The organism is Micromonospora sp. NPDC049204, from assembly GCF_040647935.1.
GTDB lineage: Bacteria > Actinomycetota > Actinomycetes > Mycobacteriales > Micromonosporaceae > Micromonospora.
In genome coordinates, this window is sequence record NZ_JBEZDC010000006.1 from 310,894 (window position 1) to 359,517 (window position 48,624).

Genomic DNA, 48,624 nt, shown 5'->3' on the forward strand with positions numbered 1-48,624 from the left:
GCCCCGCAGTCGCGAACGAAAGGCGGCCCAGCGTGAGCGCGAGGAGTGAGCCGGAGCTGGCCGGTCAGGTCATCGAGCTGGCGCGTCGCCTCGGTGGGCCGGGGGCGCAGGCCGAGGTGGTGGTGACGCGGGCGGATCTGGCGCTGACCCGGTTCGCCAACTCGGCCATCCACCAGAACGTCGCCGAGTCGACGGTCGGAGTCCGGCTGCGGGTGCACGTCGACGGTCGGACCGCCGCCGGCAGCGGCAGCGTGATCACCGCCGAGGGGCTGAGCGCGCTGGTCGAGCGCACCCTGGCGGCGGCGCGGCTCTGCCCGCCCGACCCGGGCTGGCCGGGGCTGGCCCCGCCCACGCCCTCGCCGGAGGCGCCGGCGGTCGACGAGGCCACCGCGCACGCCGAGCCGGATCAGCGGGCCGATCGGGTGGGCGCTTTCGTGGCCGCCGCCGGGGGCCTCAGCACGGCCGGTTACTGCCGTACCGCGCATCGCTCGTCGGCGTTCGCCAACTCGGCCGGGCACATGGCGTACGGCCGTTCGGCGGAGGCGGCGATGGATGGCATCGCCCGCAGCGATGGCGCGGACGGGGTGGCCCGGCGCAGCGCCGACCGGCTCTCCGACCTCGACGGCGCCGAGCTGGGCGCGCGGGCGGCGGCGAAGGCCCGGGCGGCGGCCGACCCGGTCGAGCTGCCACCGGGGCGCTACGAGGTGGTGTTCGAGCCGGCCGCCGTGGCGGACCTGTTGCAGAACCTCTCCTGGTACGGCTTCAACGGCAAGCGGTACGCCGAGCGGCAGTCGTTCGCCGAGCCGGGTACGGCCCAGTTCGACCGGGCGGTGACCCTGGTGGACGACCCGCTGGGCGCGTCGGGGCTGACATTCGATGCGGAGGGCACCGGTCGTCGGGCGCTGACCCTGGTCGAGGCGGGCACCACCCGGGCGGTGGCGCACGACCGGCGGACGGCCGACGCGGCGGGTGTGCCGTCCACCGGGCACGCGGTCGCGGGTGGAGCCACCTGGGGGCCGATGGCCCGTAACCTGCGGCTGTCCGGCGCGGCGGCCGGCCCGGTCAGCGCGACGGGCCGGAGCACCACCGGCGGGGCGGCCGGCGCGGTGGTCGACGCGGACACCGCGGCGCTTGTCGCCGGTGTACGCCGGGGGTTGCTGGTCAGCGACCTCTGGTACACGAGGGTGCTCGACCCGAAGAGCCTCGTCGTCACCGGGCTGACCCGTAACGGCGTCTGGCTCATCGAGGACGGCACGGTGGTGCGGGCGGTCCGTGATCTGCGGTTCACCGAGTCGTACCCGCGCGCGCTCGGACCCGGGGCGGTGCTCGGGGTGGGCGGGCGGGTGGTGCGGCAACCGGATCGGGTGGACGGTGCCTGGTGGACGGCTCCCTCGCTGCGACTGGCGTCCTGGCACTTCAGCGGAGGCGCCTCGGGATGACCGCGGCGGACCGCCGCGGACCGACGTACCGCGGCTTTTCCGCAGGCCAGACACACGGGACACTCCCTTGCGCGGACGGCTCGCAGAGATCGGCGTAACGTGTGTCACTTAGCTGCGTCGGTCGATCCGGCGTGGTCGTTGGTGTGCGCAGGACGTGGCAGCGGGTGCGGGTTCGCCGGTCCGCGTGCCGACCGGAGAAAGATCAGCCCGCCCGTACGGGCCCGTCGAGGAGACGACTCGAATGACTTCAACGGCAACGAAGCCGCGGGGAGCGCGGGCGCGCGCCGCGATCGCGGCGAAGACGTTGCGTACCGACCGCTGGTGGTTCGCTCCGCTGATCACCGTGATCGGGCTCAGCGCCTGGGTCGCGTACGCGACGGTCCGGGTCTTCCAGCATGACAACTACTGGGTCGACGCGTACCACTACCTGACCCCGTTCTACTCCCCGTGCGTGACGGACCGGTGTGTCGAGGCGGCCTCGCACTTCGGGCGGTTCCTGCCCGGCTGGTGGGTCATCCCGGATGCCGCGCTGACCCTGCCGTTCCTGCTGCTGTTCCGGCTCACCTGCTACTACTACCGCAAGGCGTACTACCGGTCGTTCTGGCTGTCGCCGCCGGCCTGCGCCGTCCCGGACGGCCACAAGGAGTACGCCGGGGAGACCCGCTTCCCGCTGCTCGGTCAGAACCTGCACCGCTACTTCTTCTACGCCGCCGCGGTCATCTCGCTGATCAACACCTGGGACGCGATCCTCGCCTTCCACTCGCCCAAGGGCTTCGGCTTCGGGCTCGGCAACATCATCCTGGTGCTCAACGTGGTGATGCTCTGGGCGTACACGATCTCCTGCCACTCCTGCCGGCACATCATCGGCGGCCGGCTCAAGCACTTCTCCAAGCACCCGGTGCGGTACAAGGCCTGGACTGTCGTCTCGGCGTTGAACGTCCGGCACATGCAGCTCGCCTGGATCACCCTCGGCACCCTGGCGCTGGCCGACTTCTACATCATGGCGCTCGCGGCCGGCTGGTTCTCCGACCTGCGGTTCATCAACTAAAGGGCCCCTGACATGACCACTACCACTCGCATCGAACGACACCACTACGACGTCGTCGTCATCGGGGCCGGCGGCGCCGGTCTGCGCGCGGCGATCGAGGCCCGGCTCGCCGGCAAGAAGACCGCGATCATCTCCAAGTCGCTCTTCGGCAAGGCGCACACGGTGATGGCCGAGGGCGGCGCGGCAGCCGCCATGGGCAACGTGAACAGCCGGGACAACTGGCAGGTGCACTTCCGCGACACCATGCGTGGCGGCAAGTTCCTCAACAACTTCCGGATGGCCGAGTTGCACGCGAAGGAGTCGCCGCAGCGGATCTGGGAGCTGGAGACGTACGGGGCGCTCTTCGACCGCACCAAGGACGGCAAGATCTCGCAGCGCAACTTCGGTGGCCACGAGTACCCGCGCCTGGCACACGTCGGCGACCGGACCGGCCTGGAGCTGATCCGCACCCTCCAGCAGAAGATCGTCTCGCTTCAGCAGGAGGACCAGCGGGAGTTCGGCTCGTACGACGCCCGGATCAAGGTGTTCTCCGAGACCACGATCACCGAGCTGCTGCTCGACGGTGACCGGGTGGCCGGCGCGTTCGGGTACTACCGCGAGTCCGGTGAGTTCATCCTCTTCGAGGCGCCGGCCGTCGTGCTCGCCACCGGTGGCGTCGGACGCTCCTACAAGGTCACCTCGAACTCCTGGGAGTACACCGGGGACGGGCACGCGTTGGCGCTACGCGCCGGGGCGACGCTGATCAACATGGAGTTCCTCCAGTTCCACCCGACCGGCATGGTCTGGCCGCCCTCGGTGAAGGGCATCCTGGTCACCGAGTCGGTGCGTGGTGACGGTGGCGTCCTGAAGAACTCCGAGGGCAAGCGGTTCATGTTCGACTACGTCCCCGACGTCTTCCGCAAGCAGTACGCGGAGACCGAGGAGGAGGCGGACCGCTGGTACACCGACCCGGACAACAACAGGCGTCCACCGGAGCTGCTGCCCCGGGACGAGGTGGCCCGCGCGATCAACAGCGAGGTCAAGGCCGGTCGGGGCTCCCCCGCCGGTGGCGTCTTCCTGGACATCGCGAGCCGGCGTTCGGCCGACGAGATCCGCCGGCGGCTGCCGTCGATGTACCACCAGTTCAAGGAGCTGGCCGACGTCGACATCACCGCCGAGCCGATGGAGGTCGGGCCGACCTGTCACTACGTGATGGGCGGCGTCGAGGTCGACCCGGACTCGGGTGCCGCCTTCGGCCACGTACGCGGACTGTTCGCCGCCGGTGAGGTCTCCGGCGGTATGCACGGCTCCAACCGGCTGGGCGGCAACTCCCTGTCCGACCTGCTGGTCTTCGGCAAGCGGGCGGGCGGGCACGCGGCCAGCTACGCCGACGGGCTCGCCGCCCGGCCGAAGGTGGCCGTGGACGCGGTCGAGGCCGCCGTGGAGACCGCCCTCGCCCCGCTGCAACGGGACACCGGCGAGAGCCCGTACACCCTCCAGCAGGACCTCCAGGCGGTCATGGGGGACCTGGTGGGCATCATCCGCCGGGAGGGTGAGCTGGCCGACGCGCTGGTGCGGCTGGCCGAGCTGCGCGAGCGGGTCGCCAAGGTCAGCGCGTTCGGCGGCCGGCGCTACAACCCGGGCTGGCACCTCGCCCTGGACCTGCGCAACATGCTCGTGGTCTCGGAGTGCACCGCGAAGGCGGCGTTGGAGCGGCAGGAGTCGCGCGGCGGGCACACCCGGGAGGACTATCCGGCGATGGAGCCGAAGTGGCGACAGGTCAACCTGGTCTGCTCGCTGGACGGCGACAGCGTACGGCTCACCCGTAAGCCGCTGCCGAAGATGCGGCCGGAGCTGATCGGCCTCTTCGACCGTGCGGAGCTTTCCAAGTACCTCACCGACGAGGAGCTGGCCGACTTCGACGCCCTCGTCGCCGACGCTGGAGAGGCGGACAACCGATGAGCGCGAAGCGTCAGTTCCGAATCTGGCGGGGTGACGAGACCGGCGGGGACCTGCAGGACTACATGGTCGAGGTGAACGAGGGCGAGGTCGTCCTCGACGTCATCCACCGCCTCCAGGCCACCGACGCGCCGGATTTGGCCTGCCGGTGGAACTGCAAGGCCGGCAAGTGCGGCTCCTGCTCCATGGAGATCAACGGCAAGCCGCGGTTGGGCTGCATGACGCGGATGTCGACCTTCGGCGACGAGGAGACCGTCACGGTCACCCCGCTGCGGACCTTCCCGGTCATCCGGGACCTGGTCACCGACGTGTCGTACAACTACCAGAAGGCCCGCGAGACCCCGGCGTTCGCCCCACCGGCGGACGTGGCCCCGGGTGACTACCGGATGCAGCAGGTCGACGTCGAGCGCTCGCAGGAGTTCCGCAAGTGCATCGAGTGCTTCCTGTGCCAGACGGTCTGCCACGTGATCCGTGATCACGACGAGAACAAGCAGGCGTTCTCCGGCCCTCGATACTTCATTCGGGCGGCCGAGCTGGACATGCACCCGCTGGACAGCCGGACGGACCGCAAGGAGTACGCACAGGCCGAACAGGGCCTCGGTTTCTGCAACATCACCAAGTGCTGCACCGAGGTCTGCCCCGAGCACATCAAGATCACTGATAACGGGATCATCCCCATGAAGGAACGGGTCGTCGACCGCAGGTACGATCCCCTTGTGTGGCTTGGTAGCAAGATCTTCCGTCGGGGCGAGACTCCCCAGACCAGCGTGACCACCGCCCGCCAGGGCTCGACGACGTCGGGCTCGGCCAGGGGCGGGGTGCACTCGCACGCGGGTGGTTCCCACGACCCGCGCGCCGAGGCGCAGGCGCAGAGTGGCGTGAACTGGGACCGGGAGGTGCCCCACCCGACCGCTCCGGCGGTGGACGACCGGGGCAAGCTGCCGCTGACCGAGCTCACGTTCGACCGGGCCGCCGCGCCGTCGCCGTTCGGTGACGACGTCACCTTCCCGCTGCCTCCGGAGCACCTCAACTTCGCGCACCCCGACCAGGACAAGCAGCACTAGAACCCGAACCAAAGACGGGGGCCGTGGCTATCGCCACGGCCCCCGTCCCCGCTTCCAGCCCACCCGCCTGCTCTGCCGCCTGGTCACCTGCCTGCTCCGCCGCCTGCTCCGGTGATCAAGAGGTTTGCGTCACGACACGCCGCGCCGCATGACGCAAACCTCTTGATCACCGGAGGCTGGGCGGGGCGGGAGAGGGCGGGAGGGGCGGGGCGGGGGTTAGGGGGTTTTGAGGAGAGGGCGGAGGGCGGCCACGATGGGGGCGTCGGCGGGGAGCCAGGTGACCGAGTCCAGCTCGTTGGCCGAGAGCCACCGCAGCGCCTCGTGTTCCAGCGCCTGGGGCTCGTCGCCGTGGAGCAGGCGGGCGGCGTACACCTTGAGCACCGAACGGCCGTGCGCCATTCGTACGTTGCGGCCGACCCGATCGTGGACCTCGACGCGTACGGCCAACTCCTCGGCGCACTCCCGGACCAGCGCGTCGGTCTCGGTCTCCCCCGGCTCGACCTTCCCGCCGGGAAACTCCCACATTCCGGCCACCTCGGGCGGGGCGGCACGCGCACAGGCGAGCACCCGCCCGTCCCGGATGATCGCCGCACCGACGATCACCTTCAGGTCCCGTCGTTCGGTCTGCCCGCCGCCATTCGCCCGTTCGGTCCGCACGGGCGTCCAGGGTGCCAGATCAATCGGCGGTTTGGGTACCGTAGCCGTCCGCTAGGCCAACAGAACACGGAAGTGTGGGCGTGGACACCCCTTCCGAGCAACGACAAACTAGAGGACACCGACAAGACACGGGATGGCGACGATTTGGCCACGAGCCGACAACGGCGCTTGGGGGGTGCGGTGATGCGCGTGCTGTTCAACAGCAGGGCCAAGCAGGACTACCTCTCCGACGCGTTGACCCTGCTAGCTGGTTGGACACGCGAAGGCGAGCAGATCCGACGGACGCTCGCGATCGACGATACCCAACACGCCGCCCTAACTGAACGGGTCAAGGTCGTCGCTGACGCGCTGCACCTGCGCCCCGAGATCAGCCGCCTGCCCGACCGCACCCAGATCCGGGTCGGGCACGGCAACGGCGAGCCGTTGACCGAGGGTGAGGTCCTGTTGGCCGCCCGCATCGAGGACGCGTACCGGGCGGTCACCGAGTCCTGACGACCGTCTCCGGCTCCGACCCGGCGTCCTGCGGGTAGTAGCGCAACTCCACCGAGTTGCCGTCCGGGTCCCGCACGTAGATCGAGGTCGCCGAACCGCGGGCGCCGAACCGGCTGACCGGCCCGGTCAGCACGGTGAAGACCCCCGACTCGATCACCTGCGCCCAGTCCAGTGGTGCCACCACCAGGCAGAAGTGGTCCACGTTCGCGCCCAGCGGCGCACCTCGGACGAGGTCGATGATGCTGTCGGGGCTGATCCGCACCGACGGGAACGGGACGGTGCCGGCGCGCCACTCGTCGACCCGTACCGGTGCCAGCCCGAGCCGGCCGCAGTAGAAGTCCAAGGACCGTTCCACGTCGGCGACGGTCAGTACCAGGTGGTCGAAACCGGTTACCCGCACCCCGCTCACGCCTCCTCCAGGTGTGCCGCCGCGCGCAGCCAGCCGCTGAACAGGGCTGGATCGATGTCGGCGACCTCCCGCAACTTCACCGCCGCCATCGCCCGCGCACCGGGCATCAGCCGCCCCGACGGGTCGGTGATCTCCTGCCCCCGCCACAGCCCGAAGGTGACGTACGACCCGTACGCCTTGACCAGGCAGACCGGACGCTGGCCGGGCCGGTCGCCCAGGCCCCAGACCGGGTGCCCGTGCCACATCGCCCCGGTCGCTCCGGGCAGCGCCGCCGCGATGATCGGCGTCAGCTTCTCGCCGATCTCGCGCAGTGGGCCGGCCAGGCCGGCCAGGTAGTCGTCAATGCTCACGTCCAGCGCCTTTCGCTCGGTGTTCCGTGCCGTTCACGATGCCCGGACGAGGGACGCCGACCAAGATCTGATGCCGCTACGATCGTTGCCCACAGGTCAACGATCGGAACCGGTGTGCTGGAGCGGTACGAGGTGGAGACGTTCCTGACGCTCGCGGAGGAGCTGCACTTCGGCCGGACCGCCGAGCGGTTGACAGTCAGCACCGGCCGGGTCAGCCACATCGTGAAGAAGCTGGAACGCCGGATCGGCGCACCGCTGTTCGCCCGCACCAGCCGGGTCGTCCGGCTCACTCCGATCGGCCGGCAGCTCGCCGACGAGCTGGCTCCGCTGGTCGCCGAGATGGACGAGGCCGTTCGCCGCGCGACCGACGCCGCCCGGGGCGTGACCGGGACGCTGCGGGTGGCGTTCCTCGGCGAATGGACCGCACCGGTGCTGCTGCGGGCGGTGGCCCTGTTCGCTGAACGGCACCCGGACTGCCGGGTGGAGGTGCACGAGGCGCAGTTGTCCACCACCCGATCGGGGCTGCTCGACGGCTCGACGGACGTTCTGATCGCCTCGTACCCGTTCGACGGGATGGCCACCGGTCCGGCGCTGCTCGCCGAGGATCGGGTACTGGCGGTGGCGGCGGGTCACCCCCTCACCCGGGAGCGGTCGGTGTCGTTGGAGGTGCTCGCCGACCATCCGGTGGTGCAGTACCCGGCCGTGACCTCGACGGAGTTCAAGCGGGACCGCACCCCGGAGCGCACCCCGTCCGGCCGGCCGGTGCCGAAGGGACCTGCCGGGAACACCTTCTCCGAGATGCTGTCCCTGGTCGCGCTGGGCCGGGGTGTCCTGCCGGTGGGCGAGCACACGCGGCGCTACTACCCGCGCCCCGACGTGGCGTACGTGCCCATCCACGACGCCCCACCGATCGAACGCGGGCCGGTCTGGCTGCCCAGCAACACCACCACCCGGGTCCGTGAGTTCGTCCGCGCCGCGACCGACGCGAACCCCCGATGAGACACGCCGAGTTCCGCCACCACCGTCTGATCCGGGGTACGACGCGGAGTCGTGGTCCTCGCCCGGGTGGGTCGGTGGCACCGGTTTTTTAACCTGGATCCATGGCGAACATCGCGTACGACCGCAAGGAGCAGGTCCAGCAGATCGAGAGCGGACTCCTCGACGGCGAGCAGATCATCGCCGTCTACGACGCGGTCGGCACCGGCACCGGGTTCATCGGGCTGACGGACCGTCGCGTGATCATCCAGGACCGCTCGTTCATCGGGAAGCGGTTCGCGATCACCAGCATCCCGTACTCGAAGATCACCAGCGTGAGTGTGGTCAGCAACAAGTCCTGGGGTGGCTCGTTCTTCTCCACCGGGGCGATCGCCATCCACGTGGGGACGCACACCTACGAGGTGGAGTTCCGTGGCGCGCAGAAGAGCCACCACGTGCACAACGTGATCCTGCACCACATCTCCTGAGCGCCCGACCACCGTGGCCCGGCCAGGCATATATGCCTTGCCGGGCCGCGGCCGTCTCTGGTCTGCTCGGTCGACAGCCGCGCGAAGGGAGCAGCCACCATGCCCGACACGACGAAGTCCCTCCGACCGAACGTCATCCGACCTGAGGAATCGAGGCTTCGTGAGCAGATCTGCTCCGACTCCCGTGGCGCGGGAGCGCGCCACTGACCCCCTGACCAACCCCGGAGGCCGCTGATGTCGGTCTTCGACGATCCCGGCCTCTTCGGCCGGCTGTGGGCCGCCGGCTACGACAGCCCAGGCAACCCCGACCCGGTGCCAGCGGTGGACTTCCTGGCCGATCTGGCCGACGGTGGGCCGGTTCTCGAGCTGGCGATCGGCACCGGCCGGGTCGCGCTGCCGCTGGCCGAGCGCGGTCTCGACGTGCACGGTGTCGAAGCGTCCGAGGAGATGCTGGCGCAGATGCGGGCCAAGCCCGGCGGCGACCGGATCCCCGTGGTCGTCGCCGACATGGCGGACGTACCGGTGACGGGTGAGTTCCGGCTCGCGTACCTGGTCTTCAACACGCTGTTCAACCTGGTGGACGCCGAGCGGCAGGCGGACTGTTTCCGCAACGTCGCCCGGGTGCTGTCGCCGGGCGGGGCGTTCGTCATCGAGACGTTCGTGCCGGACCCGCGCGACTTCGACCGCCACGAGCAGGTGCAGGTCTGGGGCGTCACCGAGGACTCCGCGACGATAAGACTGCATCGGTACGACCGACCGGCGCAGTCCTTCATCCGGCAGACCATCACCTTCGACGCCGACGGTGTGCACCTGAAGCCGTTCGCCATGCGCTACGCCTGGCCACACCAGATCGACGAGATGGCGCAGCAGGCGGGGCTCCGGCTCACCGAGCGGTACGCGGACTGGCACCGACAGCCGTTCACCGCTGACAGCCCGTCGCACATCTCCGTCTACCGGGCGGAGTAGCAGTTGGTCGACTCCGGTTCCGGGAATCCGGGATGTCGAGGTCTCCTTGACCCCCCGACTTCAAGGAGCCGGAGTCGATCTCGCGATTCGCAGGCCCGACCGGCCAGGCTCTACTACGTGATGAGCTTGTAGTCACTCTGGAACGTGCCGTACTCGGCAGGCGAGACCCAGCAGCTGAAACGAACTCCGACCAGGCGCGGTTCCGCGATGTTCAACTGAATCGCCAACATTTCGGCGTCCGTCCGGTACGTCCGGTCAGCGTTGCCCGCGCGCTGAAATTCGACGATCCCCCCGCGTCTGCCGACGACCACGTACTCCCTTCTCTCACCGCGCGCCTCCGTACCACCGTGCGTGGTGTCGACATGCCGCTCATCGATTGGCTGGCCGCAGAGGCCGCAGAGAGACGCCGGCTCAGAAGCTTCCATGCCGAACAAGGTAGCGGCGTGGGCATCGGGCCGGACGCCAGCTTTCCGATGCTGCCGTGCGGTGCGGCACCGGGGGTACAGACATTGCAGCGGTAGGCCCGACCCGCCGCGAGGGGCTCGGCGACCGACTACGAGCGGTATCCCTCAGCGGCGACACCGCACCGGTCGCCGACGAGCGCCCGGACCCGGTAGGTGACACGTTGCGCGTTCGACTGATTCTGCTGTCGGCAGTCTTCCTTGCTCTGCCGGGCCCGGGCCGGGTGAGCTGGCAGCATGCCAACGGACACCGCCCGGTTCCCCCGCACCTCGCCGTACTGGCCGGTGGTCAGTCATCCGCAGCTCCGGCGCGTCCTGCCCGGGCTCGCCGTGTCGGCGTTGGGCGACGGCATGGCGGTGGTCGCGGTGATCTGGCTCGCCAGCGACCTCGCCCCGCCCGGTCAGCGCGAGACCTGGGCCGCGCTGGCCATGGCCGCGTACACCGTGCCGAGCGCGGTCGGGACTGTCGTCTTCGGCCGGCTGCTACGTGGACGCGGCGGCGCCCAACTCGCCGGGTGGGACGCGATCCTGCGGGCGTGCGCGCTCGCGGCGATCCCGCTCGCCCACCTCGCGGGCGTGCTCACCCTCGGGCTGTACGTGGTCCTGCTGGCCGCGTCGGCCCTGCTGCACTCGTGGGGCTCGGCCGGACGTTTCACCCTGATCGCCGAGCTGCTGCCGCAGCGACACCACCTCCCCGCGAACGCGGTGCTGGGCACCATCGCCGGGTTCGCCACCATCGTCGGCCCACCACTGGCGGGCATCCTGATCGGTTGGGCGGGACCGGTGTGGGTCATCGCGATCGACGCCGCCACCTTCGCCGCGCTGGCCCTCACGTACCGCCTCGCCCTTCCCACCAGCGACGAGGCCCCGCGGGCCGAGCGCGGCGCTTCGCGGACCGCCGGCCTCGCGGTCATCCGCCGCAACCCCGCCCTGCTGGGCCTCCTGGTGTTGAGCCTCGGGTTCTTCCTCCTCTTCGGACCGGTCTACGTGGCCATGCCGTTCCACGTCAAAGACGACCTGCACGCCTCCGCGACGCTGCTCGGCATCTTCTACGCCGCCTTCGGCGTCGGCGGTCTCGTCGGCGGCCTGGTCGCCGGTTACCTCCGCCGCTGGCCGCTGCGGGTCACCACCATCGGCATCGTCGTCGGGTTCGGGATCGCCATGCTGCCTCTCGGCCTGGGTGCGCCGCTCGTCGTGTCGTTGCCGGCCTTCGCCCTGGCGGGACTGATCTGGGCACCGTACATGTCCACGTCGATGGCGCTGTTCCAGCGCAGCACGTCGACCGAGCAACTCCCCGCGGTGCTCGCCGCGAACGGCGCCGTCCTCGTGCTGGCGGTGCCCCTGGGCACCATGCTGGGCGGGCCACTCGTGCGTGCCGTGGGCGCGCGCCCGACGATGCTGCTCTGCGCCGTGGCGATCGTGGCCCTCGGCCTGGTCGCCGGAGGGTTCGCGATCTCCCGGTGGAGCGCGCGACCCCCCGGCGGGCCGACCGGCACCGAGGTCAGTGTCCGTCGCCGATCTGTACGTCGTCCGGTGCCGGCCGGCCGCGCCCGGTCTCCACGAACGCCCTGAGACTCAGCAGGAACGTCGCCCACTTGGTGCTGCACTGATGCATCAGCTCGGTCGGTTCGCGCCAGCCCTCGTGGGTGAACTGGACGATCGTGAACTCGCCGCGTTCGTCGAGACGCCAGCCGATCTTGGTGCCGATCCATTCCGCCGGGCCGTCGGTGACCCGCCACCGCACCCGGCCGGCCGGGTCCAGCTCAAGGATCTCCAGGTCGAACCCGGGGTCGTCGCCGAACCGGACGGCCAACCGGCCGCCGACCTCGCTCTTGCCTGTCGTGTCGACCGACCACCAGCCGGCAACGCCCTCGGGAGATGCCACCGCCTGGTAGACGTCGTCGAGCGGGGCGACGACGCCGACCTGGTGCAGGATGTCGACCATTGTCATTCTCCTTCGTCGTGGTGGCGGTTGCGCTCGATCGCCTCGGCGATCCGCTTGATCCGGCGGAGCCGGGCGTCCCAGGTGGAGCCCACCGCCGACAACTGCGCGACGGCGCGGGCGAGCTGCGCCTCGTCGACCTGGTAGTGACGCTCGCGACCGGCCGACTCGGCGTGGATCAGCCCGACCCGGTCCAGGACGGCCAGGTGCTTCGCGACGGCCTGCCGGGTGACGGGTAGTCGCCGGCTCAGCGACGTCGCGGTGCCCGGCCCGTCGGAGAGCAGAAGATCGATCATCGTACGACGGGTGGGGTCACCGATCGCCGACCACAGCTCGTCGTCGACAGCGGTGCTCACGGCGTGGCGACCAGCCGTGCGACGTACGCGCCCAGCCTGGGCAGGTAGTGGTCCCAACCGTTCTCGTGGTCCTGGTACTGCGCCTCCAGGACGGCGATCTCCCAGCCCATCTCGCGGAACCCGGTCTCGGTCATCCGGATCTGCGTGCCCGTGCCGCTCGGGGTCAGGTCGAAGGTGACGAGCAGTGCCGACCCTCTCCGGTCCGGCTCGGTGAAGCACCACCGGAAGGAGAATCGCTTCGGCGGGTCGACCTCGACGACGGCGAGCGCGACGGTCGTCGTCTCGCCGGTGTCGGCGTTTCGCCAGATCAGTTCGCCGGGCGCGCCCGCGACCGATTCGAACCGCGCGTCGTCGGGCCACCACTCCCGCATGTGCTCGGGCTGACTGACCACCTCGAAGACCACCTCGGGTGACGCGTCGACGTGGATGTCGCGCTCGATGGTTCCCTGTTCCATGCGCCCCAACCTTTCGCAACCTTTGGTTGCACTCAACCTACGACAGCCCTCCGCCCTCGCGCAACCTTTCGTTGCATGTCGCGGTCTGGTCGTACCCGGGGCGCACAATGCCGTGCATGTCTGAGCCATCGCCGCACCGGCACCACGCCATCGACTACGTCGAGTTCACGGTGACCAACCTCGCCGAGGCCAAGCGCTTCTACGCCGACGCGTTCGGCTGGCAGTTCAACGACTACGGTCCCGGGTACGCGGGCATCCGCAGCCCGCACGACTCCGGCCCCGAGGTCGGCGGCCTCCGCCTGGACCAGGCCGTCCAGCAAGGCGGCCCGCTGGTGCTGCTCTACTCAAGCGACCTGGACCGGTCCGTGCAGGCCGTGAAGGAGGCCGGCGGCCAGGTGGTGAAGGGGCCATACGAGTTTCCCGGTGGCCGCCGGTTCCACTTCACCGACCCCAGCGGCAACGAGCTGGGCGCCTGGGCCGAGCGCTGATCGCATGCACACGTTGGTGGTAGCCGTGCATCCCGAGGCCGGGTCCTCACGCACCACACGGCTCGGCAGCTGGCGGCCTCGTTGCGTGCCGGCTCCGTCGAGATCGCCGACCTGATCGTGGACTACTGCGGCAGCCGTCGTGGCGTCACGGCCTTCGTGTACGAGTCCGAGCAGGACGACTCCGCCCGAGCTGACGATCACCTGCTGCGGCAGAGTGACCCCCATGACCGGCAGAGGATTGACCGTCGACGGCTCGATCGCGCGCGAAGGCGAGCTGAGTCGGGTTCCACCGGCATTCGCCGGTGTCGTCGACGCGGCACGCACCCGGATAGTCGAGGGCTTCGGCGGCGGCCGACTGCACAGCGCCTACCTCTACGGCAGCATCCCGCGTGGCACCGCCGTACCTGGAGTCTCTGATCTTGATCTGTTGCTCGCTCTGAACGCCGAGCCGACCGCGGCCGACCGGCGGGATGCCACGCGGATCGAGCAAGCCCTCGACCAGTCCTTCGACGAGATCGACGGCGTGGGCATCCTGCTGTTCAGCGCACGCACCCTGCTCAGCGAGCTGGAACGTCACGATCTCGGCTTCTTCGTCGCCTGCCTGTGCACTCCCCTGCTGGGCGACGACCTCGCCGACAAACTCCCCGGCTACCGGCCCACTCCCCTGCTCGCCCGCGAGACGAACGGCGACCTGGCAATCGCGCTTCCAGACTGGCGTCGGCAAGCGGCCGAAGCGAGCACCGACAACCACCGTAGGAGTCTCTGCCGGCTCGTCGCCCGTCGCATCGTCCGGACGGGATTCACGCTGGTCATGCCTCGCTGGGAAGGCTGGACAAGCGACCTCGTCGAGTCTGCCGAGGCGTTCGGTCTCTACTACCCGCAACGCGCCGAGCAGATGCGCGCCGCTGCGAGGATCGGGCGCGCGCCCTCGGCGGATCCGGCGGTACTACGCCACCTCATCGACGACCTGGGGCCGTGGCTCGCGGTGGAGTACGCGGCCGTCCATGGTGAGAAGGCGGTACGTCCCTGACGTTGCACCATGCCCTAGCGGAGGTCGGCACCGCTCATCACCCGACAGCCGAACATGTCGCCGAGGACAGCGCGCTGATGGTCGGTCAAGGGGTTCACGAAGACCGCGACATCGACCCCACCCTCCCGGCAGGCATCGGCGACCTCGCGGGCTTTGCCAGAGCTGAGCAGAGTGCGCCTCGAGAACGGCGCCGCCATCCTGTCCGCCCCGCCGAAGGAGACGCCCCGCCGCTGAACGTGCCGACTCACCACGTGACCCCCGTGGGTTTCCACCAGGGTGGCCAGCAGATCGAGCTGGTCAGCAAACTCCCTGTCCTTCGCGGAGAACAGGCCCACCAGCGCCACGTCGGCGCCTGCCAGCACAGCGTGCACACTTCCGGCCCGGCCTCGGCTCATCGGTCACCTGCGCAGGACGCGCAGCACGCCGGTCAACATCGGCAGAGTGAACTCGCCCTGCGCGGTCTCGGACCTGGTCGCAAGGAAGGCACGAATTTGGCCGAGCGTGGCGTCCCGCTCCTCCTCCGGCGCGACAAGCATCCCCGCCCGGGTCGCCAGTGTCGCGACGAGGGAGTCGGCGGTCCGGCGCTGCCCGTGCGGAAACTCGACCTGCTCCGATGCGCCGAACCGGGTGCCCAGCCCGGTGCCCGCAACGAGCATGGCCGCCGTCGCCGCGCGCCAACTGCTCAGCGTGTCGCGGGGACCGATGACCGCACTCCCGCTGACCCGTTCGAGTGCGGAAACCCAGTCGATCCGGTCGTCCATGACGTTCCACAGCCCCGCGAGGACGCCGCCGGGCGCGAGGACCCTGGCAATTTCGGCCCCGGCGACGACCGGGTCGAACCAGTGCAGGGCGTTGCCAGCCAGGACGGCGTCGACGGAGGCGTCCGGCAACGGAATCGACTCCGCGCTACCCGGCAGTGCCCGGACGGCCGGCAGCGCGCGGCGCAACTCGGTGAGCATCGCCGGGTCGGGTTCGACCGCGGTGACGTCCGCACCCAGCTCGACCAGCGTGGCGGTCAACTTGCCGGTACCGGCACCGAGGTCGAGCACCCGTGGGCCGGGCGCGGGCTCAAGTGCCCAGCGCACCGCTGCCCGCGCGTAGTCCGGACGATGTTCGGCGTACACGGTCGCTGCCGCGCCGAAGGATGATCGGAGCAGATGGTCGTCCATGCGGTGACTCTATGCGGCTGCGAGCACGCCGATCGTCCTCGGAGGCATCGGGGAGGATGACTGCTTCGGTTACCGTCGGGGCGTGGTGGATCCGGTTCCGCTGGCGTCGGGGCGAGACGCCGACGTCTTCGCCATCGACGATCGGCGCGTCCTCCGGCGTTACCGCAACGGTGGAGACGTGGCCGCCGAAGCGGCTGTCATGGCGTACGTGGGAGGTCTGGGTTTTCCGGTGCCCACCGTGTACGAGGCGCGCGGCACCGATCTCGTCCTGGAACGTCTGGACGGGGGCACCATGTTGTCGGCGCTCATCGCCGGTGAACTCGATGCCCTGGCAGCGGCCGACTGTCTGGCGGATCTGCATCGCCGGCTCCACGCGTTGCCGCCCCGGCTCGGCGAACGCGACGAGGACCGGATCCTGCACCTCGACCTGCACCCGGACAACGTCATGCTGACGTCACGGGGACCGGTCCTCATCGACTGGCGCAACGCCACCGAGGGACCACCAGACCTTGATGTCGCGCTCTCCGCGGTCATCCTCGCCCAGGTGGCTGCCGATGGTGAGCATCCCCTGGCACCGCCGGCCGCAACGCTGTTGGCTGCCTTCCTGGACCGCGTCGGCAGCAGCCTGCTGGCCGTGCTGGACGACGCCGTGGCGGTACGGCGGAACGATCCGGCACTCACCGCACGTGAGCGGGAGCAGCTCGACGCCGCTGCCGTCCTGATCACGGGCCACTGGTAAGGCCCCAACGGAGGCGCGTGGCGCTGGTGCTCGCGGTTACGGCGGGGGTCTCTGTGGCGGCACGTCCGGTGCCCTCTGTGTGCCCCGCAAAACCCTTGTCCAGGCACCGAAGGACGCAGCTAGGCTGCGGTCGAGGTAGGGCAGAGGGGCTTGGGGGGATCGGCAATGATGATTGTGGCCTTCGACGACAATCGCGACTGGTACATCCAGGGATGGGTCTTCGACGAAATTGTCGATTCCGTTCCCGTCGGGATGCTTCAGGACGATGACGTGGACGAGCACCTGCGACCTGGCCGCGCGATGGGGCTGCTCGATCTGCGGTCCAGGGAACCGGATCGAGCGCGGCGCATCATCGCTGGTCTGAGTGCGGGCGTGGTCGGCCGAATGCGCACGCTCGACCAGAGCAACGACAAGCTTGTCGAGTTCTACGAGGGCCTGCTGAAGACCGCTGCTGCCGCCGCCCGCGAGCTTCCCACCGCGGGCAACGGGGCAATCTCACCTTCCTGAATACCGCGCTATCGAGGTCGGCGGAACACCACGACTTCAATGAAGCCGAGTCGATCAGGTCGTCGAGGGCCCAACTGACCGCCGAGACTCGCTGGCAGGCGTGTCTGTCATTGACGCCTCAGCCAGTCCGGAGCTGCGGGTGCGGAGACCCGCAACGGTCCGCGGCGGTCACGGACGTACGTCGCATAGTCCGCGAAATGGCGACGCCGGCCGAGAAAGTGCGGGTAGTGATCGAAGTGCCACCGGCAGGCCTCGACGAACTCTGTGTGATCATCGAGGCCCAGCCGAGCACAGAGACGTGCGAACTTGTCCAGGCCGTCCAGCATCTCGGCGCACTGGGCAGGCGTCGCGCCATCGGCGCCCCACAGCACACCGGCTGGCAGCTCGTGAACCGCGTATTCAAGCCACTGTCGATCACGAAGGTAACGCGTCCGGTCATCGTCGGCTGAGGCGTTCACCGGACTTCCCTTACCTGCACCATGTGGCCAGCCTAGGCAGCAGACGTCGGACCGGAGTCAGACGTCGAGGCGAACTCAGAGTCGCTGTCTCGCTACCAGCGGCGGCACCATCCGACACCTCACCTGGCGTCTCGGGCTGTCAAGGTTGGTCGTCCAGGCGCTCCTCGACCCGGCCGCACATGACCTCGATTTCGCCAGACCGGATCATCTCGTCAACTGCCGCGACCATGGCAGCAACACCGGGTTCGGGAACGATCACCTGATCCGAACACCAGAAGTAACGGCCACCATCGGTTTCTCCGGTGCTCGCGTGTCTCTGCAGGATTTCCTCCACTGCGTCAAGAGTGAAGAAGGTGGCGTACCGGTGAGTGCCGTCCGCGAGATAGATGTGCGCATCAACGTTGTCGACCGTCTCGGCATCATCGCCGCCGCCCAGCATGAACTGCACGACAGCGGCTTCGGTCTCTACGACGTGTCCGTACATGTCGTCCGTCAAGCCGTGCATCTCGCGCACTCCGTCACCTACCATGACGCGCACTGTAGCTCCCAGCTCGACCCCGGAGCCCACACTGCCGTTCGCCGGCTACATGCACCTGGGAGCATGCATGCGGAACGTTGCCCTTCTCGCCGGGCCGTTGGTCGACCTGTCCTCCGCTGCCGCGGTTCTGGAAGCGACCGGCCTGCAGGTCATCAGCCCAGGCAACGTCTGCCGTGAGCACGTGCAACTGCGGACGCCGCTGGGCGAGCAGATGAACCGGTACATGCAGACCGGGCACCTTATCCCGGATGTGCTGACCACGAAGGCCATCGCTGACGCCCTGGCCGCCGTGGACGGCGGCTGGCTGCTGTGCAACTACCCGCGCAGGATCGATCAGGCGGAGTTGTTGGCGCAGAGCGGCCATGCACCCGACACGGTGATCGAGCTCGTCCTGACGAAGGACGAACTCGACCTCATGGCCCGCCGCCGGATAGAACGTCGGATAGAACTGGACCCACAGCAGGCCGGGCGAGGCGACGAACTGCTGCTGATGTACTCGCACTACCAGGAGAACTACCAGGAGCAGATCGAGCCGCTGCGCGCTTACTACCGAACTCGCGGCATGTTGTGGACCGCCAGTGGCTCTGGCGGCTACGAGGACATGGCGGCCACGCTGCTTCCGACCGCTGCCGACGGTCGAGGCCTCCCGCAGACGGCTAGGGCACGAGACCCAGGGCGACGACTCGACCGGAGTCAGACGTTGAAGCGGAACTCCACCACGTCGCCGTCCTGCATGACGTACTCCTTGCCCTCGATGCGGACCTTGCCCGCCGCCTTGGCCGACGCCATCGAACCGTGCTCGACCAGGTCGTGGTAGGAGACCACCTCGGCCTTGATGAAGCCGCGCTGGAAGTCGCTGTGGATGACACCCGCGGCCTCCGGCGCGGTCGCGCCGACCGGGACGGTCCAGGCGCGTGCTTCCTTGGGACCGGCCGTGAGGTACGTCTGGAGGCCGAGCGTGCGGAAGCCGACCCGGACGAGCTGGTTGAGGCCGGGCTCGTTCTGCCCGATCGACTCCAGCAGCTCGCGGGCCTCCTCCTCGGGGAGGTCCACCAGCTCGGATTCGATCTTCGCGTCCATGAAGACGGCCTCGGCGGGGGCGACCAGGGCGCGCAGCTCGTCGAGGAACGCCTCGTTGGCCAGCTCGGCCTCGTCGACGTTGAAGACGTACAGGAAGGGCTTGGTGGTGAGCAGGTGCAGCTCGCGCAGGTGCTCCAGCTCGATCTTGGCGGCGGCGGCCCCGGAGTAGAGGGTGGTGCCGCCGTCGAGCACCTCGATGGCGGCCTTCGCGGCGGCGACCGCGGCCAAGCGGTCCTTGCGGAGCTTGGCTTCCTTCTCCAACCGGGGCAGCGCCTTGTCCAGGGTTTGCAGGTCGGCGAGGATCAGCTCGGTGTTGATCGTCTCGATGTCGTCGGCCGGGGAGATCTTGCCATCGACGTGCACCACGTTCGGGTCGGAGAAGGCCCGGACCACCTGGCAGATCGCCGAGGCGTCGCGGATGTTCGCCAGGAAGGCGTTGCCCCGGCCCTGCCCCTTCGAGGCGCCGCGGACCAGGCCGGCGATGTCGACGAACGACACCGGAGCCGGCAGCACCTTCTGCGAGGAGAAGATCTCGGCCAGTTTGCCCAGCCGCTCGTCCGGAAGCCCGACCACGCCGACGTTGGGCTCGATGGTGGCGAACGGGTAGTTCGCCGCCAGCACGTCGTTCTTGGTCAACGCGTTGAAAAGCGTGCTCTTGCCGACGTTGGGCAGGCCGACGATGCCGATGGAGAGACTCACGACCACCCAGCCTACGCGGCGAACGGTTCATGTCGCGACGGGACCCGGCGAGCAGGCGTGACAGGCGCCGGCGCTCAGCCGAGCAGGCGCGGGGCGATGACCGCCTCCCGGACGCTGCCGTCCGCGCCCCGGCTGACCTCGTACGCCGAGACGCCCTCGCGGTCCGCGATCGCCTCGACCAGTTGGGTGCCCCGGTAGACCAGGCCGACCCCGTCGTCGGTGCAGTGGCTGGTCGGCAGCGTCTCGTTGCCGACCAGCTCGTGCATGAGCGGGCGTCGCTGCCCCTCGCTGTCGTAGTGCACCCCGTTGCCGTACGGCAGCCAGGCCAGGCCGTCGGTGAAGCCGCGCAGCCGGGGGCCGAAGCTGTCGGTGGCACCGCCGACATGCCAGCAGATCGAGCCCGCGGACACCCCGGCCAGCACCACGCCCGCCTGCCAGCACTCGTGCAGGATCTCGTCGAGCCCGTGCACCCGCCACACGGCGACCAGGTTGGCCACGCTGCCACCGTCGACCCAGATCACGTCCTGGGCGAGCAGGTGGGCGCGGATGTCCTCGACGTTCGGCATGGGGAACAGGGTGAGGTGCGACAGCCGGAACCGGGTGTCGGCGAACGCGCCGTAGATGGCGCTCAGCACGGTGGGCTGGTCCCCGATGGCCTGGCCGAGATAGCAGACCCGTGGCTGCGGGCCGGCCTCGGCCAGTTCGGCCGCCAACTCGAAGACCGGGCTGGGGCGCAGGTTGTAGGGGCCGCGGTCACCCCGGAAGAAGCCCATGCTGGTGGCGAGGATGGTAGGTGCGCTGGCGGGCATGGGCGTCCTTCCGTCGGGGATGCGGCGTCCATCCTGCCGCAGCCGGCCGACCGGGGACCGCCAACCCCGGTGCGGCCAGTCGGCCGAGGCGGTCAGTTGCCGCGGCGCTGCCGAGGAACCGTGACCTCGGGCAGTTCGTCGAACGGCCGGCCGTCCGGGGGTAGTTGGGCCGCGGCGGCGCGGGGCAGGGTGAACCGGTCGGCGGCGGCCGGGCCGGCCGAGATCGACTCGCGCAGCATCCAGCGCACCTCGTCGGCCGTCCAGCCCAGCCCTGGCCGAGCGGCTATCTCGCGAACCAGCCGCCGGCCGACCCGGGTGTCGTCGTCGTAGAAGCGCATGCACCAGTGGTGCGTCCACATGCCGAGCGCCCGCAGGCCCGCGTCGTCCAGCGAGCCCACCAGCCGGCCGCAGGCGGTGTCGGTGAAGGCCTGCTCGGGGTCGGTCGCCCGGTCCCGGTCGATGGCGCCGCGGGCGGCGGGCGCGACGGCCCGCATCCGGCGGTAGAAGGACTGCGCCACCGCGCGGGGCAGCGGCGGAAATGTGCCAGGTGTCGACGCCGCCGCCCAACCCGCCACGCTCGTCATCCGTCGCACCCCTTCTTGAGTTGGTGGCCGGACGGTACCCGTCACGACCGACACTTCCGGGCGGGAAAAACCCATCGGATCGCGGATAGCGACGATGACCTGCGGCGTCTGTATCTGTGACAACGAAACGGGGGTGGTGGGTGGACGAGGACGAGCGGGCTCGACTGGCCGAGTTCGTCGGCAGCCGGACGCCGGCGCTGATGCGGGTCGCGTACCTGCTGACCGGGGACCGCAACGCCGCCGAGGACCTGTTCCAGTCGGCACTGGCACGGACCATCCCGAAGTGGGGGTCCATCCGGCACGCCGATCCCGAGGGGTACCTCCGCGTGGTGATGTACCGCGAACAGATCAGCTGGTGGCGACGACTGCGCCGATGGCGGGAGACGCCGCTCAACCCGGCGGACGAACCGGTCGGCGTCGATCCGAGCGGCGGCTCCGACGTGCGGCTGGCCATGCGCGCCGCGCTGCGCCACCTGCCACCGGCACAGCGGACGGTGGTGGTCCTGCGCTACTACGAGGATCTGCCCGAAGCCCGGGTGGCCGAGCTGCTCGGCTGCTCCGTGGGCACGGTACGCAGCCGTACCCACCGGGCTGTCACGCGCCTGCGCGAACTACTGCCGGAGGTCGAAATGCTGGAGGTGCGGCGATGACCGATCCCTTCGAGCACCTCATCCGCTCCACCCTCACCGACCTCGCCGAGGAGGCACCGATCGTGCATGACCAGTTGACCGGAGCGGAACGGCGGGTGCGCAACAGGCGCCGCGCCACGGTGACGATGGGGGCGGTCGGCACCCTCGCGGCGATCCTGATCGCCACTCCGCTCGCTCTCGCCTCGACCGGCTCGGACGAGGCGCCGCCGGCCGCCCCCAGCCCGGCGGGTCCAGCGGCCGTGCCCGGCCCACCCGCACCCGACCTGTCCACGCCGACCGCGGTGCCGCCGGGCGTACCAAGCCCCGGCGGCGCGAAACAGGACCCGTGGCAGCGGCCGGACGCGCCCGGCAAGCCCGGTGAGCCAGGTGTGCCCGCTGCGCCCGGTGAGCCAGCTGCGCCCGGTGCCCCCGGTGCCGAGACTGCTGTTCCCGGTGCGCCGGGGGTGCCTGCTGCGCCTGGAGTGCCCAGTGATCCGTTCAAACGGGACGTGCCCGGCGTGCCTGGTGAGCCGGCACCGTTTACCGCACCCGGCGCGCCCAGCCGATGAGCACACCGACCGGGTCGCGCTGAGCAGGACCGGTCAGGTCGGCGGCGTCCTCGCCCCGGCCTGACCGGAGATACCGGTCACCTCCGGGCGGCCCTCCCCGCGCCAGCGAGCGCCGCGCGTCCCCGGGAACGGCGGGCGGTGGCCCACCGGGTTTGCCGAGGCCGGTGAGCCCGCCCATCCTTGGGCCATGACCGATCCCGGACATCCGACGTGCGAGCCGCAGGGGCGCCGATGAGCACCACCATGCCCCGGGTGCCCACCTCGCTGACCGGGCAGATCGTCACACCCGGCGACCGCCGGTACGCGCAGCTGCGCTCCACGTACACCACGACTGCCTCGCCGGCCGCGGTCCTGCTGCCGAAGACCACCACGCAGGTGATCGACGCGCTGCGCTACGCGCGGGAGCAGCGGCTGCCGATCGCCGTCCGCAGCGGCGGACACGGCTTCTCCGGGGCCTCCTCGAACAACGGTGGCGTGGTCATCGACCTGTCCCTGCTCAACCGGGTGCAGGTGCTCGACGAGCGGGCCGGGCTGGTCCGGGTCGAGGCCGGCGCACGCTGGGCGAACGTCGCGAAGGCGTTGGCGCCGTACGGCCTGGTCGTCAGCTCGGGTGACTACGGTGGCGTCGGCGTCGGCGGCCTGGCCACCGGCGGCGGCGTGGGCTGGCTGGTCCGCGCCCACGGTCTCACCCTCGACCGCGTCCGCGCGGTCGAGGTGGTGCTCGCCGACGGGACGCTGGTCCGCGCGGACGCCGCGCACGAGCCGGACCTGTTCTGGCTGGTCCGGGGCGCGGGAGCTGGTGCGGGGATCGTGGTGGCCTTCGAGATCGAGGCGGTCGAGCAGCGCAACGTCGGTGTGACGCAACTGGTCGTCGAGGCGCATCCGGACGGGCGCACCATCCGGGAGTGGACGGCCTACCTCACGCAGGCCCCACGGGAGTTGTCCGCGGCGGCCGTGGTGTACGCCGAGGGCCGCTCGGCCCTCATGTCCATCACCGCCGTGGTGGCCGCCGAGAGCCTGCGCCGCGCCCGACCCGCGGTGGAGCCGCTGCTCGCCATCGGCAAGGTGCTCGAACACCGCACCGACCTGCTGCCCTACCCGACCCTGGTGCCGACCGCGCACCTCAACCCCAACGTCGGGCAGCAGCGCGGCACGACCACGAACGGTCTGTTCACCGGGCTGGACGACGCCGGCGCGCGGGCCGTGCAACGGGCGGTGACCGGGCCGGGGCGAGCCGTGGTGCAGCTCCGCTCGCTGGGGGGCGCGGTCAACGACGTGGCATCCGACGCGACCGCGTACGCCCATCGCCACCAGGACACGCTCGTCGTCGCCTCGGTGTTCCCACCGCAGGGTGGGGCGGCGTTGGACGCCGCCTGGCGGGCCGTCGGAGCGCGGGCCGACGGCGCGTACGCCAACTTCGAGAGCCGACCGGACCCGGCCGCGTTCGCCCGGATCTACCCGGGCGAGACCGGGATCCGGGTACGACGGCTGTGGAAGCGGTACGACCCGGACGGCGTGTTCCGGTCGGCCCTGCTCACCGGTCAACCGAGCCGGGCCGCCCAGCCGAATCGGGCTGGCCAGCCCACCGGGTCCGGTCAACCGCATCGGCGTCGCCGCCGCCCCCGTTGACGGGGTCCCTGCTCACCGACACGGCAAGGTCCGATTCCCGCCAGCCGGCGGGGGGTCGAGCGGGGCATCATCGGTGACATGGAGCTGGACTTCGAGCGGTGTTACCGGGCCGTGGACAGTCGGGACCAGCGGTTCGACGGCTGGTTCTACACCGGTGTGACGTCCACCGGCATCTACTGCCGGCCGTCCTGCCCGGCGATCACGCCCAAGCGGCAGAACGTCCGGTTCTTTCCGTCCGCCGCCGCGGCCCAGGGTGTCGGGCTGCGCGCCTGCCGCCGCTGCCGGCCGGACGCCGCGCCGGGTTCACCCCTGTGGGATGTCCGCGCGGACGTGGTCGGCCGGGCGATGCGGCTGATCGCCGACGGCGTGGTCGACCGGGACGGCGTACCCGGGTTGGCCTCCCGCCTGGGCTACACCGAACGGCACCTGCACCGGATGCTGAGCGCCGAGATGGGCGCCGGACCGCTCGCGCTGGCCCGCGCCCAGCGGGCACAGACCGCCCGGATCCTGATCGAGACCACCGACCTCGGGATGGCCGAGATCGCGTTCGCCGCCGGCTTCGGCAGCGTCCGGCAGTTCAACGACACGCTCCGCGAGGTGTACGCGAGCGCCCCGTCCGATCTGCGAACGGCGCGCGGCGGTCAGCGGGCGCCGGCCGGCGCGGGCACTCTCGCGCTGCGGCTGGCGTACCGTCCGCCGCTGCACGCCCAGGCGCTACTGGACTTCTTCGCGGTGCGGGCACTGCCCGGGGTGGACGAGGTCCGCGACGGGACGTACCACCGGGGTCTGCGGTTGCCCCACGGCACCGGCGAGGTGGCGCTGACTCCGGCGGCCGGGCACGTGGCGGCGACGCTGCGGTTGACCGACCTGCGCGACCTGGCGCCCGCGGTGGCCCGCTGCCGCCGGCTGCTCGACCTGGACGCGGACCCGACCGCCATCGACGCCACGCTGGCCGCCGACCCGGCGCTAGCCCCGGCGGTCGCGGCAGAGCCGGGCATCCGCGTCCCCCGCGCGGTGGACGGCTTCGAGATGGCCGTCCGCGCCATAGTCGGCCAACAGGTCTCGGTGGCCTCTGCCCAAAAAACCCTGACCCGCCTCCTCACCACCCCCACCCCCAAGCACGTCGATCATGAGGTTGACCTGGCGATTGGAGATCGAATCCCACGCCAACCTCATGATCACCGAGGCGGGGGCGGGGGGCTGCGGGGCTTTTTGGGCGCGGAGGAGTTGTTGGCCGTGCCGGACTCGGGGTTTGGGATGCCGGTGGGGCGGCGGGAGACCTTGCGGGGGCTGGCTCGGGCGGTCGTGGACGGGTCCGTCGACCTGGCGGCTGGGGTGGATCGGGAGGCGGCAACTCGAGGGCTGCTCGCATTGCCCGGCATCGGTCCGTGGACCGCCAACTACCTGGCCATGCGCGCCTTCGGCGACCCGGACATCCTGCTCAGCACCGACCTCGCCGTCCGGCGCGGCGCCGCCGCCCTCGGCCTGCCCGACAACCCGACAATCCTCGACGGGTACGCCGACCGTTGGCGTCCCTGGCGGTCCTACGCAACGATGAGACTCTGGAGAGCGGCATGAGCATCGACAGCACCGTACTGAGCACGCCGGCCGGTCCGTTGAGCATCCTCGCCGGCCCGGACGGCGACGTACGGGCGGCCGGCTTCACCCCGGACCCGGCGGCACTGCTGCCCCTGATCCACCCGACCCTGCGGGCGCCGGTACGCCAACGGGCCGACCTCGGCCCGATCACCGCGGCGGTCCACTCCTACCTGGACGGTGACCTCGACGCCATCGACGCGGTGCCGGTCCGCCAGCGCACCGGCGGGGAGTTCATGGCCCACGCCTGGCAGGTGCTGCGCGAGGTGCCGCCCGGCACCCCGGTCACCTACACCGGGTACGCCGCGCTGGCCGGTCGACCACCGGCGGTACGGGCCGCCGCGGCTGCCTGCGCCCGGAACGCGGCGGCACTGTTCGTGCCCTGCCACCGGGTCCTGCGCACCGACGGCACCCTCGGTGGGTACCGCTGGGGGCTGGACGTGAAGACGTGGCTTCTCGGTCATGAGCGGCGCCTGACAGCAAGCTGACACCGGCGTCGCCTGGCATTGACGCTACCGTCTGGTATGCCTGTGGAAAGCGACGGCAACCCGACCACCCGGGTTGCCGCGCCCCGGCACCCCCTGCACAACCTCTGGCGGCTACGCCCCTACCTCCGGCCGTACGCCACAGAGTTCGCCTGGCTGCTCGTCGCGGGCCTCGCGGGCACGGCGGCCGGGATCGCCGTACCGCTTGTCGTGCAGCGGGTGGTGGACGGGCCGGTGGCCCGACACGAACCGGCCGGGCTGTTCCAGCTCGGCGGTCTGGCGCTGCTGCTCGGCGTGGCCGAGGCGGTGCTCATCTTCATCCGCCGATGGGTGCAGTCCTCCTCGTCGGTGGGCATGGAGGCGGCGCTGCGTGCCGACGTCTACGCCCACCTGCAACGGTTGCCGACCAGCTTCCACGACCGCTGGCAGTCCGGCCAGTTGCTCTCCCGGATCACCAGCGACCTGTCGGTGATCCGCCGGTTCCTCTCCTTCGGCGTGTTCTTCCTGGTGCTCAACGTGACCACCTACGTCGTCGTGGTGGTGCTGCTCGTCAACCTGCATCCGATGCTCGGTGCGCTTGTCGCGGCCAGCTCGGTGCCGCTGCTGCTGATCAGCCGCCGGTTCGGGCGGCACTACCATGCCGCGTCCCGGCGGATGCAGGACCAGCAGGGTGACGTGGCGACCCTGGTCGAGGAGACCGCGCAGGGCCTGCGCACCATGAAGGCGTACGGGCGCGGGCCGGAACTGGCGGCCCGCTTCGGCGGCAGGGCGCGGCGGCTGCACGACACGGGCGTCGCCAAGGCGCGGCTGCTGGCCACCACGTCGGCGTTGCTCGACCTGGTGCCCAACGTGACCCTGGGCGTGGTGCTGGTGGCCGGTGCGGCCGCCGCGGCGAAGGGCGCGCTCACCATCGGCGAGCTGGTCGCGTTCGTCAGCCTCCAACTGATGCTCATCTGGCCGGTGCAGTCGCTGGGCTGGATCATCGCCAACGGTCAGGAGGCCGCCACCGCCGCCGACCGGCTCCAGGAGGTGCTGGACACCCCACCCCAGATCGTGGACTCCCCCGGCGCGCTCGCGCTGCCGCGCGACGCGGTGCAGGGCCGGCTCCGCATCGAGCGGGTCTCGTTCCGCTACCCGGGCGCCACCGCACCGGTGCTGCGCGAGATCGACCTGGTCGTCGAGCCAGGTGAGACGCTCGCCCTGGTCGGCGCCACCGGCTCCGGCAAGAGCACGCTGCTCTCGCTGGTGCCCCGGCTGCACGAGGTGACCACCGGCCGGATCACCCTGGACGGGCACGACCTGCGCGAACTACGGCTGGCCTCGCTGCGCCGCCTGGTCGGGGTGGCGTTCGAGGAGCCCACGCTCTTCTCCATGTCGGTGTGGGAGAACCTCACCCTGGGACACCCCGACGCCGGCGACGACGACGTCCGCGCGGCCCTCGCGCTCGCCCAGGCCGACTTCGCGTACGAGCTGCCGTGGGGGTTGGCCACCCGGGTGGGTGAGCAGGGGATCTCCCTGTCCGGCGGTCAGCGTCAACGGCTCGCGTTGGCGCGGGCCGTGCTCGGCCGACCGGCGGTGCTGGTGCTCGACGACCCGCTGTCCGCTCTCGACGTGCACACCGAGGCGCTGGTCGAGGCGGCACTGCGACGGGTCCTGCGCGACAGCACCGCGCTGCTGGTGGTGCACCGGCCGTCGACGATCGCCCTGGCCGACCGGGTCGCGCTGCTCGAAGACGGACGGATCACGGCCGTGGGCCGGCACTCCGACCTGCTGGCCACCGTTCCGGCGTACCGGGCGTTGCTGGCCGCCGACCCACCCACCGAGCACCCACCGGCGGAAGCCGCCGGCCCGAGCCCGTTCCCCTCCGACGGGTGGGGGCTGGTGCGCTCGTGACCGTGCCGAAGCCTGCCGAACCGCCGCCCGAGGAGGAACCGGAGCTGACCCGCTGGCGCGGGACCGCCACGGACCCGGAGGCGGACCGGAGCCGAGCCGAGGACACCGCGCCCGAGGCGGTGGCCCGGCTGCGCCGGCTCAGCCGGGCACTGCTCGCCGAACAACTCCGACCACACCGGAGGCGACTCGCCGCCGCGGTCGGCCTACTGCTGACCCAGAACGCCGCCGCGATGGCCGGCCCGTACCTGGTCATGATCGGCATCGACCGGACCATCGCGCCGCTACGCGCCGGCAACCCCGGCCCGCTGGTCGCCGTCGCCGGGGCGTTCGTGGTCGCCTCGCTGACCGAGTACGCGGCCCGGCGCGGGTTCCTCACCCTCTCCGCCCGGATCGGCCAGGCCGTCCTGCTCGACCTGCGGCAGCGGGTGTTCGGGCACTTCCTGCGGCTGTCCGTGGGCTTCCACGAGCGGTACACCTCCGGCCGGATGGTCTCCCGCCTCACCAGTGACGTGGACTCGATCGCCGAGTTGGTCGACGGTGGGATCGACAACCTGGTGATGGCGGGGCTGTCGATGCTGTCGGTGGCCGCCATCCTGCTCTGGCTGGACCTGCCGCTGGCCGCCGTGACGCTGCTCGCCTTCCCGTTCCTGTTCTGGCTCTCCCGCTGGTTCGCCCGGTCGTCGGCGAGCGCGTACCGGCGGACCCGGGACGCGGTCGCGCTGGTCATCGTGCACTTCGTCGAGTCGATGCGGGGCATCAAGGCGGTGCAGGCGTTCCGCCGGGAACCGCGCAACCAACGGATCTTCGTGGCGCTCGGCGACGACTACCGACGGACCAGCCTGCGCACGTTCCGACTGATCGCCACGTACTCGCCGGCGATCAAGCTGATCGGCAACATCACCGTGGCGGCGGTGCTCTGCTACGGCGGGTGGCGGGTGCTCGACGGCCAGACCGAGGTCGGTGTGCTCGCCGCGTTCCTGCTCTACCTGCGTCGCTTCTTCGAGCCGATGCAGGAGCTGAGCCAGTTCTACAACTCCCTCCAGTCGGCCACCGCCGCCCTGGAGAAACTGGCCGGGGTGCTCGACGAGCGGCCGGCCGTCGCCGAGCCGGCCCGGCCCACACCGCTGCCGACCGGCCCCGGTGGCGGTGCGGTGACCTTCCGGGCGGTCTCCTTCGGATACCGTGCCGGCACCCCGATCCTCGCCGGTCTGGAGCTGAGCGTGTCGGCCGGACAGACGGTGGCGCTGATCGGGCCGACCGGTGCGGGCAAGTCGACAATCGCCAAACTGGTCGCCCGTTTCCACGACCCGGACACCGGCACGGTCCAGCTCGACGGGGTCGACCTGCGTGACGTCTGCGACGCCGATCTGCGCCGGGCCGTGGTGTTGGTGACGCAGGAGAACCACCTGTTCAGTGGGACGGTCGCGGACAACATCCGGTTCGGCCGCCCGAGCGCGGACGACGAGACCGTCCAGGCCGCGGCGCGGGCGATCGGCGCGCACGACTTCATCGCCGCCCTGCCGGAGGGGTACGCCACCCAGGTGCACCGTCGCGGCGGCCGGCTCTCCGCCGGGGAGCGCCAACTCGTCGCGTTCGCCCGGGCGTTCCTGGCCGACCCGAGCGTGCTGATCCTGGACGAGGCGACGTCGTCGCTCGACGTGCCGACCGAACGGCTGGTGCAGCACGCGCTCGGTACGATCCTGCGCGACCGCACCGCGCTGGTGATCGCGCACCGACTTTCCACCGTGGAGACCGCCGACCGGGTGCTCGTCCTCGACGACGGGAAGGTCGTCGAGGACGGCCCACCCGCCGTGCTGGCCGAGGCCGGCGGCCGGTACGCGGCCCTGCACCGGCAGTGGCGCGACTCGCTGATCTGAACCAGCGATCCGCAACTGCGTGGTCCGTCCCCCCGAAGATGCCTACGATCGCTGGATGACCGATACGGCGAGGACGGCCCGCGCCGGCATCCCCGAGCGTCCGACCCTGGACGGGCTCGAGGAGAGCTGGGCACGCCGCTGGCAAGAGGAGGGCACGTACGCGTTCGACCGCGCGAAGCCGACCGTTCCGGGTCGCGGCGCGGCGTCCGACGCGCCGAGCGGGAATGGTCGCAGGAAAGACGTGTACGCGATCGACACCCCGCCGCCGACCGTATCGGGCGAGCTGCACATGGGGCACGTGTTCTCGTACACGCACACCGACATCGTCGCGCGATACCAGCGGATGCGCGGCAAGGCGGTCTTCTACCCGATGGGCTGGGACGACAACGGCCTGCCCACCGAGCGTCGCGTGCAGAACGTCTACGGGGTGCGCTGCGATCCGGCGCTGGCGTACGACCCGGTGTGGCGACCACCGGCGACTCCGGTCGACGACGCGGCCCGCCGCGACCCCACCCCGCTCTCCCGGCGCAACTTCATCGAGCTGTGCGAACGGCTGACGGCCACCGACGAGCAGGTCTTCGAGTCGCTGTGGCGACGGCTCGGGCTCTCGGTGGACTGGTCGTTGACGTACACGACGATCGGCCGGATCGCCCGGACCACCAGTCAGCGGGCGTTCGTGCGCAACCTGCGGCGCGGCGAGGCGTACCAGTCGGAGGCGCCGACGCTCTGGGACGTCGGCTTCGCCACCGCCGTCGCCCAGGCGGAGTTGGAGGACCGGGAGCGCCCCGGCGCCTACCACCGGCTGCGGTTCACCCGGCCGGACGGGCGCGAGGTGCAGATCGACACCACCCGGCCGGAGCTGTTGCCCGCCTGCGTGGCGTTGGTCTGTCACCCCGACGACGAGCGGTACGCCGACCTGGTGGGTGCGACTGTCCGCAGCCCGCTGTTCGACGTCGAGGTGCCGGTGTGCGCCCACCCGCTCGCCGAGCCGGGCAAGGGCACCGGCATCGCGATGGTCTGCACGTTCGGCGACCTGAGCGACGTGACGTGGTGGCGGGATCTCGACCTCGACACCCGCGTGGTCATCGGCCGCGACGGTCGGCTGCTTCCGGAGCCGCCGGCCGGGGTGCCGGCGCAGCCGTACGCCGCGCTGGCCGGGCAGAGCGTCAACGGCGCCCGCCGGGAGATCGTCGGGATGCTGGCCGACGCGGGTGACCTGATCGGCGAGCCGCGCCCGATCACCCATCCGGTCAAGTTCTACGAGCGCGGTGACCGCCCACTGGAGATCGTCTCGACTCGACAGTGGTATCTGCGCAACGGCGGCCGCGACGCCGACCTGCGGGCCACGCTGCTGGCCCGGGGCGAGGAGCTGCACTGGGTGCCGGCGCACATGAAGCACCGCTACGACAACTGGGTGGGCGGCCTGACCGGGGACTGGCTGGTCAGTCGGCAGCGGTTCTTCGGGGTGCCGGTGCCGGTGTGGTACCGGCTCGACGACACTGGCGAGCCGGACTGGTCCCACCCTCTCACGCCGGACGAGTCAGCGCTGCCGGTCGACCCATCCAGTGATCCGGCGCCCGGGTACGACGAGTCGCAGCGCGGCCATCCGGGCGGCTTCATCGGTGATCCGGACGTGCTGGACACCTGGGCCACCTCGTCGCTGACCCCGCAGATCGTCGGTGGCTGGGAGACCGACCCGGAGCTGTTCGCGCAGGTCTTTCCGATGGACCTCCGCCCGCAGGGGCAGGAGATCATCCGGACCTGGCTCTTCGACAGCGTGGTCCGTTCGCACTTCGAGCACGGGGTGCTGCCCTGGCGGGACACCGTGCTCTCCGGCTGGATCCTCGACCCGGACCACAAGAAGATGGCCAAGTCCAAGGGCAACGTGGTCACCCCGCTGGCCCTGTTGGAGCAGCACGGCTCGGACGCGGTGCGCTACTGGGCGGCCAGCGGCAAGCCCGGCATGGACCTGGCCTTCGACCCGGCGCAGATCAAGATCGGCCGTCGGCTGGCCACCAAACTGCTCAACGCGTCCAAGTTCGTGCTCGGGCTGGGGGCGGCGGACGCGCTCCGCGCCCCATTGGACAACTCCAGTTCGGCGCGTCCGACGCCGCGCCGCGACCTGGAGCTGTCGGCGACCACGCCACTGGACCGGGCCATGCTCGCCGAACTGACCACCGTGGTCACCGCCGCGAGCACCGCCCTCGACGCGTACGACCACACGGCCGCGTTGCAGGCGGCCGAGGCGTTCTTCTGGCGGTTCTGCGACGACTACATCGAGTTGGTCAAGGAGCGGGCGTACGGCACCGGCGCGGCCGCGGACTCGGCGCGGGCGGCGCTGGCCTCGGCGCTCTCGGTGCAGTTACGACTGTTCGCCCCAGTGCTGCCCTACGTGACCGAGGAAATCTGGTCGTGGTGGCGGTACGGCTCGGTGCACCGCGCGACGTGGCCCACCACCTACGAGGTGACCCGGTCGATCGAGGGGTCGGGTGACCCGGCCCTGCTGCGGCTCGCCGGCGACGCGTTGAGTCAGGTGCGACGGGCCAAGTCGGAGCGGAAGCTGTCGATGAGGGCGGAGGTGCCGCTGGCCGAGGCGCTCGGCCCGGCGGCCCTCCTGGAGCAGCTCACCCTCGTCGCCGACGACCTCCGGGCGGCCGGTCGGATCGGCAAACTCGACCTGCTCCCCGACCGCACCCCGGAACTCGTCATCGCCTGCGCGTTCTGAGCCGCGTCCGCCGCCGCCACCCCCCGGGGCGGCGGCGGACGGGCGTCACCAGCCGCGCAGGAAACGCAGCCCGAGCAGGAAAGCGACCACGGAGGGCCCCACCAGCAGGGTGATCGCCTGGAGGCGGTACGGCATCCGGTGTCGGGTCAGCTCGCCCGCGTTGCCCAGCACGATGGCGCCGGCCAGCATCATGAACGCACCCCACCAACCGGTCTCCAGGTCGATCAGGTTCACCCGGATCGCTTGCAGGGTCAGCCCGAGCATCGCGCCGGTCAGCGCGAGCAGGGCCACCGCACGGTGCAGGCCACGAGCCAGCGGGTGGGCCGCCCGCCAACCGTAGGTGCCGGCGACCGCCAGGCAGGGCAGCACCACGAGCAACGGCCAACCCCGCCCCATGACACCGAACATCAGCAGCGCGCCCACCGCGAACACGATGGTGCCGACGCAGGCGAGCATGTAGCCGGCGAAGGCCCGGCCACCGCCCCGAGCCAGCAACGGGCCGCCACTGGCCGCGATCAACGCGGCCGGGATCAGGATGAACACGGCCCACCAGTGGAACTGCCCGCTGCCCTGGGCAGCCGTCGCGACCGTGGCACAGGCCAGCCCGGCAACCGCCAGACTGGTCAGCCAGGGCCGGCTGCTCCGGGAGTACGGCTCAGCCAACGACGTCCGCTCCGCTTCGACGCTCACACCCAACAGCCTGGCCCGACGGGGGCCGACCGGTCCATCCGGCCAGCCCTACCGCCGAGGTGTGGCTGGCCGGATCACCGTTGGGCACTGGTCTCAGCTCGTCTCGCCGGCCACGCTGAACGAACGCAGACGGTCGATGGCCAGCACGGTGAAGCCGACGCTGACCAACGCGGTCATCACCGAGGCGACCGGCACCGACACGGTGGTCTCCAACAGCCCGGTGGGGGCGATCCGGTCGGTGAGGGCGATCACGTACTGCTGGATGGAGAGCACCTTGGTGCCGCTGACGAAGTTGCCCAGCAGCCCCTCCCAGATCAGCACGTAGACCAGGCCGAGCAGCACCGGCCGCCTGGTGACCAGGCTGAGGGCGAGGAACAACGCCGAGTACGCCAGCGCGCCGAGCGTCGCCGCGACCGCCAGCGCCAGTCCGAGGCGTACCGAATTGGCGAGCACGCCCGCGACGTAGAGCGGCACCGCGACGGTGGCCGCGCTGACCCCGGCGGCGACCGCGAGCTTCGGCAGCACGATCTGCCAGCGCGGCAGCGGCTTGGTCAGGATGTGCACGACCGTGCCGTCGTCGATCTCGGCACCCAACACGCCCGTACCGATGATCAGCGCGACCACCGGCAGCACCACGGCCAGCCCCAGGCCGACCAGCACCGGCGGCCCCCACTCGCCCGGGTCCACCCCCAGCGACCGGCAGAGCACGGCCAGCCCGAGCAGCACCAACGGCAGCGGAAGCAGCAGCAGGAACCGACGCCTGCCGAACAGCCCACGCGCGGTGATCCAGGTAATTGTCGACATGTCAGGCCTCCACCAGGTAGGAGAAGACGCTCTCCAGAGACTCGTCGGACGGCACCAGTTGGCGCACCCGGATGCCGTGCTTGAGCGCGATCCGGGGCAGTGCCCGGGTGAAGGCGCCGTAGTCACCGGCCCGCACGGTCAGGCCGGTGGGGTCCAGCTCGACCCCACTGACGGACGGCTCGGCGATCAGCGCGACGGCCAGCGCCCGGTCGTCCGTGGAACGCACCGCGAAGACGTGTGGGCGATTGGTCATCAACCGGCGGATGGTCCGGAAGTCGCCGGAGGCCGCCAACCGCCCGGCCACCATCACCTGCACCGTCCCGGAGACCTGCTCGACCTCCTCCAGGATGTGCGAGCTGAACAGGATGGTCCGGCCGGCGTCGCCGAGCGTGTGCAGCAACTGCATCATGTGCAGCCGCTGGCGCGGGTCCATCCCGTTGAACGGCTCGTCGAGCAGCAGCACCTGCGGGTCGTGCACCAGCGCGGCGGCCACGCGGGCCCGCTGGCGCATGCCCTTGGAGTACGTGCCGATCCGACGGCTCTGCGCCGACTCCAACTCGACCAGATCGATCGCCCGCCGGGCGGCCGCCGCCGGATCGGCCAGCCGGTGCAGCTTCGCGCTGGCCAGCACGAACTCGTACGCGGTGAGGAAGCCCTGCACCGCCTCCCGTTCGCTGACCAGCCCCAACCGTCGGTAGACGTCCGGGTTGCGCCAGGTCGGCTCGTCGTCCAGCGTCACCGTGCCGCGCGACGGGGAGAGGAACCCGGCCATCATGTGCAGCAGCGTGGTCTTGCCGGCGCCGTTCGGGCCGAGCAGCCCGGTCACGCCCGGCCCCAGGGCCATGCTGATGTCGTTGACCGCGACCACGTTGCCGTACCACCGGGACACCCCGGTCAGGTTCAGCGTGCTCATCAGGAGGCGACCTTCCGGTAGCGGACCAGCAGGAGGGCGGTCGCGCCGGCGACCAACAGCACCGCGGCCAGGGCGTAGACCGGGCCGAACCCGCCGATCAGCATCTCGCCCGGATCGCCCTCGACCAGCAGGTCACCCAGCGACCAGATGCCCACCCCCTGCACCAGCGTGGAGGGCGAGGCGAGCCCGGCCAGCTCGTTGGCCGTCTGCGACGGCAGGATGCTCAGCACGCCCACGATCGGGGTGGTCATCAGGAAGACCGCGACCACGCCGCCGGCGGCGAAGGCCCGCTTGCCGGTCAGCGAGGCGACCAGCAGGCCGATCGAGGCGAAGACCACCGCCCAGAGCCCGGCGTAGAGCAGGCCGGGCAGCAGGTCGAGCAGTTCGTTCCAGACCCCGCGCATGCCCTGCTTGGTGGTGAACGCGGCACCCAGGAACATCAGCAACTGCGGCCCCCCGAGCAGCAGCCAGAGCGCCGTGACCAGCGCCAGCAGCTTGGCCAGCGCGTAGTCGCTGCGGGGCAGCGGTCGGGAGAAATACAGTGGCAGGACGCCGCTGCGCAGGTCCCGGGAGACCAGCTCCGGCGCGGCCACCGCGACGAAGAAGATGACCAGCCAGCTCATCGCGTCGGCGAACTGGGCGTACGTGGCGACCGGCTCGCCGATCTGGCTGCGGATCGCGGCCAGGGCCACCGCGACCAGGCTGACGATGCCGACCACCAGCCACGGGAAGATCTTGGCCTTGGCGCTGCGCCCGAAGCCGAACACGGTGCGCAACCCGTGCCCGTAGAGCGCGCCGAAGACCTGCCGGCGGCCCTGCCTCGGGCCCTCGTAGCGCTGGTAGCCGATGTCGTGGATGACGCCTGTCGGCGCGGGGCGCACGGCGGCTGCGGTCGGCTCAGGCATGGGAGAGCTCCCTCGTGGCGAAGAGTTCGGCCACCCGGTGCCGGCGCTGGTCCAGTCGGTGCAGTGGCAGGTCCAGTTCGGCGACCGCGCCGAGGATCAGGTCGTAGGTGCCGTCGTCGGCGAGTGGCACGAGCAGCAGTCGCCCGTCCCGCGCGACCGGCAGCTTCAGCTCGGTGAGCCGGGCGGCGAGCTCCTCGGTGCCCTCGCTGACCTCCACGGCGAGCACGTCGGTGGCCGTGGTCATCGCGGAGATGTGGTCGGCGCGCAGCAGTTTGCCGCCGTCGATGGCGATGAGCGTGTCGCAGATCCGCTCGACCTCGCCGAGCAGGTGCGAGCAGACCAGCACGGAGATGCCGAACTCGGTGCCGATCCGGTGCACCAGCGCCAGCATGGCGTCCCGGCCGGCCGGGTCCAGACCGTTGGTCGGCTCGTCGAGCAGCAGCAGATCGGGGTCGTGCACAAGCGCCTGGGCCAGCTTTACGCGCTGCTTCATGCCGGTGGAGTAGCCGCCCACCGGGCGGTAACGCTCCTCGTAGAGCCCGACGTGCCGCAGGGCCTCCGAGGCTCGCTCGCGGGCGGCGGTGCGGGGAAGGCCGCTCATCCGCCCGAGGTGGGTGACCAACTCGGCGGCGGACAGGTCGGGTGGGAGGCAGTCGTGCTCGGGCATGTAACCGACGCGGGCACGGACCGCCGCCGGATCGGCGGACGGGTCGATGCCGAGCACCGAGACCTGACCGCTGGTCGGGGCGATCAGGCCGAGCAGGATCTTGATCAGCGTGGATTTTCCGGCGCCGTTCGCGCCCACCAGGCCGATGATCCCGGGCTCGACGGCGACGGTGAGGTCGGCGAGCGCGGTGACCCGACCTCCGTACGTCTTGGTGAGCGACTGGGTCGCGATCAGTGTCACGCTGCCAGCGTAGGGAGTCGACGCCCACCACGGACACCGGCGCGCCCCCGGCGCTTCCCTGATCCTTGCCTCGACGGACCCTTAGGGTCCCCCGCCGAGGGTGGTGGAACCGTTGCCGCCGGTAGCGCGTCCGGCGCGACCCCGCCTCGGGAAACGGCGATCCGGGGTGACACCATTCATCTCCCGGCCTGTCGGGAGTCGTGCCCGCGTCACCTGGATGTCGAGCGAGTCCGTCCTCCGCACCGACCACAACCGGTTCGGGGTGAGGTCGGCAGTGGTCGGCGGATCCGGTGTTGATCCGCCCGGCCGGATCGTGGAGTGGCGGCCTCGACCGATCGACGGTCGGCTGCGAAACTGTGTGCCGGTCAGCGAGTGGGGGGTGTGGATGAGCAACGGCTGGGTGCTGCCCGACGAGGTGCTGCAGGACGCACCGGCGTACACGCCGCGTCCCGGTGAGCTCGCTGACCTGGAGCTGCTGCTGACCGGTGCGTACTCCCCCCTGACCGGTTTCATGACCCGTGCCGACCTGGTGTCGGTCAGCCGGCGCGGCCAACTGGCCGACGGCACGCCGTGGCAGGTCGCGGTGACCCTCCAGGTGCCGACCGCCCTGGCTCAGGGCTTCGATCCGCGCGACCCGGCCCGCCGGGCGCTGGTGCTGACCGACGGCGAGGGCGCGCCGGCGGCTGCCCTGGACGTGGCGGACGTCTGGCCGGTACGCGAGGGCGTCGCCGGGGTTGGCGGCCAGGTCCGGCGGCTGGGCGACGGTGGCCACGGCCCGTTCCAGCGACTGCGTCGCAGCCCGGAGGAGGTCCGCGCGCTGCTCCCCCCGGGCCGGGTGCTCGGTGTGATCGCCGACCGGCCGCTGCACCGTCCCCAGCTCGCTCAGATCGCCCACGCAGCCCGCACGCTGGCCGCGCACCTGCTCGTGATGATCCCGGTCGGTGAGGGCGGCGTCGGAGGGCTTCCGCCCGAGGCACTGGTCCGCATCATCTTCGCCGCCCGGGACCGGATGCCGCCCGCCACCGTGATCGCGGTGCCGCTGTCGCATCGCCGGGAGGAGATCAGCGACGCGCTGCTGCGCGCCCGGGTCTCCGCCGCGTACGGGGTCACCCACCTGCTCTCCACCGGGGAGATGCTCTCCGGCGCCGGGTTGCGGGTGCTGGTGCCACGCGAACTCGCCTACGACAACAGGGACGGGCAGTGGCGTTGGCGGGAGGACATCCCTCCGCGCAACCGTCGGCTCGCGCTGACCCAGCAGGAGATCGAGGACCTGCTGGATCGGGGCTTCCCCCTGCCGGAGTGGCACACCCCGCCGGCCGTGGCGAGGGAGCTGGCCCGGGCCCGGCCACCGCGCCGGCACCGGGGGCTGGTGGTCTTCCTGACCGGCCTCTCCGGCTCCGGTAAGTCGACGATCGCGCGCGGGCTGGCGGACGCGCTGCGGGAGAGCGGCGACCGCACGGTGACCCTGCTCGACGGGGATGTGGTGCGCCGGGAGCTCACCGCCGGGCTGGGCTTCAGCAAGGCCGACCGGGACATGAACGTCCGGCGGATCGGGTGGGTGGCCGCCGAGATCGCCCGGCACCGGGGGGTGGCCATCTGCTGCCCGATCGCCCCGTACGCGGCGGCCCGTGCCGCCGCCCGCGAGATGGCCCTGGCCGCGGGGGCGGGTTTCGTGCTGGTGCACGTCGCCACCCCGCTGGAGGTGTGTGAGCGCCGGGACCGCAAGGGCCTGTACGCGCGAGCGCGGGCCGGCCTGCTCACCGGCATGACCGGTATCGACGACCCGTACGAGGAGCCGAGCGACGCCGACCTGGTGCTGGACACCAGCGATCTCAGCGTCGCGGACGCCGTTCAGGCCGTGTTGCACCAGCTCACCGAGACCGGGTGGGTGGAGCTGAAGATCGCCTCTTCCTGAGGTGTTTCCGTAGCCGCTGTCCGGCCGCCGCCCGCTCCGCGCTAGTGTTCGTCTTTGTTGGAACACGTTTGACCGCGTGAGAGTACGGGGACCTCCGGGAGGCACGGCGAATGCTCGCTCAGCAGCGGCAGGCGGCCATCCTGGAGCGGGTCCGGTCCACCGGCGGCGTCCGCGTGAGTGAGTTGGCGGCCGAGTTCGGCGTCTCCGACATGACCATCCGTCGTGACCTGGAGGCGCTGCACGAGCGGGGCCTGCTGGCCAAGGTGCACGGCGGCGCCACGGCAGCCGGGCCGAGCTCGACCGACGAGCCGGGTTTCTCCGCCAAGTCGGTCCGCCAACTGGCGGAGAAGGCGGCCATCGCGGATCGGGCGGCCCAACTGGTCCGGCCGGGCGCGGCGGTCGCGCTCTCCGCCGGCACCACCACCGCCGAGCTGGCCCGCAAGCTGGTGGACGTCCCCGGCCTGACCGTGGTGACCAACTCGCTGCCGGTGGCCGAGATCCTGCACGCCGGTGGTCGACCGGACCAGACGGTGGTGCTCACCGGGGGCGTCCGCACGCCGTCGGACGCGCTGGTCGGCCCACTCGCGGTCGGGGCGATCCGGGCACTGCACCTGGATCTGCTCTTCCTGGGCGTGCACGGCATCACCGAGCGGGCCGGCTTCACCACCCCGAACCTCATGGAGGCGGAGACCGACCGGGCGCTCGTGGCCGCGGCGGACCGGTTGGTGGTGCTGGCCGACCACACCAAGTGGGGCACGGTGGGCATCTCCTCGATCGTCGAGCTGGCGGCAGCGCACGTACTGGTCAGCGACGACCGGTTGCCTGCGCCCGCACGACGGGTACTCGGCGAACAGGTGGGCGAATTGATCATGGTAGAAGCGACCGGGGCGGGCCGCGCGACGCGCACGCCGACGAGTGAGGGGGCGGCGCAGTGAAACGCACCGCGATCGACCTGGCCGACGGCCGGGAACTGATTTACTTCGACGAGCGCGACGACGCGGTCCGCGACCAGCCGGACCGCCGGGACCTGCCGCCGCCGCCCCCCGCGTCCCAACTGCGCTACGACCCGCTGACCGACGAGTGGGTGGCGGTGGCCGTGCATCGGCAGACCCGCACCTTCCTCCCCCCGGCGAACGAGTGCCCCCTCGACCCGTCGGTGGGTGATCGGCTGACCGAGGTCCCCGCGCCCGACTACGACGTGGTGGTCTTCGAGAACCGGTTCCCGTCGCTCAGTGGCCGCGTCGCCGAGGAGCCCGGCGAGATCACCCCGTTCACGCCTGTTCGACCGGGAGTCGGCCGATGCGAGGTGGTCTGCTTCACCTCGGACCACAACGCCTCCTTCGCCAGCCTGCCGCCGAGCCGGGTCCGCACCGTCCTGGACGCGCTCGCCGACCGCACCGAGGTGCTCGGCGAACTGCCCGGCGTGGAGCAGATCTTCTGCTTCGAGAACCGGGGCGTCGAGATCGGCGTCACGCTGCACCACCCGCACGGGCAGATCTACGCGTACCCCTTCGTGACGCCGCGCACCCGCGCGCTGCTCGCCGCGGCACGCCGGCACGCGGAACGGACCGGCGGGGGCAACCTGTACGCGGACGTGCTGGCCGCCGAGCGCGCGACCGGCGACCGGGTGGTCGCCGAGAACGAACACTGGACGGCGTTCGTCCCGGCGGCCGCCCGCTGGCCGTTCGAGGTGCACGTCGCGCCACACCGGGTGGTACCCGACATTCCGGCGCTCAGTGACAGCGAGCGGGATGCCTTCGGGCCGCTCTACCTGGATCTACTGCGCCGCTTCGACGGTCTGTTCGACATGCCGATGCCGTACATCTCGGCGTGGCACCAGGCGCCGGTGCGCATCGACCGCGAGTTCGGCCACCTGCACCTGCAGCTGTTCAGCATCCGGCGGGCCAAGGACAAGCTGAAGTATCTGGCGGGCTCCGAGTCCGGGATGGGTGTCTTCATCAACGACATCTCCCCCGAGCGTGCCGCCGAACTGCTGCGCGCCGTCTGAGCCGAGCTGCTTTCCGGCCCTGCCGGTGAGCGACGGAAACAGGGCGCGGGGGGCCCGGGACAGGGCCCCCCGCAGGGAAGGGACGGCTGGCTGTGCACGGCACAGCCGGGAAGGCTGGCTGATCGGCGCACGGGTGCCGCGGGTCGACCGTGGTCAACCTTCCTCGGACGCGACTGGCATCTCGTCCATCCTGGTCAACGAGGCGCGCCGACGGCGGTGACGCCACCCGGCGCGTCAGCGCCGGACACGCCGAAGCCCGCCGGCTGAGACGCCGGCGGGCTCCGATGATGCGGTACGCCTGGATCAGGCGGCGATCTTGCGGGCCAGGTTCTCGTCGAGCGCGTTCATGAACTCGTCGGTGGTCAGCCACGGGGCGTCGCGCGAGATGAGCAGGGACAGGTCCTTGGTCATCTGACCGCCCTCGACGGTGTCGACGATGACCTGCTCCAGCGTGTTGGCGAACTCGGTCACCGCCGGGGTGCCGTCCAGCTTGCCCCGGTGGGCCAGGCCCCGCGTCCAGGCGTAGATCGACGCGATCGGGTTCGTCGACGTCTTCTCGCCCTTCTGGTACTGCCGGTAGTGCCGGGTGACCGTGCCGTGGGCGGCCTCGGCCTCGACGGTACGACCGTCCGGGGAGAGCAGGACGGAGGTCATCAGACCCAGCGAGCCGAAGCCCTGCGCGACGGTGTCGGACTGCACGTCACCGTCGTAGTTCTTGCAGGCCCAGACGTAGCCACCCTCCCACTTGAGCGCGGCGGCGACCATGTCGTCGATGAGCCGGTGCTCGTAGGTGATGCCGGCGGCGGCGAACTCGTCCTTGAACTCGGTCTCGAACACCTCGGCGAAGATGTCCTTGAACCGGCCGTCGTACGCCTTGAGGATGGTGTTCTTGGTGGACAGGTAGACCGGGTAGTTGCGGTCCAGCCCGTACCGGAACGACGCCCGGGCGAAGTCCCGGATCGACTCGTCGTAGTTGTACATGCCCATGGCGATGCCGCCGCCGGGGAAGTTGGCGACCTCCATCTCCATCGGCGCGCCGCCGTCGGCGGGGGTGTAGGTGATGGTCACCGTGCCCGGGCCGGGGACGACGAAGTCGGTGGCCTTGTACTGGTCACCGTGGGCGTGCCGGCCGATGATGATCGGCTTGGTCCAGCCGGGGACCAGCCGCGGCACGTTGGACATGATGATCGGCTCACGGAAGACGACGCCGCCGAGGATGTTGCGGATGGTGCCGTTGGGCGACCGCCACATCTTCTTCAGGCCGAACTCCTCCACCCGGGCCTCGTCCGGGGTGATGGTCGCGCACTTGACGCCGACGCCGTGCTCCTTGATGGCGTTGGCGGCGTCAACGGTGACCTGGTCGTCGGTCTCGTCGCGGTGCTGGATCGACAGGTCGTAGTAGTGCAGGTCGACGTCGAGGTAGGGCAGGATCAGCTGCTCCCGGATCTGCTTCCAGATGATCCGGGTCATCTCGTCGCCGTCGAGCTCCACGACCGGGTTGTTTACCTTGATCTTCGCCATCGGCCGGCGCTCCTCTCGGGGGACACGTGCTCAAGCAGTACGAGCGTACTGCAATTGGACGGGCAGCCCCCACCCGGCCTCGGTCGGCCGGTGGAAGCGGGCTGCACGGCACAGAATTCCCTGGCACCATCGCCCGATGCCACTGAGCCGCACCCTCGGGTCTATCACGGTCACCGCGCTCATCGACTCCGAGGGAGCTTTCTTCCAACCTCGCACCGAGGCGTTTCCACACGCCACGGCGGCCCACTGGCGGGAGGCCGACCGACGCGACCCGGGGGCGGTGACCGCCGACGGGCAGTGGTGGCTGCCGTTTCGCAGCTTCGCGATCCGCTCCGGGGACGGGCCGGTCACCCTTGTCGACGCCGGCATCGGCCCGGCCGACTCACTGGCCGCGAGCTGGGCGCCCGTACCGGGGCGGCTGCCCACCGAACTGGCCGCCGCCGGCATCGACCCCGCGGTCGTCGACACCGTCGTGCTCACCCACCTGCACACCGACCACATCGGCTGGGCCGTGACCGGCAACCCCGGCCGGCCGTACTTCCCGAACGCGAGCTACCTGGTGCAGCGGGCCGATCTCGACGCGGCGGAGACACTCAATCCGGCGCTGCCGGCCGGCCTGGTCGCGCCGTTGCGCGCCGCCGGCCAGCTCCGGGTGGTCGACGGCGAGACCACCCTCACCCCGGCGGTACGCCTGCTCTCCACTCCCGGCCACACGCCCGGCCACCAGTCGGTGCTGGTGACCTCCGCCGACGAGCGGCTGCTGCTCACCGGCGACCTGCTGGTGCACATGGTGCAGTTGGTCGACCCCGACCTGGCGTACGCCCACGAGGAGGACCCGGAACGAGCCCGCACCTCCCGGCTGACCACCCTGCGCACCCACTTCCCCACCCTCCTGGCCACCCCCCATCTCAGCGCCCCCTTCACCACCGTCTGACCACCCGGCGGTCCGACCAATCTTCTGCGGTTGATCAAGAGGTTCGCGTCACCAGAACCGCGATTCCTGACGCAAACCTCTTGATCAACCTGCTCGATGAGCCCGCCCGGGTCCGGGTTGGGGGCTGTGGGGACGGCGAAGGGCGCGCCGGCGAAGCCGGCGCGCCCTTCGCTGAAGCGGTGTCTCGGGGAACTACATGCTGGAGACGTCGCCCTGCTTGGCGCGGACGGCTTCGGCGGCCGCCAGGAGGCTGGCGCGCTCGTCGGCGTCCAGGTCGGTCTCGACGACGCGCTTGACGCCCTCGGCGCCGATCGCGGCCTCGACACCGAGGTAGACACCGGAGATGCCGTACTCACCGTCGACCCACGCGCAGACCGGCATGACCTCGCCGGAGTCCTCGGCGACGGCCTTCGCCATCCGGGCCGCGGCGGCGGACGGGGCGTAGTACGCCGAACCGGTCTTGAGCAGCGCGACCACCTCGGCGCCACCGTTGCGGGTCTTGACGACCAGTTCCTCGATCTGCTCGGCGGGCATCGCGTCACGCAGCGGCTTGCCGTTGACGGTGCTCTTCGACGGGACCGGGACCATGGTGTCGCCGTGCGAGCCCAGGGTCAGCGTGCGTACCGATGCCACCGGCACGTTCAGCGCCTCGGCGACGAAGTTGCTGAACCGGGCGGTGTCGAGCATGCCGGCCTGGCCGAGCACCCGGTTCTTCGGGAACTGGGTGGCGAGCTGCGCCAGCGCGGTCATCTCGTCCAGCGGGTTGGAGACCACGATGACGACGGCGTTCGGGGCGTACTTGGCCACGTTCTCGGCGACCTGACGAACGATCTTGGCGTTGGTCTCCAGCAGGTCCATCCGGCTCATGCCGGGCTTCCGCGGCAGACCAGCGGTGATCACGACGACGTCGGAGCCCTCGATCTGCTCGTAGCCCTCACCGTTGGGGCCGGTGGTGACACCGACGACCTTGGTCTCGAAGCCCTCGATGGCCCGGGACTGGTTGAGGTCGAGCGCGAGGCCCGCGGGCTTGCCCTCCACGATGTCGGTGATCACTACGGTGTCGAAGACGTCGTACTCGGCCAGGCGCTGTGCGGTGGTGGAGCCGTAGAAGCCAGCCCCGACGACAGTGACCTTCTTACCCATGGTCGTCCCACTCCCTGATACCAGTCGGTTTTCCGGACCGTATCAGTCATCCTGGCACCGATCAGGCCAGGGGCGGCGGCCATCGCCGGGATGGGGCGAACGTCACCGCCGTCCTGGTTCGGCGCTGCGGACGTGTGGGTCAGCCGCGCTCGGCGCGCTCGACGACGTTGGTGAGCAGCATGGCCCGGGTCATCGGCCCGACACCGCCGGGCATGGGGACCAGGGCGCCGGCCGTCTCGGTCACCTCCGGGTCCACGTCGCCGGTGTAGCGGCCCTTGCCGTCCGCGCCGATCACCCGCGTGATACCGACGTCGACCACCACCGCGCCCGGCTTGATCATGTCGGCGGTGAGCAGCCCCGGTACGCCGGCGGCGACGATGACGATGTCGGCGGCCCGGGTGTGCGAGGCGAGGTCGAGGGTGCCGGTGTGGCAGAGGGTGACCGTGGCGTTCTCGCTGCGGCGGGTGAGCAGCAGGCCGAGCGGCCGACCAACGGTGTTGCCCCGACCGACCACGGCCACGGTGGCGCCGCGCAGGGCCACGTCGTGGCGGCGGAGCAACTCGACGATGCCGCGCGGAGTACAGGGCAGCGGGCCGTCGTAGCCGAGCACCAGCCGGCCCAGGTTGACCGGGTGCAGGCCGTCGGCGTCCTTGTCCGGGTCGATCGACTCCAGCACCCGTTGGGTGTCGAGGTGGGCCGGCAGCGGCAGCTGGACGATGTAGCCGTGGCACGCCGGGTCGGCGTTCAGCTCGGCCAGCACGTCGTCGACCTGCTGCTGGGTGGCGTCGGCGGGCAGCTCCCGCCGGATCGAGGCGATGCCGACCTCGGCGCAGTCGCGGTGCTTGCCGTTGACGTACGCCTGGCTGCCCGGATCCGCCCCGACCAGGACCGTGCCGAGCCCGGGGGTGATGCCGCGTTCCGCGAGTGCCTTCACCCGTATCCGCAGCTCGTCCTTGATCTCCGCCGCGGTTGCCTTGCCGTCCAGAAGCGTCGCCGTCACCACCAGATCGTCTCACGGCCACCGCTTCGGCGTTCGGACGACCTCCGGCGCCACCGGCTCCGCCCCCGGCGACAGCTTGTGACTTTCCGTTACGTGGCGCTAGTCACTCTCAGTCACAGATCGTGGATTTCGTCACCGTCGAACCAGACAGGGCGGCAAAGTGCGGCAGGTACCGGACGGCGAGTCAAGAGGCCACCAGGCTGGCCGAGGTTGCCCCATTGGGCGCGTTGACCGGCCGCATTTTCGCAGATGGAAGGCGTTTACCCGAAATCTGCTAGCAGGTCGGCTGACCTTCGGCAACCCCTGGCGTGCCGGAACGTTACCCACCCGCAACCGCCTCGTTGCCGACAGCCGGTCGCCGACCTACCGTTGCCGCTTGTTGCGCAGCGTAACCCAGCGTCGGGCCTGACTGCGCAGCGTGAGGAGATGAGGAGGCTCAATGCGAGTTCGTAGACTCGCCGCCTGGACCGCCCTCCCGCTCGCGGTGACGCTGGGCCTCGCGGCCTGCGGCAGCGGCGGAGACGGTGGATCCAGCGGCAACGGCACGTCGGCGGTCAGCATCCAGATCGCCGAGCCGAAGCACCTGGTTCCCACGAACACCACCGAGACGTCCGGGTCACAGGTGATCGCCGGCCTGTTCAGCCCGCTCGTCGACTACGACGCCCAGAACAAGCCGTACGAGGTCGCCGCGCAGTCGATCACCTCGTCCGACAACAAGGTCTGGACGATCAAGCTCAAGGACGGCTTCACCTTCCACAACGGTGAGAAGGTCACGTCCGAGGACTACATCAACGCCTGGAACTACGGCGCGTACGCCCCCAACGGTCAGGACGCCAACGCCTTCTTCGACAAGATCGCTGGCTACGCCGACCTCCAGGGCAAGGCGCCGAAGGCCAAGGAGATGTCCGGCCTGAAGAAGGTCGACGACAGCACGTTCACCGTGACGCTGTCCGCCCCGTACATCGACTTCAAGACCACGCTCGGCTACAACGCGTTCTTCCCACTGCCGAAGGCCGCGTTCACGGCCCCGGGTGTGCTCAAGGACGGCTTCGAGCAGGCGCCGATCGGGCAGGGTCCCTTCAAGATGAAGGGCACCTGGCAGCACGACAGCAAGATCGACGTCGAGCGCTATGACGCGTACCCGGGTGAGAAGCCCAAGGTCAAGGACGTCGAGTTCCGGATCTACCAGCAGCTCACCGCGGCCTACGCGGATGTCCAGGCGGACAACCTGGACGTGCTGCCGACGATCCCGACCGAGAGCCTGAGCACCGCGCCGAGCGACCTGGGCGACCGGTACCAGACCAGTCCGATGTCGTCGTTCCAGTTCCTCGCGTTCCCGACGTTCGACAAGGACTACGCCAACCCGGACGTGCGCAAGGCCATCTCGATGGCGATCGACCGTGACGAGATCACCAAGTCGGTCTTCAAGGGCTCGCAGACGTCGGCACGCTCCTTCGTCTCGCCGGTCCTGCCGGGCTACCGGGAGAACACCACGGGCAAGGCGGGCGAGTTCAACCCGACCGAGGCCAAGAAGCTCTACCAGGCCGCCGGCGGCCCGAAGAAGATCGTCATCTCCTACAACGGCGACGGCGGTCACAAGGACTGGGTCGACGCCACGGTCAACCAGCTCAAGGCCAACCTGGGTGTGGACGCCGTCGGCTCGGCCGAGCCGAAGTTCGCCGACCTGCTCACCAAGGTCGAGAAGAAGACGCCGGTGGGTGCCTTCCGGATGGGTTGGGTCATGGACTACCCGACCATGGAGGACTACCTCGGCCCGCTGTACAGCACCAACGGCTCGTCGAACTACTACGGCTACAGCAACCCGGAGTTCGACAAGCTGGTCAAGGAGGGTTCCGCCGCCAAGACGCAGGACGAGGCGATCGCCAAGTACCAGCAGGCGGAGGACATCCTGGCCAAGGACATGCCGGTGATCCCGCTCCGCTTCGGCGAGAACGTGTTCGGCCACTCGTCCAAGGTCAAGAACGTGCAGATGGACCTGTTCCAGCGGGTCAACCTCGTCAAGATCGAAGCGGCCAGCTGAGCTGACCAAGGTGCGGGCCACCCGGGCGACGCCCGGGTGGCCCGACCGCACCACCGGGTCGGGTCGCAGAGCGGTCCCGGCGTCGGTGGTGCCGGCTTCCCCGGGCCGGACGGCACGTCTCGGATATTTCGGGTACGACCAGAGATGCCGTCCTGCGACCCTTTCGCACATTTCCGGAGAGACTGCTAAGCATGTTCCGCTACATCTTGCGGCGCCTACTGCAGATGGTCCTGGCGTTCTTCGGGACCACCCTGATCGTCTACGCGCTGACATTCGCCGGGCAGGGCGACCCCATCCAGGCGCTCGCTGGTGAGCGGCCGGTGACGCCGGCCCAACGGGCCTACCTGACCGAGAGGTACCACCTGGACGCCACCGGCGTCGGCGGCTTCTTCTACCGCTACTTCGACTACGTGAAGAACCTGCTCCAGGGCAACCTGGGCGAGTCGCTCACCGGTCGGAACATCGGCGACATCCTCCAGCAGGCCTGGCCGGTCACCGTCCGGCTGGCGCTCATCGCGCTCGCCGTGGCGATCATCTTCGGGGTCACCGCCGGTGTGCTCGCCGGCATCCGCCGGGCCAGCATCTTCGACAACTCGACGCTGGTGCTGACCCTGCTGGTGCTGGGCATCCCGACCATCGTGCTGGCACCCCTGGCGCAGTACTTCCTGGGCGTCAGGTGGCAACTCTTCCCACCCACCGCCGGCTCCGACCCGACGTTCTACGCACTCCTCCTGCCGGGCATCGTGCTCGGCTCGCTGTCGCTGGCCACCGCGCTGCGGCTCACCCGGGCCTCGGTGGCGGAGAACCTGCGCGCCGACTACGTCCGGACCGCCCGGTCCAAGGGCCTGGTCAAGCGCCGCATCGTCGTCGTCCACGTGCTGCGCAACTCGCTCATCCCGGTCGTCACCTTCCTCGGCGTGGAACTGGGCAACCTGATGAGCGGCGCGATCATCACCGAGGGCGTCTTCAACATCCCCGGCGTGGGCTTCAACCTCTTCCGTGGCATCCGCACCGAGGACGGCCCCCTGGTGGTGGGCATCGTCAGCGTGCTCGTCGTGGTCTACCTGGTCTCGAACCTGGTGGTGGACGTCCTGTACGCCGTACTCGATCCGAGGATCCGCTATGAGTGAGCGCAGCGAACGAATCATCAGCGCAGCGTGCCTGGGCACTCATGCCGGCGCCGAGCGCAGCGAGGTGCAGGCATGAGTGAGCGCAGCGAACGAATCATCAGCGCAGCGTGCCTGGGCACTCATGCCGGCGCCGAGCGCAGCGAGGTGCAGGCATGAGTGAGCGCAGCGA

The 48,624-nt window shown here is 70.6% G+C and carries 49 protein-coding genes and 1 pseudogene; 29 read left to right on the plus strand and 21 right to left on the minus strand.

Translation table 11 applies throughout. The features are described 5' to 3' along the window. Positions 1–56 precede the first annotated feature (56 nt). The 4 genes from AB0A90_RS14805 (at position 57) to AB0A90_RS14820 (ending at position 5,489) form a co-directional block, all read left to right on the plus strand. Positions 57–1,439: a metallopeptidase TldD-related protein gene (locus tag AB0A90_RS14805; protein ID WP_357247184.1), complete on the plus strand. Its 1,383-nt coding sequence runs from the start codon at positions 57–59 to the stop codon at positions 1,437–1,439. Between the two features lie 241 nt (positions 1,440–1,680). Further along, positions 1,681–2,487, plus strand: coding sequence for a hypothetical protein (locus tag AB0A90_RS14810; RefSeq protein WP_357246887.1), 807 nt, complete (start codon positions 1,681–1,683; stop codon positions 2,485–2,487). A 12-nt stretch (positions 2,488–2,499) separates the two neighbouring features. Then, positions 2,500–4,428, plus strand: coding sequence for a fumarate reductase/succinate dehydrogenase flavoprotein subunit (locus tag AB0A90_RS14815; RefSeq protein ID WP_357246889.1), 1,929 nt, complete (start codon positions 2,500–2,502; stop codon positions 4,426–4,428). Continuing rightward, complete coding sequence (locus AB0A90_RS14820) at positions 4,425–5,489, plus strand: succinate dehydrogenase/fumarate reductase iron-sulfur subunit (protein WP_357246892.1); 1,065 nt, start codon at positions 4,425–4,427, stop codon at positions 5,487–5,489. The genes AB0A90_RS14815 and AB0A90_RS14820 overlap by 4 nt, the downstream gene beginning before the upstream one ends. 216 nt (positions 5,490–5,705) lie before the next feature. On the opposite strand, the gene AB0A90_RS14825 is transcribed toward AB0A90_RS14820, so the two are convergent. Next, the gene (locus tag AB0A90_RS14825; RefSeq protein WP_357246894.1) at positions 5,706–6,146 is read right to left on the minus strand and encodes a (deoxy)nucleoside triphosphate pyrophosphohydrolase; all 441 of its coding nucleotides are present in this window, start codon (positions 6,144–6,146) and stop codon (positions 5,706–5,708) included. A 183-nt stretch (positions 6,147–6,329) separates the two neighbouring features. Here AB0A90_RS14825 and AB0A90_RS14830 point away from each other — a divergent pair, with 183 nt between their 5' ends. Next, positions 6,330–6,638 (plus strand): 4a-hydroxytetrahydrobiopterin dehydratase, encoded by a 309-nt coding sequence (locus AB0A90_RS14830; protein ID WP_357246897.1) that lies wholly within the window; start codon positions 6,330–6,332, stop codon positions 6,636–6,638. Here AB0A90_RS14830 and AB0A90_RS14835 read toward each other — a convergent pair. Together AB0A90_RS14835 and AB0A90_RS14840 are read right to left on the minus strand one after the other, a co-directional pair. Beyond that, positions 6,625–7,038 carry a VOC family protein gene (locus AB0A90_RS14835; RefSeq protein ID WP_357246900.1) on the minus strand — a complete coding sequence of 138 codons (414 nt, stop codon included), beginning with the start codon at positions 7,036–7,038 and terminating at the stop codon, positions 6,625–6,627. The two genes, AB0A90_RS14830 and AB0A90_RS14835, sit on opposite strands and share 14 nt — an antisense overlap. 5 nt (positions 7,039–7,043) lie before the next feature. After that, positions 7,044–7,397 (minus strand): DUF1801 domain-containing protein, encoded by a 354-nt coding sequence (locus tag AB0A90_RS14840; protein ID WP_357246903.1) that lies wholly within the window; start codon positions 7,395–7,397, stop codon positions 7,044–7,046. A 114-nt stretch (positions 7,398–7,511) separates the two neighbouring features. Between AB0A90_RS14840 and AB0A90_RS14845 the strand changes: the two genes are divergently transcribed. The 3 genes from AB0A90_RS14845 (at position 7,512) to AB0A90_RS14855 (ending at position 9,826) form a co-directional block, all read left to right on the plus strand. Then, positions 7,512–8,396: a LysR family transcriptional regulator gene (locus AB0A90_RS14845; protein ID WP_357246906.1), complete on the plus strand. Its 885-nt coding sequence runs from the start codon at positions 7,512–7,514 to the stop codon at positions 8,394–8,396. 101 nt (positions 8,397–8,497) lie between these two features. Then, positions 8,498–8,860, plus strand: coding sequence for a PH domain-containing protein (locus tag AB0A90_RS14850; RefSeq protein WP_110563545.1), 363 nt, complete (start codon positions 8,498–8,500; stop codon positions 8,858–8,860). Between the two features lie 234 nt (positions 8,861–9,094). Beyond that, positions 9,095–9,826: a class I SAM-dependent methyltransferase gene (locus tag AB0A90_RS14855; RefSeq protein WP_357246909.1), complete on the plus strand. Its 732-nt coding sequence runs from the start codon at positions 9,095–9,097 to the stop codon at positions 9,824–9,826. Between the two features lie 113 nt (positions 9,827–9,939). Here the strand turns inward: AB0A90_RS14855 and AB0A90_RS14860 are convergent, their stop codons facing one another. Next, entirely contained in the window at positions 9,940–10,251 is a 312-nt protein-coding gene (locus tag AB0A90_RS14860) for a hypothetical protein (RefSeq protein ID WP_357246912.1), read from the minus strand. A 273-nt stretch (positions 10,252–10,524) separates the two neighbouring features. Here AB0A90_RS14860 and AB0A90_RS14865 point away from each other — a divergent pair, with 273 nt between their 5' ends. Beyond that, the gene (locus AB0A90_RS14865; RefSeq protein ID WP_357246915.1) at positions 10,525–11,859 is read left to right on the plus strand and encodes an MFS transporter; all 1,335 of its coding nucleotides are present in this window, start codon (positions 10,525–10,527) and stop codon (positions 11,857–11,859) included. Here the strand turns inward: AB0A90_RS14865 and AB0A90_RS14870 are convergent. From AB0A90_RS14870 to AB0A90_RS14880, 3 genes are read right to left on the minus strand one after another with little or no spacing between them, the layout of a single operon-like run. After that, positions 11,789–12,232, minus strand: coding sequence for an SRPBCC domain-containing protein (locus AB0A90_RS14870; protein WP_357246917.1), 444 nt, complete (start codon positions 12,230–12,232; stop codon positions 11,789–11,791). The two genes, AB0A90_RS14865 and AB0A90_RS14870, sit on opposite strands and share 71 nt — an antisense overlap. A gap of 2 nt (positions 12,233–12,234) precedes the next feature. Next, positions 12,235–12,585: a metalloregulator ArsR/SmtB family transcription factor gene (locus AB0A90_RS14875; protein ID WP_357246920.1), complete on the minus strand. Its 351-nt coding sequence runs from the start codon at positions 12,583–12,585 to the stop codon at positions 12,235–12,237. Continuing rightward, a complete protein-coding gene (locus AB0A90_RS14880; RefSeq protein ID WP_357246923.1) occupies positions 12,582–13,040 on the minus strand; it encodes an SRPBCC domain-containing protein in 459 nt (152 codons plus the stop codon). Before AB0A90_RS14880 ends, AB0A90_RS14875 begins: the two co-directional genes overlap by 4 nt. 116 nt (positions 13,041–13,156) lie before the next feature. Here AB0A90_RS14880 and AB0A90_RS14885 point away from each other — a divergent pair, with 116 nt between their 5' ends. Further along, positions 13,157–13,528, plus strand: coding sequence for a VOC family protein (locus tag AB0A90_RS14885; protein ID WP_357246926.1), 372 nt, complete (start codon positions 13,157–13,159; stop codon positions 13,526–13,528). A 223-nt stretch (positions 13,529–13,751) separates the two neighbouring features. Next, a complete protein-coding gene (locus tag AB0A90_RS14890) occupies positions 13,752–14,558 on the plus strand; it encodes a nucleotidyltransferase domain-containing protein (RefSeq protein WP_357246929.1) in 807 nt (268 codons plus the stop codon). Positions 14,559–14,572: 14 nt separating this feature from the next. On the opposite strand, the gene AB0A90_RS14895 is transcribed toward AB0A90_RS14890, so the two are convergent. Then, a complete protein-coding gene (locus AB0A90_RS14895; RefSeq protein WP_357246932.1) occupies positions 14,573–14,920 on the minus strand; it encodes a hypothetical protein in 348 nt (115 codons plus the stop codon). A gap of 36 nt (positions 14,921–14,956) precedes the next feature. Then, positions 14,957–15,727, minus strand: coding sequence for a class I SAM-dependent methyltransferase (locus AB0A90_RS14900; RefSeq protein ID WP_357246935.1), 771 nt, complete (start codon positions 15,725–15,727; stop codon positions 14,957–14,959). An 82-nt stretch (positions 15,728–15,809) separates the two neighbouring features. Here AB0A90_RS14900 and AB0A90_RS14905 point away from each other — a divergent pair, with 82 nt between their 5' ends. The 3 genes from AB0A90_RS14905 to AB0A90_RS14915 all read left to right on the plus strand — a co-directional run bounded on the left by AB0A90_RS14905 (position 15,810) and on the right by AB0A90_RS14915 (position 17,422). Then, positions 15,810–16,466, plus strand: a complete 657-nt coding sequence (locus AB0A90_RS14905; RefSeq protein WP_357246938.1) for a phosphotransferase — start codon at positions 15,810–15,812, stop codon at positions 16,464–16,466. Between the two features lie 165 nt (positions 16,467–16,631). Continuing rightward, positions 16,632–16,973 (plus strand): hypothetical protein, encoded by a 342-nt coding sequence (locus AB0A90_RS14910; protein ID WP_357246941.1) that lies wholly within the window; start codon positions 16,632–16,634, stop codon positions 16,971–16,973. A gap of 197 nt (positions 16,974–17,170) precedes the next feature. After that, positions 17,171–17,422, plus strand: coding sequence for a hypothetical protein (locus AB0A90_RS14915; RefSeq protein ID WP_357246944.1), 252 nt, complete (start codon positions 17,171–17,173; stop codon positions 17,420–17,422). Between the two features lie 148 nt (positions 17,423–17,570). On the opposite strand, the gene AB0A90_RS14920 is transcribed toward AB0A90_RS14915, so the two are convergent. Next, the gene (locus tag AB0A90_RS14920) at positions 17,571–17,945 is read right to left on the minus strand and encodes a hypothetical protein (protein WP_357246946.1); all 375 of its coding nucleotides are present in this window, start codon (positions 17,943–17,945) and stop codon (positions 17,571–17,573) included. A gap of 91 nt (positions 17,946–18,036) precedes the next feature. On the opposite strand from AB0A90_RS14920, the pseudogene AB0A90_RS14925 reads away from it, so the two are divergent. Then, a pseudogene (locus tag AB0A90_RS14925) lies at positions 18,037–18,519 on the plus strand (nucleoside monophosphate kinase); the annotation flags it as partial. A gap of 143 nt (positions 18,520–18,662) precedes the next feature. Here AB0A90_RS14925 and ychF read toward each other — a convergent pair. The 3 genes from ychF to AB0A90_RS14940 form a co-directional block, all read right to left on the minus strand. After that, on the minus strand, positions 18,663–19,748 hold the full coding sequence (gene ychF, locus AB0A90_RS14930) for a redox-regulated ATPase YchF (protein ID WP_357246949.1): 1,086 nt from the start codon (positions 19,746–19,748) through the stop codon (positions 18,663–18,665). A 74-nt stretch (positions 19,749–19,822) separates the two neighbouring features. After that, positions 19,823–20,557, minus strand: a complete 735-nt coding sequence (locus AB0A90_RS14935) for a peptidase E (protein WP_357246952.1) — start codon at positions 20,555–20,557, stop codon at positions 19,823–19,825. Between the two features lie 92 nt (positions 20,558–20,649). Next, the gene (locus AB0A90_RS14940; protein ID WP_357246954.1) at positions 20,650–21,141 is read right to left on the minus strand and encodes a hypothetical protein; all 492 of its coding nucleotides are present in this window, start codon (positions 21,139–21,141) and stop codon (positions 20,650–20,652) included. Between the two features lie 140 nt (positions 21,142–21,281). Here AB0A90_RS14940 and AB0A90_RS14945 point away from each other — a divergent pair, with 140 nt between their 5' ends. The 8 genes from AB0A90_RS14945 to valS all read left to right on the plus strand — a co-directional run bounded on the left by AB0A90_RS14945 (position 21,282) and on the right by valS (position 32,544). Further along, positions 21,282–21,791 carry a SigE family RNA polymerase sigma factor gene (locus tag AB0A90_RS14945; RefSeq protein WP_357246957.1) on the plus strand — a complete coding sequence of 170 codons (510 nt, stop codon included), beginning with the start codon at positions 21,282–21,284 and terminating at the stop codon, positions 21,789–21,791. Then, positions 21,788–22,339, plus strand: coding sequence for a hypothetical protein (locus AB0A90_RS14950; protein ID WP_357246959.1), 552 nt, complete (start codon positions 21,788–21,790; stop codon positions 22,337–22,339). Before AB0A90_RS14945 ends, AB0A90_RS14950 begins: the two co-directional genes overlap by 4 nt. Positions 22,340–22,570: 231 nt before the next feature. Continuing rightward, complete coding sequence (locus tag AB0A90_RS14955; protein WP_357246962.1) at positions 22,571–23,968, plus strand: FAD-binding oxidoreductase; 1,398 nt, start codon at positions 22,571–22,573, stop codon at positions 23,966–23,968. Positions 23,969–24,046: 78 nt separating this feature from the next. Then, complete coding sequence (locus AB0A90_RS14960) at positions 24,047–25,546, plus strand: AlkA N-terminal domain-containing protein (RefSeq protein ID WP_357246965.1); 1,500 nt, start codon at positions 24,047–24,049, stop codon at positions 25,544–25,546. Further along, a complete protein-coding gene (locus AB0A90_RS14965) occupies positions 25,543–26,052 on the plus strand; it encodes a methylated-DNA--[protein]-cysteine S-methyltransferase (protein ID WP_357246968.1) in 510 nt (169 codons plus the stop codon). The genes AB0A90_RS14960 and AB0A90_RS14965 overlap by 4 nt, the downstream gene beginning before the upstream one ends. 36 nt (positions 26,053–26,088) lie before the next feature. Beyond that, entirely contained in the window at positions 26,089–27,942 is a 1,854-nt protein-coding gene (locus tag AB0A90_RS14970; protein ID WP_357246971.1) for an ABC transporter ATP-binding protein, read from the plus strand. Further along, complete coding sequence (locus tag AB0A90_RS14975) at positions 27,939–29,819, plus strand: ABC transporter ATP-binding protein (protein WP_357246974.1); 1,881 nt, start codon at positions 27,939–27,941, stop codon at positions 29,817–29,819. Before AB0A90_RS14970 ends, AB0A90_RS14975 begins: the two co-directional genes overlap by 4 nt. A 55-nt stretch (positions 29,820–29,874) precedes the next feature. After that, entirely contained in the window at positions 29,875–32,544 is a 2,670-nt protein-coding gene (valS, locus tag AB0A90_RS14980) for a valine--tRNA ligase (RefSeq protein ID WP_357246977.1), read from the plus strand. 45 nt (positions 32,545–32,589) lie between these two features. Here the strand turns inward: valS and AB0A90_RS14985 are convergent, their stop codons facing one another. The 5 genes from AB0A90_RS14985 to AB0A90_RS15005 all read right to left on the minus strand — a co-directional run bounded on the left by AB0A90_RS14985 (position 32,590) and on the right by AB0A90_RS15005 (position 36,763). Beyond that, on the minus strand, positions 32,590–33,234 hold the full coding sequence (locus AB0A90_RS14985) for a hypothetical protein (RefSeq protein ID WP_357246980.1): 645 nt from the start codon (positions 33,232–33,234) through the stop codon (positions 32,590–32,592). Positions 33,235–33,327: 93 nt separating this feature from the next. Further along, a complete protein-coding gene (locus AB0A90_RS14990; RefSeq protein WP_357246983.1) occupies positions 33,328–34,038 on the minus strand; it encodes an ABC transporter permease subunit in 711 nt (236 codons plus the stop codon). A gap of 1 nt (position 34,039) precedes the next feature. Continuing rightward, positions 34,040–34,951, minus strand: a complete 912-nt coding sequence (locus AB0A90_RS14995) for an ABC transporter ATP-binding protein (protein ID WP_357246986.1) — start codon at positions 34,949–34,951, stop codon at positions 34,040–34,042. After that, positions 34,951–35,856 (minus strand): ABC transporter permease subunit, encoded by a 906-nt coding sequence (locus AB0A90_RS15000; RefSeq protein WP_357246989.1) that lies wholly within the window; start codon positions 35,854–35,856, stop codon positions 34,951–34,953. The genes AB0A90_RS14995 and AB0A90_RS15000 overlap by 1 nt, the downstream gene beginning before the upstream one ends. Next, positions 35,849–36,763, minus strand: a complete 915-nt coding sequence (locus tag AB0A90_RS15005; protein WP_357246992.1) for an ABC transporter ATP-binding protein — start codon at positions 36,761–36,763, stop codon at positions 35,849–35,851. Before AB0A90_RS15005 ends, AB0A90_RS15000 begins: the two co-directional genes overlap by 8 nt. A gap of 385 nt (positions 36,764–37,148) precedes the next feature. On the opposite strand from AB0A90_RS15005, the gene cysC reads away from it, so the two are divergent. From cysC to galT, 3 genes are all read left to right on the plus strand, one after another. Next, positions 37,149–38,678, plus strand: a complete 1,530-nt coding sequence (gene cysC, locus AB0A90_RS15010; protein WP_357247187.1) for an adenylyl-sulfate kinase — start codon at positions 37,149–37,151, stop codon at positions 38,676–38,678. 110 nt (positions 38,679–38,788) lie between these two features. After that, complete coding sequence (locus AB0A90_RS15015) at positions 38,789–39,613, plus strand: DeoR/GlpR family DNA-binding transcription regulator (protein ID WP_357246995.1); 825 nt, start codon at positions 38,789–38,791, stop codon at positions 39,611–39,613. Further along, complete coding sequence (gene galT, locus AB0A90_RS15020) at positions 39,610–40,686, plus strand: galactose-1-phosphate uridylyltransferase (protein WP_357246997.1); 1,077 nt, start codon at positions 39,610–39,612, stop codon at positions 40,684–40,686. Before AB0A90_RS15015 ends, galT begins: the two co-directional genes overlap by 4 nt. Positions 40,687–40,989: 303 nt before the next feature. On the opposite strand, the gene AB0A90_RS15025 is transcribed toward galT, so the two are convergent. Continuing rightward, complete coding sequence (locus AB0A90_RS15025; protein WP_357247000.1) at positions 40,990–42,207, minus strand: NADP-dependent isocitrate dehydrogenase; 1,218 nt, start codon at positions 42,205–42,207, stop codon at positions 40,990–40,992. Positions 42,208–42,343: 136 nt separating this feature from the next. Between AB0A90_RS15025 and AB0A90_RS15030 the strand changes: the two genes are divergently transcribed. Further along, positions 42,344–43,141 carry an MBL fold metallo-hydrolase gene (locus tag AB0A90_RS15030; protein ID WP_357247003.1) on the plus strand — a complete coding sequence of 266 codons (798 nt, stop codon included), beginning with the start codon at positions 42,344–42,346 and terminating at the stop codon, positions 43,139–43,141. A 192-nt stretch (positions 43,142–43,333) separates the two neighbouring features. Here the strand turns inward: AB0A90_RS15030 and AB0A90_RS15035 are convergent, their stop codons facing one another. Together AB0A90_RS15035 and AB0A90_RS15040 are read right to left on the minus strand one after the other, a co-directional pair. Then, positions 43,334–44,284 (minus strand): malate dehydrogenase, encoded by a 951-nt coding sequence (locus tag AB0A90_RS15035; protein ID WP_357247006.1) that lies wholly within the window; start codon positions 44,282–44,284, stop codon positions 43,334–43,336. Between the two features lie 139 nt (positions 44,285–44,423). Next, complete coding sequence (locus AB0A90_RS15040; RefSeq protein WP_357247009.1) at positions 44,424–45,284, minus strand: bifunctional methylenetetrahydrofolate dehydrogenase/methenyltetrahydrofolate cyclohydrolase; 861 nt, start codon at positions 45,282–45,284, stop codon at positions 44,424–44,426. A gap of 439 nt (positions 45,285–45,723) precedes the next feature. On the opposite strand from AB0A90_RS15040, the gene AB0A90_RS15045 reads away from it, so the two are divergent. Together AB0A90_RS15045 and AB0A90_RS15050 are read left to right on the plus strand one after the other, a co-directional pair. Further along, entirely contained in the window at positions 45,724–47,325 is a 1,602-nt protein-coding gene (locus AB0A90_RS15045; protein WP_357247012.1) for an ABC transporter substrate-binding protein, read from the plus strand. Positions 47,326–47,516: 191 nt separating this feature from the next. After that, on the plus strand, positions 47,517–48,455 hold the full coding sequence (locus AB0A90_RS15050; RefSeq protein ID WP_357247015.1) for an ABC transporter permease: 939 nt from the start codon (positions 47,517–47,519) through the stop codon (positions 48,453–48,455). Positions 48,456–48,624 lie beyond the last annotated feature (169 nt).

Coding starts and splice junctions, on each gene's coding strand:
- AB0A90_RS14950 (WP_357246959.1), top strand. CDS start 21,788: ATGACCGATCCCTTCGAGCACCTCATCCGCTCCACCCTCACCGACCTC.
- AB0A90_RS14995 (WP_357246986.1), bottom strand. CDS start 34,951: ATGAGCACGCTGAACCTGACCGGGGTGTCCCGGTGGTACGGCAACGTG.
- AB0A90_RS14900 (WP_357246935.1), bottom strand. CDS start 15,727: ATGGACGACCATCTGCTCCGATCATCCTTCGGCGCGGCAGCGACCGTG.
- AB0A90_RS14935 (WP_357246952.1), bottom strand. CDS start 20,557: ATGCCCGCCAGCGCACCTACCATCCTCGCCACCAGCATGGGCTTCTTC.
- AB0A90_RS14815 (WP_357246889.1), top strand. CDS start 2,500: ATGACCACTACCACTCGCATCGAACGACACCACTACGACGTCGTCGTC.
- AB0A90_RS14910 (WP_357246941.1), top strand. CDS start 16,632: ATGATGATTGTGGCCTTCGACGACAATCGCGACTGGTACATCCAGGGA.
- AB0A90_RS14860 (WP_357246912.1), bottom strand. CDS start 10,251: ATGGAAGCTTCTGAGCCGGCGTCTCTCTGCGGCCTCTGCGGCCAGCCA.
- AB0A90_RS14990 (WP_357246983.1), bottom strand. CDS start 34,038: ATGTCGACAATTACCTGGATCACCGCGCGTGGGCTGTTCGGCAGGCGT.
- AB0A90_RS14965 (WP_357246968.1), top strand. CDS start 25,543: ATGAGCATCGACAGCACCGTACTGAGCACGCCGGCCGGTCCGTTGAGC.
- AB0A90_RS14915 (WP_357246944.1), top strand. CDS start 17,171: ATGGCGACGCCGGCCGAGAAAGTGCGGGTAGTGATCGAAGTGCCACCG.
- AB0A90_RS14855 (WP_357246909.1), top strand. CDS start 9,095: ATGTCGGTCTTCGACGATCCCGGCCTCTTCGGCCGGCTGTGGGCCGCC.
- AB0A90_RS14850 (WP_110563545.1), top strand. CDS start 8,498: ATGGCGAACATCGCGTACGACCGCAAGGAGCAGGTCCAGCAGATCGAG.
- AB0A90_RS14830 (WP_357246897.1), top strand. CDS start 6,330: ATGCGCGTGCTGTTCAACAGCAGGGCCAAGCAGGACTACCTCTCCGAC.
- AB0A90_RS15015 (WP_357246995.1), top strand. CDS start 38,789: ATGCTCGCTCAGCAGCGGCAGGCGGCCATCCTGGAGCGGGTCCGGTCC.
- AB0A90_RS15050 (WP_357247015.1), top strand. CDS start 47,517: ATGTTCCGCTACATCTTGCGGCGCCTACTGCAGATGGTCCTGGCGTTC.
- AB0A90_RS15025 (WP_357247000.1), bottom strand. CDS start 42,207: ATGGCGAAGATCAAGGTAAACAACCCGGTCGTGGAGCTCGACGGCGAC.
- AB0A90_RS15030 (WP_357247003.1), top strand. CDS start 42,344: ATGCCACTGAGCCGCACCCTCGGGTCTATCACGGTCACCGCGCTCATC.
- AB0A90_RS14870 (WP_357246917.1), bottom strand. CDS start 12,232: ATGGTCGACATCCTGCACCAGGTCGGCGTCGTCGCCCCGCTCGACGAC.
- AB0A90_RS14820 (WP_357246892.1), top strand. CDS start 4,425: ATGAGCGCGAAGCGTCAGTTCCGAATCTGGCGGGGTGACGAGACCGGC.
- AB0A90_RS14890 (WP_357246929.1), top strand. CDS start 13,752: ATGACCGGCAGAGGATTGACCGTCGACGGCTCGATCGCGCGCGAAGGC.
- AB0A90_RS14960 (WP_357246965.1), top strand. CDS start 24,047: ATGGAGCTGGACTTCGAGCGGTGTTACCGGGCCGTGGACAGTCGGGAC.
- AB0A90_RS14885 (WP_357246926.1), top strand. CDS start 13,157: ATGTCTGAGCCATCGCCGCACCGGCACCACGCCATCGACTACGTCGAG.
- AB0A90_RS15035 (WP_357247006.1), bottom strand. CDS start 44,284: ATGGGTAAGAAGGTCACTGTCGTCGGGGCTGGCTTCTACGGCTCCACC.
- AB0A90_RS14880 (WP_357246923.1), bottom strand. CDS start 13,040: ATGGAACAGGGAACCATCGAGCGCGACATCCACGTCGACGCGTCACCC.
- valS (WP_357246977.1), top strand. CDS start 29,875: ATGACCGATACGGCGAGGACGGCCCGCGCCGGCATCCCCGAGCGTCCG.
- AB0A90_RS14955 (WP_357246962.1), top strand. CDS start 22,571: ATGAGCACCACCATGCCCCGGGTGCCCACCTCGCTGACCGGGCAGATC.
- AB0A90_RS14940 (WP_357246954.1), bottom strand. CDS start 21,141: ATGACGAGCGTGGCGGGTTGGGCGGCGGCGTCGACACCTGGCACATTT.
- cysC (WP_357247187.1), top strand. CDS start 37,149: ATGAGCAACGGCTGGGTGCTGCCCGACGAGGTGCTGCAGGACGCACCG.
- AB0A90_RS14810 (WP_357246887.1), top strand. CDS start 1,681: ATGACTTCAACGGCAACGAAGCCGCGGGGAGCGCGGGCGCGCGCCGCG.
- AB0A90_RS15000 (WP_357246989.1), bottom strand. CDS start 35,856: ATGCCTGAGCCGACCGCAGCCGCCGTGCGCCCCGCGCCGACAGGCGTC.
- AB0A90_RS15045 (WP_357247012.1), top strand. CDS start 45,724: ATGCGAGTTCGTAGACTCGCCGCCTGGACCGCCCTCCCGCTCGCGGTG.
- AB0A90_RS14865 (WP_357246915.1), top strand. CDS start 10,525: ATGCCAACGGACACCGCCCGGTTCCCCCGCACCTCGCCGTACTGGCCG.
- AB0A90_RS14970 (WP_357246971.1), top strand. CDS start 26,089: ATGCCTGTGGAAAGCGACGGCAACCCGACCACCCGGGTTGCCGCGCCC.